Source organism: Thalassolituus sp. UBA6592 (assembly GCF_002433655.1).
Lineage (GTDB): Bacteria > Pseudomonadota > Gammaproteobacteria > Pseudomonadales > Oceanobacteraceae > Venatoribacter.
Map to the genome: position 1 here is coordinate 1 of NZ_DJIO01000168.1, position 41,087 is coordinate 41,087.

At 54.3% G+C, this 41,087-nt stretch carries 36 protein-coding genes; 16 read left to right on the top strand and 20 right to left on the bottom strand.

Annotated elements, in window-relative coordinates; all coding sequences use genetic code 11:
* The first annotated feature begins 283 nt into the window (after positions 1–283).
* From B2Z72_RS17005 to B2Z72_RS17015, 3 genes are all read left to right on the top strand, one after another.
* Positions 284–1,399 carry an MATE family efflux transporter gene (locus tag B2Z72_RS17005; protein WP_296981718.1) on the top strand — a complete coding sequence of 372 codons (1,116 nt, stop codon included), beginning with the start codon at positions 284–286 and terminating at the stop codon, positions 1,397–1,399.
* Between the two features lie 209 nt (positions 1,400–1,608).
* Positions 1,609–2,250, top strand: coding sequence for a hypothetical protein (locus B2Z72_RS17010; RefSeq protein WP_296981716.1), 642 nt, complete (start codon positions 1,609–1,611; stop codon positions 2,248–2,250).
* Between the two features lie 180 nt (positions 2,251–2,430).
* On the top strand, positions 2,431–3,009 hold the full coding sequence (locus tag B2Z72_RS17015) for a YceI family protein (RefSeq protein WP_296981714.1): 579 nt from the start codon (positions 2,431–2,433) through the stop codon (positions 3,007–3,009).
* Positions 3,010–3,115: 106 nt separating this feature from the next.
* On the opposite strand, the gene B2Z72_RS17020 is transcribed toward B2Z72_RS17015, so the two are convergent.
* From B2Z72_RS17020 to prlC, 5 genes are all read right to left on the bottom strand, one after another.
* Entirely contained in the window at positions 3,116–4,153 is a 1,038-nt protein-coding gene (locus tag B2Z72_RS17020) for an LPP20 family lipoprotein (protein WP_296981712.1), read from the bottom strand.
* 9 nt (positions 4,154–4,162) lie between these two features.
* Complete coding sequence (locus B2Z72_RS17025; protein WP_296981709.1) at positions 4,163–4,765, bottom strand: penicillin-binding protein activator LpoB; 603 nt, start codon at positions 4,763–4,765, stop codon at positions 4,163–4,165.
* Positions 4,766–4,807: 42 nt separating this feature from the next.
* Complete coding sequence (locus tag B2Z72_RS17030; RefSeq protein WP_297005369.1) at positions 4,808–6,514, bottom strand: hypothetical protein; 1,707 nt, start codon at positions 6,512–6,514, stop codon at positions 4,808–4,810.
* A gap of 341 nt (positions 6,515–6,855) precedes the next feature.
* Positions 6,856–7,143, bottom strand: coding sequence for a YheV family putative zinc ribbon protein (locus B2Z72_RS17035; RefSeq protein WP_296981706.1), 288 nt, complete (start codon positions 7,141–7,143; stop codon positions 6,856–6,858).
* Positions 7,140–9,188, bottom strand: coding sequence for an oligopeptidase A (gene prlC, locus B2Z72_RS17040; RefSeq protein ID WP_296981704.1), 2,049 nt, complete (start codon positions 9,186–9,188; stop codon positions 7,140–7,142). The genes B2Z72_RS17035 and prlC overlap by 4 nt, the downstream gene beginning before the upstream one ends.
* Before the next feature lie 329 nt (positions 9,189–9,517).
* Here prlC and B2Z72_RS17045 point away from each other — a divergent pair, with 329 nt between their 5' ends.
* Positions 9,518–10,069 carry a gamma carbonic anhydrase family protein gene (locus tag B2Z72_RS17045; RefSeq protein ID WP_296981703.1) on the top strand — a complete coding sequence of 184 codons (552 nt, stop codon included), beginning with the start codon at positions 9,518–9,520 and terminating at the stop codon, positions 10,067–10,069.
* A gap of 281 nt (positions 10,070–10,350) precedes the next feature.
* Positions 10,351–10,905 carry a hypothetical protein gene (locus tag B2Z72_RS17050; RefSeq protein ID WP_297005376.1) on the top strand — a complete coding sequence of 185 codons (555 nt, stop codon included), beginning with the start codon at positions 10,351–10,353 and terminating at the stop codon, positions 10,903–10,905.
* A gap of 29 nt (positions 10,906–10,934) precedes the next feature.
* Here B2Z72_RS17050 and B2Z72_RS17055 read toward each other — a convergent pair whose 3' ends face one another.
* Positions 10,935–11,429, bottom strand: a complete 495-nt coding sequence (locus B2Z72_RS17055) for a GNAT family N-acetyltransferase (RefSeq protein ID WP_296981700.1) — start codon at positions 11,427–11,429, stop codon at positions 10,935–10,937.
* A gap of 489 nt (positions 11,430–11,918) precedes the next feature.
* On the opposite strand from B2Z72_RS17055, the gene B2Z72_RS17060 reads away from it, so the two are divergent.
* The 6 genes from B2Z72_RS17060 (at position 11,919) to B2Z72_RS17085 (ending at position 21,866) form a co-directional block, all read left to right on the top strand.
* On the top strand, positions 11,919–12,371 hold the full coding sequence (locus tag B2Z72_RS17060; RefSeq protein ID WP_296981698.1) for a YjfI family protein: 453 nt from the start codon (positions 11,919–11,921) through the stop codon (positions 12,369–12,371).
* A gap of 15 nt (positions 12,372–12,386) precedes the next feature.
* Positions 12,387–13,076, top strand: a complete 690-nt coding sequence (locus B2Z72_RS17065) for a PspA/IM30 family protein (RefSeq protein ID WP_296981697.1) — start codon at positions 12,387–12,389, stop codon at positions 13,074–13,076.
* A gap of 72 nt (positions 13,077–13,148) precedes the next feature.
* Entirely contained in the window at positions 13,149–13,838 is a 690-nt protein-coding gene (locus B2Z72_RS17070; protein ID WP_296981695.1) for an OB-fold-containig protein, read from the top strand.
* Positions 13,839–13,973: 135 nt separating this feature from the next.
* Complete coding sequence (locus B2Z72_RS17075) at positions 13,974–15,935, top strand: hypothetical protein (protein WP_296981693.1); 1,962 nt, start codon at positions 13,974–13,976, stop codon at positions 15,933–15,935.
* A gap of 170 nt (positions 15,936–16,105) precedes the next feature.
* Positions 16,106–21,541 carry a DNA repair ATPase gene (locus B2Z72_RS17080; protein ID WP_296981691.1) on the top strand — a complete coding sequence of 1,812 codons (5,436 nt, stop codon included), beginning with the start codon at positions 16,106–16,108 and terminating at the stop codon, positions 21,539–21,541.
* 85 nt (positions 21,542–21,626) lie between these two features.
* Complete coding sequence (locus B2Z72_RS17085; protein WP_296981689.1) at positions 21,627–21,866, top strand: hypothetical protein; 240 nt, start codon at positions 21,627–21,629, stop codon at positions 21,864–21,866.
* A 75-nt stretch (positions 21,867–21,941) separates the two neighbouring features.
* Here the strand turns inward: B2Z72_RS17085 and B2Z72_RS17090 are convergent, their stop codons facing one another.
* The 3 genes from B2Z72_RS17090 to B2Z72_RS17100 all read right to left on the bottom strand — a co-directional run bounded on the left by B2Z72_RS17090 (position 21,942) and on the right by B2Z72_RS17100 (position 23,939).
* Positions 21,942–22,562 carry a hypothetical protein gene (locus tag B2Z72_RS17090; protein ID WP_296981687.1) on the bottom strand — a complete coding sequence of 207 codons (621 nt, stop codon included), beginning with the start codon at positions 22,560–22,562 and terminating at the stop codon, positions 21,942–21,944.
* 129 nt (positions 22,563–22,691) lie between these two features.
* Positions 22,692–23,555, bottom strand: a complete 864-nt coding sequence (locus B2Z72_RS17095; RefSeq protein WP_296981686.1) for an OmpP1/FadL family transporter — start codon at positions 23,553–23,555, stop codon at positions 22,692–22,694.
* Positions 23,556–23,567: 12 nt separating this feature from the next.
* A complete protein-coding gene (locus B2Z72_RS17100) occupies positions 23,568–23,939 on the bottom strand; it encodes a hypothetical protein (RefSeq protein WP_296981684.1) in 372 nt (123 codons plus the stop codon).
* Between the two features lie 488 nt (positions 23,940–24,427).
* On the opposite strand from B2Z72_RS17100, the gene B2Z72_RS17105 reads away from it, so the two are divergent.
* On the top strand, positions 24,428–24,886 hold the full coding sequence (locus B2Z72_RS17105; RefSeq protein ID WP_296981683.1) for a hypothetical protein: 459 nt from the start codon (positions 24,428–24,430) through the stop codon (positions 24,884–24,886).
* 85 nt (positions 24,887–24,971) lie between these two features.
* Here the strand turns inward: B2Z72_RS17105 and B2Z72_RS17110 are convergent, their stop codons facing one another.
* Complete coding sequence (locus B2Z72_RS17110; RefSeq protein WP_296981682.1) at positions 24,972–25,475, bottom strand: pyridoxamine 5'-phosphate oxidase family protein; 504 nt, start codon at positions 25,473–25,475, stop codon at positions 24,972–24,974.
* Between the two features lie 218 nt (positions 25,476–25,693).
* Here B2Z72_RS17110 and B2Z72_RS17115 point away from each other — a divergent pair, with 218 nt between their 5' ends.
* Entirely contained in the window at positions 25,694–26,416 is a 723-nt protein-coding gene (locus B2Z72_RS17115) for a YebC/PmpR family DNA-binding transcriptional regulator (protein ID WP_296981680.1), read from the top strand.
* 154 nt (positions 26,417–26,570) lie between these two features.
* On the opposite strand, the gene B2Z72_RS17120 is transcribed toward B2Z72_RS17115, so the two are convergent.
* The 6 genes from B2Z72_RS17120 to B2Z72_RS17145 all read right to left on the bottom strand — a co-directional run bounded on the left by B2Z72_RS17120 (position 26,571) and on the right by B2Z72_RS17145 (position 31,699).
* On the bottom strand, positions 26,571–28,031 hold the full coding sequence (locus tag B2Z72_RS17120; protein WP_296981678.1) for an ATP-binding protein: 1,461 nt from the start codon (positions 28,029–28,031) through the stop codon (positions 26,571–26,573).
* Positions 28,028–28,699: a response regulator gene (locus tag B2Z72_RS17125; protein ID WP_296981676.1), complete on the bottom strand. Its 672-nt coding sequence runs from the start codon at positions 28,697–28,699 to the stop codon at positions 28,028–28,030. Before B2Z72_RS17125 ends, B2Z72_RS17120 begins: the two co-directional genes overlap by 4 nt.
* Positions 28,699–29,586, bottom strand: a complete 888-nt coding sequence (locus tag B2Z72_RS17130) for an FAD:protein FMN transferase (protein ID WP_296981674.1) — start codon at positions 29,584–29,586, stop codon at positions 28,699–28,701. The genes B2Z72_RS17125 and B2Z72_RS17130 overlap by 1 nt, the downstream gene beginning before the upstream one ends.
* Positions 29,587–29,653: 67 nt before the next feature.
* Positions 29,654–31,024, bottom strand: coding sequence for a DUF3570 domain-containing protein (locus tag B2Z72_RS17135; protein WP_296981672.1), 1,371 nt, complete (start codon positions 31,022–31,024; stop codon positions 29,654–29,656).
* A complete protein-coding gene (locus B2Z72_RS17140; RefSeq protein WP_296981670.1) occupies positions 31,015–31,236 on the bottom strand; it encodes a DUF4266 domain-containing protein in 222 nt (73 codons plus the stop codon). Before B2Z72_RS17140 ends, B2Z72_RS17135 begins: the two co-directional genes overlap by 10 nt.
* Positions 31,237–31,240: 4 nt before the next feature.
* Positions 31,241–31,699, bottom strand: coding sequence for a TlpA disulfide reductase family protein (locus tag B2Z72_RS17145; RefSeq protein WP_296981669.1), 459 nt, complete (start codon positions 31,697–31,699; stop codon positions 31,241–31,243).
* A 206-nt stretch (positions 31,700–31,905) separates the two neighbouring features.
* Here B2Z72_RS17145 and dsbD point away from each other — a divergent pair, with 206 nt between their 5' ends.
* The 3 genes from dsbD to B2Z72_RS17160 all read left to right on the top strand — a co-directional run bounded on the left by dsbD (position 31,906) and on the right by B2Z72_RS17160 (position 37,115).
* Positions 31,906–33,621, top strand: coding sequence for a protein-disulfide reductase DsbD (gene dsbD / locus B2Z72_RS17150; protein WP_296981668.1), 1,716 nt, complete (start codon positions 31,906–31,908; stop codon positions 33,619–33,621).
* A 108-nt stretch (positions 33,622–33,729) separates the two neighbouring features.
* Positions 33,730–35,550, top strand: coding sequence for a choice-of-anchor I family protein (locus B2Z72_RS17155; RefSeq protein WP_296981667.1), 1,821 nt, complete (start codon positions 33,730–33,732; stop codon positions 35,548–35,550).
* 269 nt (positions 35,551–35,819) lie between these two features.
* Positions 35,820–37,115, top strand: coding sequence for an MFS transporter (locus tag B2Z72_RS17160; RefSeq protein ID WP_296981665.1), 1,296 nt, complete (start codon positions 35,820–35,822; stop codon positions 37,113–37,115).
* A 119-nt stretch (positions 37,116–37,234) separates the two neighbouring features.
* Here B2Z72_RS17160 and aroE read toward each other — a convergent pair whose 3' ends face one another.
* The 4 genes from aroE to B2Z72_RS17180 form a co-directional block, all read right to left on the bottom strand.
* Positions 37,235–38,062 (bottom strand): shikimate dehydrogenase, encoded by an 828-nt coding sequence (gene aroE, locus B2Z72_RS17165; protein ID WP_296981663.1) that lies wholly within the window; start codon positions 38,060–38,062, stop codon positions 37,235–37,237.
* Positions 38,063–38,080: 18 nt separating this feature from the next.
* Entirely contained in the window at positions 38,081–39,031 is a 951-nt protein-coding gene (gene hemF, locus B2Z72_RS17170; protein WP_296981661.1) for an oxygen-dependent coproporphyrinogen oxidase, read from the bottom strand.
* 9 nt (positions 39,032–39,040) lie between these two features.
* Positions 39,041–39,586 (bottom strand): L-threonylcarbamoyladenylate synthase, encoded by a 546-nt coding sequence (locus B2Z72_RS17175; RefSeq protein WP_296981659.1) that lies wholly within the window; start codon positions 39,584–39,586, stop codon positions 39,041–39,043.
* Between the two features lie 106 nt (positions 39,587–39,692).
* Positions 39,693–41,087 (bottom strand): hypothetical protein (locus B2Z72_RS17180; RefSeq protein ID WP_297005380.1); only part of this gene is annotated, 1,395 nt, incomplete at its 5' end.

Here is a 41,087-nt window from a genome sequence, read left to right on the forward strand (position 1 = left end):
CACTATGAGAAATCCGGGCTAGGGTGGCTATTCTTCACTGAGATTCCCAGTTGTGGGGCTGCAGTTGGAGGCTTGATCATTATGTCAGGGGCTCTGATCAATACCTTCTACAAGCGTTAGAGATCTTAAGAAGTTTGACAAATTCCCACCCCGGAACGGCTTTTTTGTCAACATTCTGAAGTTCTATCAGTGTCAAAGAAGCACTTTAGACAAATTCCCTAGAAAGCCGTGTTTATGGCATTGATAGCTAATTTGTCAAAAAAACAAACCTGAGTGTGCGTGCATGGGCACTACGTCGCTGACCGCACGGGCGTTCGGTCAGAACGACAATCCGGTGCAGGTGCTGCAACAGGCGCTGTGGCTGGTTGCCCCGGTGCTGATACTGGTGCTGGGCTGCGCGCTGATCGCCGTCCCGCTGTTACTGCCATTAATGGGTGGCAGTGCGGATATTCAGTCCGGGGCGCGGGAATACCTGCTGATCCGCCTGTGTGCGGCACCGGCTGTTCTCGGTCAGTACGTACTCACTGGCTGGTTTATTGGTCTGGGGCGCACGCGCATTCCGTTGATCGTTCTGACCGTCGCCAATCTGCTGAACGCCGTGCTGGATTACTTTTTTGTCTTCCATCTGCATATGACCAGCGACGGCGTGGCACTGGGCAGTGTTATGGCAGACTACTCCGGGCTTGCAGTCGCTCTCTGGTTTGCCCACCGCCAGGGGCTGATCACGCTGGGCAAAATGCCATCACTGACCCTGCTGAAGCCGATGCTGCGCATTAACCGCCATCTGTTTATCCGTACTCTGCTGCTGCTCGGGGTGTTTGCTTTCTTCACTGCTCAGGGCGCCCGCCAGGGCGAGCTGGTACTGGCCGCCAATGCCATGCTGATTTCCCTGCTGATGCTGATATCCAATGCACTGGATGGCTTCGCCCACGCTGCCGAAACCCTCACCGGGCAGAGTCTTGGACGAAAACAGTCTGACGATGTACTGCGCACCATCCGTCTGACCGGCATCAATATGCTGCTGATGGCACTGCTGCTGACCCTGGCGTTTGCGCTGTCCGGTTCTTATCTGTTCCGCCTGTTAACGGACAATCCCGACCTGCTGCCGGTGCTGAACAAGTACCGCTGGTTTCTGTTCTTCCTGCCACTAATGGGCATGCCCAGCTTCTGGCTGGACGGCATATTTATCGGTGCCCAGGCCACGGCGCAGATGCGCAATGCCATGATTCTGTCAGTGCTGCTGGTATTTATCCCGCTGTGGCTGGCAGGCCAGAGCCAGACACTGAATCTGGGCAACAGCGGCCTCTGGTTTGCCTTTTATGCCTTCATGCTAGCCCGCGCATTCTTTATGGGCGGCACTTTTCTGACATTGTTAAAGCGTCCGCAAAATTTTATGTAACAGAGATGGCCAGAGCGTCAATCTTTACTATACTTTCCATTGTCGACAGAAAGAATGTTTTTAAATATCTGATTTTAAAGGGATTTTTATAAAGTCCGCCGGATGCGGAAAAATTCCATCAAAGCAGTGCGGATGACTGGTTGATCTGCTTTACCCACAAAGATAACGTGGATCATTCGCACTGATGAAAGGAGGGCAGAGGCAAGGTTATGGCTGAGCAAATCATTGAGTTCAACATTCAGCAGGCTGCAGAAGAAGAAGCAGGCAGTGGCTGTCTGCGCAGCGTGCTGGCATCCCGCGCCGATCAGGTTGCGCGTATTGTTGATCTGCCGGAAGGCGAAGCAGAAGAGAAGCTGCTGGAGTTCGTGATCCGTTATATTGAAGACGCTCCAAAGATGCTGAACGACCTTGAAGATGCCGCGGAAGAAGCCGGCCTCGCCGACTTCGTTGAGCCCATCGTGCGCATTGCCCGCGAGTTTTTCACCATGCCACCGGCCGAGCTGCAGGATGCCTCCGGTCTGACGTCTCTGATGTACGAAGCCTATCTGGCGCACCGTATGCTGGAAGAGGTCAACGAAACTTACATTAACCAGATGGGCCAGCCGCTGACGCCGATGGATATGACGCTGTCCAATGTGATTATTCACACCCTGATTGGCGAACCCTTTGCCAACGATCTGGATGACATCACCACTGCTACTGTAAGCCGCCTGTTTGGCCGCGATAACCCGTACGGCAGCGCTGACTTCAAATCATTCATCAGTAAACAGAGTGCCAACAACCTGGTACATATCTGGCGCAAGTGGCCTTCCATGTCCGGCGAAATGGGCCTGCTGAGTAACCTGCTCTGAGCCCAGGCATAAGCACAATCAGACATTGAAATCAGGCCCGCCAATGCGGGCCTTTTCTGTTGTTGCCAATGCATTCGCTGCTCCGAACATGCCTGCGACATTTTGTCACCCCTGACTTTCTGCAACCCGGTCCGAATCCGCCAGTCTTACCCCAGGCAATACAGCACGCGGAGTGCACTTATGAAAAACCTTCTTCTTTCTGCCAGCATGACTCTGATGGTTATGCCGGGCATCAGCTACGCCGACTCGTACCGCATCGACAGCGAATCCGGTAATTCCTTTATCAGCTTCAAACTGCGGGAAGACGGTCACCGCTGGGTGGTCGGGCGTTTCAATCAGTTTGAAGGCGACCTGCAATGGGATGCCACGCAGCCGGAGAACACCGAGCTGAACATCGCCATCGATTCAACCACTGCCGATACCAACAGCCAGAAGCGCGATAAAACCCTGCGCGGTAAGAATGTATTCGACAGCAGCAACTTCCCGCACATCAGTTTTACCACCAGCGATTATCAGATGATCAACGATGAAAGCGGACGCATATCCGGCACTGTGACGCTGCACGGCGTCAGTAAAGATGTCAGCTTTCCGGTACAGCAGACCGGTATCGGTTTCACCAGCAACGGCCACCCCCTGCTGGATTTCCAGGGCATGACAGTGCTGCATCTGCGTGATTTCGGCATTCGCTATCAGGCTGGCAATGCCAGTGATGAGATTATGCTGGAGATGAATCTGGAAGGTGTATGGCAATCAAGCTGATGCCAGTTGGCGGCGCTTAAATAGCAACCGTCCGGCCAGTCCGGATACAAAAACGCCGCACGGATCAGTGCGGCGTTTTTGTTGGGCGTAAGTCCTGCCACGCGAATCAGTGCAGATCGTCTACCAGTGTCGCCGCCAGTTCTGCTGCCATCATGCTGCCGGCGGACTGTACCGCTTTCTGCAGGGCAACCTTCTTCAGCCCGGAGACACCTTTGGCCTGCTGGCTGAACGAACTGAGGGCACGGCCCTGATTGTCGACGATGGTGACCCGGCAATCGAGAAAGGCATAGTAATTACCGCTCTGCTGTTTGCTGGTCTGATCCGCTGTGATCTGAAACTCCAGATCATAACTGCCACCACTCTGAATCTTCATACCCTGATCGGTTAAGGCTTCGATCATTGGCCCGCGCATGGCTTCGCTGTCGCTGTCCTGTGCCACAACGGAGACTCTTAAGGCACCGATGCGATCATAAATATCGCGCTGCAGCGCACGCAGTTCCGCCGACATAACAGCACCCTGACGGTTCATACTGACCAGCGCCAGACGTTCGGATAAACGTTCCCGCTGGGCGAACAGTTTCACCGCCGGCAGTAATGGCGTCAGCTGCTGCAGTGGCTCGCCACCACGGGACTGGGCAGCGATGTCCATGATCTGCTCATCAATGCTGTCGACATCACGGCGCAGACGCGCCGCCGCCTGGCTGCGGTTCAGCTCCACCAGCACGTAAGCGTAGGTGCCATCCACATAACTGTCGGACTGAACCACTTCGTCCAGCTCAGCTTCCGGCACCTGACTGCGGGCATAGTTGGTTACGCTGCGCTGCACTTCGCTGGCACGTCCGGTCCCTGAGGTTTCCGTGGTAGAGCTGCTGAAATCACCGGTTACCGTGACTTTCAGCTGCGACACCAGATCCACCCGCGCCAGTTCCGCCGCACGTTTCACCGCGGCAGCCTGATCACCGTAGATTTCCATGGAACCGACGCCGTAAGCCATGCCGCTCTGCTGCGGTGGCTGGGTAATCCAGTCCGGGCGCATGGCCTGCTGTGCTTTATCCTGCACCGATGCCTTACTCTGTTGCGTGGCGCAGCCCGTCGTCAGACAGGCGCCCGCCACCAGCAACAGCACAGCGGAAAACTTATTCACGTGAGCTCCTTAAAATCCGAACTTGGATTTTTCCTGCAGCTTCTGGATTTTCTTCTGACCATTCCAGACTTCGATGTTGGATTCCATATCCACCAGTTTGAGGTCCACCTGGTAGAAGGTCACTCGGTCATTACCCACCTGATCAACGATGGAGTTGATGCTGCCGGACAGAGCGAAGTCGGCGGCTTTTTCCTGACCCATCTGCTTGGCGTCTTTGGCGTTCAGTTCCTGATCACGGCGCTCGTCACGGATGGCATCACGCTCGTCACCACCGGCAACAAAGCTGGCTTTGCCGGAACGGATAATGGCGCGCTTGATATCGTTCACGAAGGTATCAATGGCGATGTGCTCATGGGACTTGTTGGTGATGCGCGAAACGATCACAGTCGGCTTGCGGCTGTTGTCCATTTCAAACTCGCTGGCCCATGGGAAAGACAGAGCGTCGGTGATCATCTCGTTGGCCACCAGTTCCGAATCCTTGGCGTTCCAGCGGTCCGACAGCGCGACTTCTTCACCTTCCTGCAGACGGGTCACTTTGGTGCTGCAGGCGGAGGTGGCGACTACGGCCAGACCGAGCAGAGTACAGGCAGTCAGTTTGCTGAATTTATGCATAGTTTTGTCCTTTCGTTTTGGCCTTCAATGATTGACCTTCAGTTACTTACCCTGTGGTTTGACACCGTCAAAGGTGCGTACCCGCCACAGGTGAATATCCCCGGTCTGCAGATTCACCTGTTCACGGTGTACCTGCTGACCCCCGGTAGTTTTATCAGACACCAGTTCCAGCTGATGTTCACCCGGCTCCAGCGCCACCCGGCGCAGACGGATTTCGTTCGGCAGCAGCAACCAGTTGCGGGTTTCCGCCGCATCCGTCAATTGCATCAGCAGCTTACCGGCAAAGCTGAGTAATGCCTGGCCGCCGTCACCGCTGCTGCCATTACCCGAATTACCGGTCAGGGCATTGGTGGCGGTCTGGGCAGTCAGGGCTTTGAACGCGGCCCGCGCCAATGCGGCGCGGATATCTTCACCGGCATTCACCAGCTGCTCCTGCACCGCGATCATACCCGGGCTGGAGGCTTCCAATAATGGCAGTTTTTCATTACCGACCTGTAACTGCGACGGGCCTTCGTGCTGTGGCCGGCTGTAATAAGGCACTGTGACCCGCAGCGAGTTGCCAATGGCACTGATCAGACCGATGCTCTCCGCCTGACTCCACAGTGGCCCCAGCGGCACCGTCTTGGTAAAAAAGATTGGCTTAAAGGTAGCGCGGCTGACGTTGAGATAAGCGGTTACCAGTCCGTACAGGCTTTTATCGGCATAGAGCACGTAGAACCACGCCAGTTCATCACTGTCAGTGCCGATAAAATACGGGCTCAGCGACAGTGAGCGGATGTGCGGATTGACCGACATCTCGAGGTTCATTTCTTTACGCTGCGGGGCGATGCCTTTGTCTTCCAGCACAATCAGCTGGGCTTTGTCCGCGCCCCAGTCATCCAGCTCAGCGCGTTGTTTTTCGCTCAGTTTTTTCTCTGCCAGTGCACGCCATTCGTTATCGTAGCCACCAGCTCTGCGCATCATGCGCACCACATCGAACCAGGCCTGATCGGTGATCGATGAATCAAGAAAATACTGTTTGGCGTAACCACCTTCGTAAGCTTCGGCCGCTTTCTGATAACTGATGCGGGCGTCGTCGTATTCGCCGTTCATTTCAAAGCTGACACCCGCCATATAATGGGCCAGCGCGTCATCACGGTATTGCCAGTCGTCGGTATCGACGAAGTTGCCCAGCAACAGATTGAACACCTTCATGATTTTGCTGAAGGTGCGCTCGTCTTTGTCTTTCTTCTGCTGGTAATTGCCTTTGCGCGAATTGATATCGTTGAGCTTGATGATAATGCGCCGTGCTTCGACCCGCGCCGCCTCGAGATTATCCAGACGCTCATTGCGGGTAGTGGACTGCTCCGCCAGCGCCAGATAATTCAGGGATTTGTAGTAGTTGATCAGCACCCGCTCAAACTCTGCACCCGGGTATGGCCCCAGGCGCGGGTTAGTCATCAGTACCGCCAGCTCATCCCCGACACGACGGGTTTCGAGGTCTTCAGCGATACGCTCGGCACTTTCCAGAAGCTGATTGCTTTCGGCGTACTTACCTTCAAGGTAACGCACCATGCCCAGCTCAAGGTTATACAACAGGCGGTCGTTACCGGTCGGCGACAGGGCCTTCTCGATTTTAGCGGCGGACTCTTCGTATTTGCCCTGCTGTGCATCGACGATGGCACCGTTTACTCCGGCACCATAGGTAGCGCACCCGGCCAGAAACATCAGCGGTAAAGAGATCAGCAGTGCACGAAATAAATGCCTCATGGCAGGAGCGGTTCCTTGCTTCAGGTAAGGTCACTGAAAGGTCACTAAAGTCAGACTGGTAAGGCTAGTGGAAAGCAGCCGCCCGCACAATGCGCAGAGACATGAAGAATTCGTTTCACCAGCGCCGGCAATGCCCGGGCGATCCGGATTGGTTATCGGGGACTGGTTATCGGGGATTTGTATCAGGGTCTGTTAATGGGGAGCGGTTAACGGGAATCTGTTAACGAAGAGCCAGAAACGACTCAGGCCACGGGTATATCCATATACCGGTGGCCTGAGAATCGGGTGCTGTATTGAGTTTCAGTTTAATTACGGACGGTTATAAGTCCAATGGAGATTTGTTAAGTATTGTCACTGTCTTGGGGCGACAATCCAATGATCTTCAGCGGCTGCTCACCTTCATCGTAAATGGCCTTACCCTCAGGCGTGACGCGGGTTACCAGCTCTTCTGCGGCAGCATCTTCAGCCAGCTGCTCGGAGTAAGTCTGCTTGTATCCACAGGCAATACACTCACGCACTTCTTCCCCGGCGTCATCAGTGAACATGACGGTCTTGTCCATCTCACTGCATTTCGGGCACACCGCACCGGCGATAAAACGGCGCGGACGTTTCATTGGCTGATCGCTCATGCCACTTCCTCCACTTCAATACCTGAGTGGCGCAGCAGCGGTTCAACCGATGGTTTGCGGCCACGGAAATTCTCGAACAATACCGCCGCTTCCTGGGAACCACCTTTGCTGAGGATTTCGTTCAGGAAACTCTCGCCTGTGGTGCGGTTAAAGATGCCCTCTTCCTCAAAACGCGAGAAAGCATCCGCACTGAGCACTTCTGCCCATTTGTAGGAGTAGTAACCCGCGGCATAACCACCGGCAAAGATATGGGTAAAGCCGAGCTGGAAGCGGTTGAAGTCCACCGTTGGCACCACGGTCACTTTTGCCCGCACATCGTTCAGCAGGGCCTGCACATCGACGCGGTTAGTGTCGGAATATTCATTGTGCAGACGGAAATCAAACAGCGCGAATTCCAGCTGACGCATGGTGGCCATGGCGCTCTGGAAGTTCTTCGCCGCCAGCAGTTTATCCAGCAGCTCCTGTGGCAGGGGTTCACCGGTCTCAAAGTGACCAGACAGGAACGCCAGCGCTTCCGGCTCATAACACCAGTTTTCCATAAACTGACTTGGCAGCTCGACCGCATCCCAGGCAACGCCGTTAATACCGCTGACATCGGCGACATCAATCTGCGTCATCATATGGTGCAGACCGTGGCCAAATTCGTGGAACAGGGTGGTCATCTCATCATGGGTCAGCAGCGCAGGTTTATCACCCACCGCCGGGCTGAAGTTACACACCAGATAGGCCACCGGCAGCTGCACGCCATCGGCGGTACGGCGACGCACACGGCAGTCGTCCATCCACGCGCCGCCCCGTTTTTTCGCGCGGGCGTACAGATCCAGATAGAAAGCCGCAATCTGCTGGCCATCTTTGGTCACATGGAAGAAACGCGCATCCGGATGATAGGTATCAAATGTTTTCTGCTCTTCAAAACTGACGCCATACAGGCGCGAGACCACTTCGAACATACCTTTGATCACGGTATCCACCGGCAGGTATGGGCGGATATCTTCCTGCGAAATCGAGTAGCGCGCCTGACGCAGCTTCTCGCTGTAGAAAGTGACATCCCATGGCTTGAGTTCATCACAGCCGTTCTCTGCGGCAAACGCGGCTAATTCGGCAAACTCACGTTCCGCCTGAGGTTTGGCTTTGTCCGCCAGATCGTTGAGGAAACCCAGCACTTCATCCGGAGACTGCGCCATCTTGGTGGCCAGTGAATAGTCGGCGTACGATGGGAAGCCCAGCAGCTGCGCCAGTTCAAAGCGCAGTGCCAGAATCTCATTCATATTGGCAGTGTTGTCGAACTTACCTTCATCCGGGCCCAGCTCGGAAGCTCTGGTGACGTAGGCGGTGTACATTTCTTCGCGCAGCTCACGGTTTTCGCAGTAGCTCATCACCGGCATATAAGACGGGAAATCCAGCGTCAGCAGATAGCCCGGTTCATCTTTGGCTTTCGCCTGCTGCGCCAGCAGATCCATGGCGCTGTCCGGCAGCCTGGCCAGTGCGGACTTATCGGTAATCACTTTCTGCCAGGCGTTGGTGGCATCCAGTACGTTCTCGGCGAATTTGGAGGTCAGCTCGGACAGACGGCTGCGGATTTCACCGTAGCGTTTCTTTTTGTCTTCCGGCAGATCGACACCGGCCAGATGGAAATCACGCAGCGCGTTATCCACCGCTTTCTTCTGTGCCGTGCTCAGGGTGTCGTAGGCTGCGGAATCACGCAGTTTTTTCCACGCATCACACAGCTTTTTGTTCTGCCCCAGCTCAGTGCTGTACTGGCTCAGCAGCGGCAGGCAGGCATTGTAAGCATCGCGCAGTTCATCACTGTTGAGTACGCCATTCAGGTGGCCGACAGGAGACCAGGCCAGGGAAAGCTCATCGTCCCACTGCGACATCGGCGCGACAAAGTTATCCCAGGTCGGCTCAGATACCGTGTTCAGCAGCTCGTCGATGCGCTCACGGTTGCGCGTCAGCAGGGATTCGATGGCCGGCTTCACGTGTTCCGGTCTGATGGCAGAAAACGGGGGTAACAGATGGCTCTCTAACAGGGGATTCGCGGACATAGAAACTTTCCTGAACGTGTCGATGGCTGAAGGTGGATACAGTGTTCGCCGGTTAAGACAACGGCAACGGTGGCTATTCACCCAGAGATTGGGTCAAATAGTGAGAAATTCAATATCAGGGCCTGTTTACACTCACTAAACAGTTCTGGCGATGGCCGCTCAGCTGTTATGAATACCGGGCAGCTATGGCTAAAAAGCCCTCAGGCTGTGTTGCTGAACAGCTCGCTTAAGTCATTAAGCCACGTGTTCAGCGCCTTGCCTGAAGACTTTTTCACCGATACCAGAACTGTCCACTGAGTATAAACAAGCCCTCAGCGGAAATAACCACTATGTCAGATATAAGAAACTATCAGGGCCATAGCCCGAAACTGGGTGAAAGAGTATTCGTCGACCGCACCGCCGTGGTGATCGGCGATGTGGAGCTGGGCGACGACTGCTCCGTCTGGCCGCTAACCGTCATCCGCGGCGATATGCACCATGTACGCATCGGTGCCCGCACCAGTGTGCAGGACGGCAGCGTGCTGCATATTACCCACGCATCCGATTTTAACCCTGGCGGCTACCCGCTGATCATTGGCGAAGACGTAACCATAGGTCACCAGGCCATGCTGCACGGCTGCACCATTGGCAACCGCGTACTGATCGGCATGAAATCCATGGTGATGGATGGCGCTGTCATTGAAGACGAAGTGATCGTTGCCGCCGGTGCCGTTGTGCCTCCGGGCAAAGTACTGGAAAGCGGCTATGTCTACAAAGGTAACCCGGCACAACAGGCACGCCCGATTACCGACAAAGAACGTAAATTCTTCCCCTACACCGCAGGTAATTACGTCAAACTGAAGGATAAGCATCTGGCGGAAGGGTTTGATCAGCCGTTGTGATTGCGGGTAGACAAACCTGCTGCTGAGCCGGGCGGGCTGAGCTGTGTCATCAGCCCTCCCGGTCTGCGGAATACGCCAACTGACCCTGATCGCCGACACGCCCGCATGGGTAACCCGAAAAATACTAGCGCCTGCCGGCAGAAGGTCTTTTTGGCTGTCCGTCTTCTGCTGTTTTTACGTTAGTCTTGCGCGATCATCCCGTTGGCGACTCATCCAGTTACCTACGCATCCCGTTAACGACTGAGACCCGTTAAATAAGACCCATGACTAAGGACAGTCCAATGACCCACAGCCGTCTTCCGCTGGCCCCAGCGATGGTAAGCATCAGAGCAATGGTGTTAATAATCAGCGCCATGCTGCTCAGCGCATGCAGCAGTCACGCTCCACATAACGCCTGCTTCAACCAGACTTCCTGCAACCAGAACTCCTTTAACCAGCTATCAGCAGACAGTATTTATGTCCATGCTGAAAAACCCTATGCAGAAAAGGTGCAGGATCTCATTCAGCGCCTCGAGCAGGAATATCAGCCACCCGCGGGACTGATCGCTATTATCGTTGCCACCCGCTCATCTGAATCCGGCCTTTATCAGCTGCAGATGAAAACGCTGCAATCTGTGGATGCCGAGCAACAGCAACTGCTTTATGTCACAGCGGATGCTGAATCTGAGGATCGGGATCAGTATTTTGTCGGTATGAAAGATTCCGCCGCGCTACTGGGCGCCGCAGATTTCCGGATTCTGCTGATAACGGATGACGGCATCGCATGGTCAGCAACAGATGAAGTCGTATCGGCCCCACAGCTGTCTGCCATTTTGACGGCCATTCGCAGTAAATAAGCGCGGCGATCTGTCGGCAGGAGCGGAGGTTATTCCTCCGTTTCCTCTTCTTTGTATAGCTTCATTCCCCGCGCCTGATAATTTGTCAGCGCACTCGGGTGATCCAGAGTGCAGGTGTGCACCCACACTCTTTCTGTTCCCGCCCAGTTCCAGGCAGACTGAATGGCATGACTCAGTAACGGCCCGCCGAAACCACGGCCGATAAACCCCGGCGCCAGACCAAAATAGCGGATTTCAGTATTCCCGCCGTCCGACCGCTGCAGCTCGTAATAGCCAGCAATACTGCCGCGGTGATATGCCACCCAGGTGCGGTGATCGTCGCTCTCTACTGTGTTGCGCCACTGCTCATCGGTCCAGTTATCAAGATCGCCCCACTCCCAGTCGCTGCCAACCAGCTGGTACAGAAAGCGGTTAAACGCATGTTGTGGGACTTCGCTTTCCATCACCATCAGGTCATGGGGCAGCGGTTTGTATTGCAGCTCATCCGCTGACGTCATTTCCAGATAGTAGGTGGTGTAACGCATTGTTTTTATGCCCGTTAAATTGCCTGATTGCGCTGTGCAGATTGCAGTCATCGCCACAGCGCAAAGTTCTTCACAGATTCGTGATCTGAGTCGTACATTCTGACACATTTAACAGTTATCTTCCCTGTCGCTCAGATGCTCGCCCTCCCAGTAATGGGCGGCACCGCTGATCGGGTCTCCTGCCTGTCAGGTATTCGGGTTGTCCGCCCTCTCTGACTCCGGTAAGTTGAACTTCATCACATGTAATGATTTATCACATGTAAGGTATTTAACCTCTTACATGTGATGAGGTACTTTGATCCCATGAACCAACAATCGAAACCGAAATCTTCAGCTCATTATCAACGGGAATACCGTCGGCGCCTGCGCGAGCAGGGGCTGATCAAGAAGGAAGTATGGATTCTCCCGGAGAACGCCAGGCAGCTTGCCGAGTACGAAAAGCAGCTGCGTGGCCCTCATGGCGAGACCGATTCAACAGGAGTGATAAGTATGAACGAGACTATTAAGCGCTGGACCACTGACAGCCTCGCCGAAGCTTTGCAGAGTGCAGGACTCTTTGCAGACAAACAGGCGTCACTGGAACTGATTGATGGGGTTGATCCGGCCCTGCACATTGTGATGCATGAGTACGGTGATCTGCCGCTGTTTTTAACCGTGGCCGGTGATCAGATTATTGTTGAAGCCGTACTGTGGCCGGCAGCCGATGTGGCTGACGTACAGAAATTCAACGATGCGGTACTGCGCACTCATAAGTATCTGCCGTTATCGACCATCAGTCTGGATAACATCGACGGTGAAGATTACTACCACATGTTCGGCGCACTGAGTGCAACGTCCATTCTGGCCAACGTCATTTTCGAAATCGAAGTGCTGGCCAGCAATGTCATTCAGGCGACCGAAGCCTATGGCGAGTTTTTAACCCTTCCAATGGCGGCCAATTAAGGCAAGGAGACGCATATGAACATCTGGGCAAAAATGATGACCGCATTGCGCGGTGGGGTAAACGAAGCCGGTGAAGCCATTGTCGATTCTCAGGCACTGAGAATTCTCGACCAGGAAGTCCGTGATGCCGCCAGCGAGCTGAATCAGTCAAAAAATGCACTGGCTGAAATCATGGCGCGCCACAAACTGGCTGAGCAGAAATGCAAAACGCTGCAACAGCAGATTGAAGAGCATGAAGGCTACGCCCTGAAAGCGCTGGAAAAAGGCGATGAAGGTCTGGCCCGTGAAGTGGCGGAAAAAATCGCCGGCTTCGAATCCCTGCTCAGCACAGAGCAGGAAGCAGAAACCGGTTATTCCGCCAGCGTGGCAAAACTGAAAACCGCCATTATGCAGACTGAAGCCAATATCAAACGATTGAAACAACAGGTGGATACCGTTAAGGCAACAGAAAACGTACAGCGCGCTCAGGCAGCGGTCGCTGCGCGTCACAGTGGCTCCAGTTCAAAACTGCATACCGCGATGGAATCGCTGGAACGCATTAAAGAAAAACAGGCCCTGCGTGACGCGCAGATGACAGCCGCCAGCGAACTGGCAGAAGAATCACAGGACGTCTCCCTGCAAACCAAACTGGAACAGGCCGGTATAGCAATAAAGGGGAGCAGTACCGACGACATTCTGCAACGGATTAAAAGCAAAAAGCAGTGATCGCACTCTGATCACCGATAAATGCCGGTAATGCGCAGGCCGGCCTGAGAATACTGCACAGGGAGTAAAGGAATGTTTTTTATCTTTTTAACCGACGGAATGAATCCGTTCTACCAGAACATTGCTTCATTCCCGACGGCCATCTACACCTTTCTGCTCGCAATCTGCGTGCTGTATTGGCTGGTCGCAGTATTGGGCTGGATCGATATCGATGTACTGGATTTCGATCCGCCTGAGGCTGAAGGCAACCTGGATATTAATACCAGTCACAATCACAGCACCGCAGATGCGCTGGCCGGCCTGATGCTCAGGTTTGGCTTAACCGGCGTGCCGGTTACCGTGATTGTCAGTCTGATATCCCTGTTCGGCTGGCTGATCTGCTATTACCTGGTGCACTTTCTGTTCGCGTTTATTCCGCATGGATTATTGCACTGGCTGGCAGGCGTTCCGATATTTTTTGCAGCACTTTATGGCGCGGTATTAATTACCGCCCAGGTGATCAAACCACTGCGTTCTTTTTTTCAGAAAACCGAGCAGAACACTCAGAAGCGGGTGCTCGGTCAAACCGCTGTCGTGCGCACCTCACGGGTAGATGAAAACTTTGGCGAGGCCACACTGGCGGATGGCGGTGCTGGCCTGATTCTGAAAGTCAGAGCTTCTGCGGGAGAAAGTTTTGCCCATGGAGATCGCGTCGTACTGCTGGAATACCTGCCGGATGACAACGCCTACCGGGTGATATCAGAAGCAGATTTCAGTAGCTGAATACTGACAGACGAATGAGCGGCGACAATTGTCCCCGCAGAAGGATTTAGTTAAACCACACAGGCTGCAGTGCAGCCATAACGGCCTGGTTAAGTTAACAGGCCAACATGCAAACAGGAAATGGAGTACCAGGACATGGCAGATTTGTCTGTGTTAATGCCTATTGTTACCGGAATAGGCATCGTCTTTATCATTCTTATGGGGCTGGCAGCGCTGTTCAAAGCCTTTTATTACAAGGTGGATCAGGGCACCGCGCTGATCGTCAACGACATGAGCGCCACACCGAAAGTGCATTTTACCGGTGCACTGGTGTACCCGATCATTTACAAAAAAGAATTGATGAAAATCTCGCTGATCACACTGGAAGTGGATCGCCGGGCTAAAGATGGTCTGATCTGTGCAGACAACATGCGTGCAGACATTACCGTTGCATTCTATCTGCGTGTAAATGAAACCGCGGAAGACGTACTGAAAGTTGCCAAGTCGATTGGTGCCAGCCGTGCCTCTGATAAAGATGCGGTTAACGAACTCTTCAATGCGAAATTTTCAGAAGCACTGAAAACCGTTGGTAAACAGATCGACTTCGTATCGCTGTTTGAAAACCGTCAGAAATTCCGTGACAAAATTATCGAAGTCATAGGTAACGATCTGAACGGCTACATCCTTGAAGACGTTGCGATTGACTACCTTGAGCAGACGCCGAAATCGTCCCTGGATCCGAACAATATTCTTGACGCTGAAGGTATCAAAAAGATCACTCAGCTGACCGCGACCCAGAATGTAATTACCAACAATCTGGAACGTGACGAAGAACTGGCAATCAAGAAAAAGAACGTCGAAACCGTTGAAGCCATGCTCGAACTTGAGCGTCAGCAGTCCGATGCAGAAGCACGTCAGGGACGCGAAATTGCCACCATCCGTGCGCGTGAAGAAGCTGAGACCATCAAGGTTCAGGAAGAAGAACGCCGCAAAGCGGAAGAAACCACCATTTCCGTTGAGAAAGACCTGGCCGTACAGCGTGAAAATCAGCAACGTGAAATCGAAGTTGCCGAGCAGAATCGTCAGCGTGCTGTGGTTATCGAAATTGAGAAAGTTACCCGTGCCCGCGATCTTGAAATCGTTGCCCGTGAACGTGAAGTAGAAATTCAGAAAATCGAAGCTGAAAAAGCCATCGAAGTTGAACGCAAAGAAATCGCCAACGTGGTGCGTGAACGTGTTGCTGTGGATAAAACCGTGGCCATCGAAGAAGAGCGCATCAAAGAGGTTCGCGAAGTATCCGAAGCGGATCGCCTGAAACAGACTCAGGTACTGGCTGCAGAAGCCACGGCCGAAGAAGAGAAAGTGAAACAGGTGAAAGAAGCCGAAGCCAAAGAACTGGCGGCGAAACACAAAGCCGTTGAAATCACCACCATGGCTCAGGCAGAACTGGAAGCGGCTGCGAAAGAAGCCGACGCCAAGAAAAAACTGGCGGAAGGTACTCAGGCTGAACAGGCTGCCCGCGGTCTGGCTGAAGCGAAAGTACAGTCTGCTAAAGCAGAAGCTTACGAGAAAGAAGGTCTGGCTGAAGCCAGCGTAATCAAAGCCAAAGGTGATGCACAGGCCGACGCCCTGCTGGGTACCGGTAAAGCAGAAGCTGAAGTTGTGGCGGCGAAAGGTAATGCAGAAGCTGAGTCTGCCCGTGAAATCGGTATGGCCCAGGCTGCGGTTACCCGTGAGCAGTTTAAAGCCGAGGCCGATGGCCTGGTTGATAAGTTCAACGCCATGAACAACATGAGCGATGAAGCACGTTCCCACGAAGAATTCCGTATGGGTCTGGAAACTGCACTGAAAGAAGCGCTGGCCTCTATCGATGCAGGCAAAGATATTGCCCGTGAAAATGCCGAAGTTCTGGCCGTGGCTCTGCAGAAAGCGAAAATCGATATCGTTGGCGGTGAAGACCACTTCTTCGATAACTTCGCCAAGTCTCTGTCCATCGGTAAAGCCGTTGATGGTCTGGCCGGTAAGAGCTCTACCATTCAGGCCCTGCTCGGCAAAGTGATGCAGGCCTCCACTGTGAAAGAAGCAGCGAAGGACGTTGCCAACAACGCACAGCACTGATCGGTAAAACGAAAGTGTAAAACGCTGATGTAGAAAGAAGGTGTGAAGCGGCAGCCCGGCTGACGGGCTGCTGCACTTCCGCTAGCAGTTTAGCCGGTAAAAACAAACACACCGATACGCAGGATTATCGATCACTGCCCGGGACCAGCAGTACGGAAAAGGACAACGCAATGGCAGAGCAAAAACAACCTGAAGACGTCATCGACAGCGCCGTCGCTCAGGGCGGCGCTTATGAGATTATTAAAAAGCGTCTGCAGGATCAGGGAAAACAGCTGGAACAAAGTCTTGATCAGCTGAATAAATCCCGTACCGAAGAATTTGGTCAGTCCGATATGAAAGTCGTTGGCCGCATCCGGGTTCGTACCGAAAATAACTGTATCGCCCGCGATATGGTTCAGGTCGGGCAGCATTTATTATTTGGTTACAACGTCTTTATCGGCCTGAAAAAGGAAACTCAGGTTGAAGATGTCTTTGCCCTGTTTTCACTGCAGGAAAATGATGGTCAGTTTGAAGCCGTTGAAGTACCTGCAGCCGGCACATTCTTGTCTGAGCCTGCCTTTGTTAATGACTTTGACGAACTGTACCGTTACTACAAACACACCCGCCTGGTTGAACTGACGGTTAAGAAAGGTCAGCTGCTGGCTGGTTTCCAGATCGGTGAACGGCTGGAAGATCTGCGTGTGTTCCGCTGGTCAGTATCCGCTGACGGCAAAAATATTACCTACATTGATAATCGTGGTGAGCGCGATATTCAGTTACCGCCGGCCTTCGATTTTGAATGGACCGAATCTACCCGGGATGATGCCGTTAATGGCCGTCATCCACATATTAATATTCTCGATACTGTCTTTGTTGAAACCGTGGGTGGTGACCTCACCATCAAAATCGAAAACAACACCCAGGATGGTCTCGGCATTTATCAGGAACCGGTAGAAGACAAAACTCAGTCTCTCGGTGATGCCAGCATTTCCTATGCCGCCGTTGGCAGCCTGATTCTGCTAAAAGTAAAACCTTACCGTGAAGAACTGTGGCGCCATTTTATTTACAACACAGTAACCGAAACCGTTGTCCGTGTTGACGCCATCGGTGAATCCTGCGTTCAGTTGCCGGAAGATCACGGCGTTATTTTTCCCGGCGGCTACTATCTGACCACAGGTGAGTTCAAGCAGTTTGACGGCAACACCGAAGGCATGCGGGTGAAGCGTAAAGTCCGTTCCCCGAACGGTGAAGATATGCTGTATATCTTCTACCAGCCGGTGAGCGGCGAAGTCTGCCTGCTGGCCTACAACCTGATTGAAAAAAGTCTGCAGAACCCGGTGTTCGGTCACGGCTACGCGCTGGCCGACAGTGGCCAGCTGGTGATTTTTTCCGCGGAAAACGAACCCACCCGGGTACACCCGATGCAGATCTGGGAAACCCCTTACCAGAGCGCTGAATTTGTCAGCCGTGCACCGGCCAGCCAGACATTTTTTGGCCGCATCGGTAATGCTGAACTGGTGCGCGGTATTTCCGATCTGTACAGCGTCATCCGTCTGGTTAATAACCAGAGCGTATCTGCACGTTTATATGAAGAGCTGAGCAAAGCAGCCAATAAGATCTTCGACGATCACTATTGGGTGAGCGAAACCGAAGTTGCCGATATTGCCGCACTGCTGAAGGAAATCGCTGGTACGTCAGAACTGGTGATTGATGAATTTGAAAAAGTTCAGAGCATCCGCCAGCAGTCCGCCAGTGTGATGCGTGAAACCGAGGAAGAACAAAAAGCATTGGTTCAGTCGGTTCAGACTGAAAGCTGGGACAGCACTGAGCAGTACGTTACGGCGCTGGCTCAGGTACGTCGTCAGCGCGGTAAATTAATGACCGTGCGCGATCTGCGTTATATCGATCTGAACAGAATTGACGAGCTTGATGGCGAATTGCAGAAAGTCGAAGCGACGCTGAGCGAGCGCACGGTTGCCTTTCTGTCAGACGAACAGGCGCTGGAGCCTTACCAGCAGAAAATCGACAGCATTAATCAGGAAGTGGAAAAGGCGGAATCCATTGCCACCCTGACGCCGGTTATTGAAACCATAGATAACACCGCCGAAGGCATGGACCTGCTGTCCGAGCTTATGGGTACGTTACAGGTGGATGATGCCACCGTGCGTACCCGTATTATTGATGCTATTTCTCAGGTTTATGCCCAGCTTAACCAAAGTAAAGCCAGAGCCAGACAGAAACAGAAATCCCTTGGTTCCGCTGAAGCCGTGGCGCAGTTCAGTGCCCAGTTCAAACTCTTTACCCAGAGTATTGCTAACGCTCTGGGTATGTCGACCACACCGGAAAAGTGTGACGAACAATTATCCCGCCTGTTAGTGCAGCTGGAAGAACTGGAAAGCCAGTTCAGTGAGTACGACCAGTTCCTCGCTGACATCATGGAAAAGCGCGAAGAACTGTACGAGTCCTTCGAAAGCCATAAGCAACAGCTGGTTGATGAAATTCAGCGTAAAGCTCAGTCGGTTGCCGATGCCGCTGCACGTATTCTGGGCAGTATTGAAAAACGCTCGCTGAAGTTTACCGAACAGAATGAGCTGAATACTTACTTTGCCTCCGACGCCCTGGTCATGAAAATCCGTGAACAGGTCACTCAGTTACGGGGGCTGGATGCATCCGTTAAAGCCGATGATATTGAATCGCGCCTGAAGGCAATTAAAGAGCAGGCACTGCGTTCATTGCGGGATAAATCCGATATTTATGAAGATGGTGGTAACGTCATCAAACTCGGACCGCGGCATAAATTTTCGGTCAATACTCAGGAACTGGACCTGACCATTATTCCACGCAATGACGTGCTGAATGTGCATCTGTCCGGTACCAATTATTTTGAGCCGATTGCCGATCCTGAGCTGCTGGATTTACGTGCTTACTGGAGCATGAATCTGGAATCCGAAACACCTGAGGTTTACCGCGGTGAATATCTCGCCACCCTGATTCTCGACAGCGCCCGGCAGAATCAGAACGGCCTGAGCATGGATCAGTTACGCACCGCGCTGTTAACAGACGATCTGGACAGCATAGTGCGTAATTTCGCCGGCCCGAGATATAAAGAAGGCTATGAAAAAGGTATTCACGATCACGATGCCACTCTCCTGTTACGTGCGCTGATTCCGGCGCTCGACAGTATTGATTTACTGCGCTTTGATCCGTTAAGCCGTGCTCTGGCACAGGTGTTCTGGGCCAACATAAAAGGCCTGGCCCGTGATTCACAAAGCGTACTGAGGTTACTGGAAGACAAAGCCGATGAAGAGCTGCAGGCGGAAGAAAAACAGGCTGAACTGAGTGTCAGCACCTGGCCTGAACGTGCGCAGTCGGCAGCACAGATGGAATCCGTATTCCGCAGCAATGAAGCAGTCGAACTGCTGGCGGCAGAAGTACGGGCATCGCTGCAGCAATTTATTGAACAGCATCCGATTGCTGTCTCCGCTCTGGATATCCGCCGTGCAGCAGATTATCTGGTAGCAGAGCTGGGCCGTGACAGTATTGAATTTATTGGCAGTAAATATGCCCAGCGTCTGGTGGAAGAATTAAAACGTTCCATGGACGACGAAACCTGGCGCCGCTATCAGATGGCGCTGGAAAAAATGCTGGGCTGGCCGGCAGAACGCTGGAACCTGACAACCGCCTGGCTGCAGGCACTGGTAAAAGAAAAAGATCTGCAGTCACTGGCACGCTATATCCCGGAAGCTGTGGCATTAATTAATGCCAGTGAAAGACTCGATCGCCGCTTTACCGAAACCGATCTGGAACTCTCTGTAGAAGGTCTGATGGGCGATCACCCGCTGATTCAGCAACAGACGCTGAGCTTTGGCGTGGATGCCTTCCTGTTGAAAATGGAACGTCACCGTCAGGAAGTGGTGCCGGCTTATCAGCGTTATCTGCAGGTACGTCAGAACGTGACCGAACGAGAGCGTAAGGCGCTGCGTCTGATCGAATTCAAACCACGGCCACTCAGTTCGTTTGTCCGCAACCGCTTAATTAACGAAAGTTATCTGCCGTTAATTGGCGATAACCTGGCGAAACAAATGGGCACAGTTGGCGAGAATAAACGCGCCGACCTTATGGGTCTGCTGATGATGATCTCGCCACCGGGTTACGGTAAAACCACATTAATGGAATACGTTGCCAGCCGTCTCGGGTTAATCTTTATGAAGATTAACTGTCCGTCTCTGGGCCATGAAGTCACCTCGCTGGACCCGCAGCAGGCACCGGATGCGACATCCCGTAAAGAACTGGAAAAACTGAACCTCGGTCTGGAAATGGGCAATAACGTCATGCTCTATCTGGACGATATTCAGCACACTAATCCCGAATTTCTGCAGAAGTTTATTTCTCTGTGTGATGGTACCCGCCGCATTGACGGCGTGTGGAAAGGCGAAACCAAAACCTACGATATGCGTGGCCGTAAGTTCTGCGTGGTTATGGCGGGTAACCCCTACACAGAATCCGGCGAGGCATTCAAAATTCCGGACATGCTGGCCAACCGTGCCGATATTTATAACCTCGGCGATATCCTCGGCGGCATGGAAGAACAGTTCGCCCTGAGTTATATCGAAAACGCCCTCACCTCTAACCAGGTATTGGCACCGCTGGCGGTACGTGATCTTAACGATCTGTACAAACTGGTGGATATGGCCAAAGGGCGTGAAGTGGCAACCACCGATTTATCTTACCAATACAGTGGCGCGGAAATTAATGAAATTACCAGCGTGTTGAAAAAAATGATGGTGGTACAGGATGTGGTGCTGAAGATTAATCAGCAATACATTGCATCGGCAGCTCAGGACGATAAATACCGTACCGAACCGACCTTCAAGTTGCAGGGCAGTTACCGTAACATGAACAAGATGACGGAAAAAATTTCCGCGGTGATGAACACAGACGAGCTGATGCAGATGATCCAGGATCACTACCTTGGTGAATCTCAGCTGTTAACCACAGGAGCAGAAGGTAACCTGCTGAAACTGGCGGAACTGCGCGGCAATATGACCGCTGAACAGCAACATCGCTGGGAAGCGATTAAAGCGGACTTCCTGCGCAACAAAGCCATGGGCGGTGACGATGCCGATACCGGCGCCCGCGTTGTTGCGCAACTGGCTGATCTGGTGTCCGGCGTGCAGGCCGGCGTTGAAACATTAACGATAAATGCGACAAACGCCAGTCAGCAATCCGGTGCAAATCAGACGCTTATGGCAGATACCATTAATCGTGGATTACAGCAGTTCGCCGCCGCCATGGAAAATCTTAAGCCACAGGTAAATGTGATCAACGAGCCTGTCCCCGGCGTGGATAAAATTCTGCGGGCACTGGCCGACACTCTTGAGCACAGTATCGTGCCACTGGTGCGCAGCATGGATAAAAAGATCGATATCGATCTGCGTACCCACGATAAAATGCGTGATATTTCCGAGCAGTTGCGCAAACTCAGTACAGAAGTTGGCAAACCGCAGAAAAAGCCTGCCCTGCAGGCACAGGAAAAAACGCTGAACCAGCAGAACAAAGCGCCTGACTCTGTACCAGCACCTGAACAATCGCCAACACCCGGAGATTCTCCCAGGCGGGATAAATAACGAACGGAAGACTGACTTCCATTCCCATAGTCCGTTGCCTGAACAGCAACGGGCTGTTCACTCCAACAAGGATAAGGAGTTTATTGTGAAAGAGAGCCGCGATTACCTGGAAATGACATTTCATTCCATTAATTGTTTTTCAGACGACGGTACGCTGGACGCTGATGAACTGGAAAAGATTCTCGACATCGCCAAACGCGACGGTGTGGTAGATGACAATGAAAAACGTGTTCTGGGAAATATTATCGGTCAACTGTCCGATAAAGAACTGCGTGGTGAATTACGCCGCAAAGTGGACGAGATCAAATCTGAATACGATCTCTGACCATCAGTCAGGGACGACAGCCGTTTCCGCATAAACGGTTGTCGTCCACCTTCTTTCTTCCCTTCGTCTGAGCGATCAGACAGAAAGCGCAGCTGCGGCCAGCGGGTCTTTATTTGCCAGCCAGGCAATTTCGGCATCGTCATTATGCATAACAATCGTAAGCGCATGATTCAGATCGTAGAGGTCAGCCGGATATTCCGCTTCTGCTAACGCTGTTTGTAATGCGTTCTGAATTGCACTCATCACCTCTGGCGCAGCCCCCCCGGCATTTTCTGCAGACTGGTTACGACATTCCAGAGGACGAACAGGATGAATGACGCAATCCTGCTTTACACTGTAGGGGCATGTTTTCGCTGGTCGGTGAGCGGACTGCTCCTGCCCCAGATTAGCCAGAAAAGCATCGAGCAAACGCAGTCGCATATCGACGCCTTTCTGCTCTAACTGCTGCTCCATGGCGTTCAGATAACGGGCTGCCATAAAGACTTCCGGAGCACTGACGTTAACCGGTGCCTTAGCTGTATTCTGGCAGGAGCCGAAGTCGCTGACTGCTGCGCTGTCTTCTTCATGGTGACGGAAGACATCGCCCGCAAGCGCCGGGATAACGCCGGCAGAATCTTTGTATTTCGTGATGGTGTCAGTGAATAACTGGTTCATCTGCTCCACAAGCACTGCATCGTGACGATTGCTACAACTCATCGTTTCATCCTCTTTCCCGAACGCGCGCGAATTATAGTGAGGAGATGCAGTGCCGGGATCAGCCAAAAGTACGAAGTACCCACACATTGGCGGCTTTGTCGTATCTGGTCTAAGTCCCTGATAATAAGGTCAGAAACTCAGTCCCCAGCTGATCGCCAGCAGGTCCTGATCCATGGTCAGATCCGCTTCACCACCACCGAACTGTGCCGGGATGGAATTACGGCCTTTCACCGTCTGTTCGAAGGCGTGGGTGTAAGCCACAGACAGGCTGTTGGTATCGTTTACGTTCCAGCTGCCGCCCAGACTCAAATGCTCCTGAATCACGCCCGGAGCGAGAATATTCATAAAGGTCTGGTCCTTTTTGATCGGCTGATCTGCATAGCTGTAACCGGCGCGCAGAGAGAATTCGCTGTTCAGTGCGTATTCCGCACCCACTTTGTAGACGTTGATATCGTCCCAGCCAAAACCGGCGCCATTATCAGCACCTAAAGGTGCAGCCAGGCTCAGATCATTACCCACAGATTTCACATCGCTGTAGGCGATGTACTGCCAGTCAGCTGCCAGGGTCAGTGCATCGGTGGCCTGCCAGGCCAGACCCGCGGCGAAGTTTTCCGGAATATCAAAACCACCGTCTTCTGCGAACAGGCCGCTGTAACGATGGAATTCAGAGGTCTCAATTTTTGAGCTCCAGCTCAGGCCGGCTTTCACGCTGTCGCTCAGCTCGCCCTGCCAGCCCAGTTTCACACCCCAGCCGCGGGACACGTCTTTGCCATTATTGGAGACGCGGCTGCCATCCTGTGACATACCAGCGAACGCCTGCACACCGCGTGCTTCGAACTGCTGACGGGTCCAGGTAACACCCAGACCAATGCTGTTGCTGTCATTCAGCCGATAGGCCACGGTACCGGTCACGAACAGCTGCTCCAGATTCACACCGGCACTGCCGCTGGAGCCAAAGTTAGCGAACGGGTTGTTGCCATAGTCGGTGTTCATACCGCCGTTGGCTTACAGCGCCAGGCCATAGCTCAGGGTATCGGAGTGGTGACGGGCAAAGCCCAGTTCAGGAATCAGAAACGATTTGGTGTCGTTAGCATGGTAAGTACCGTCAATGCCGAAGCCGTTGCCGGAGATTTCGCTCTTACGCTTTGGTTCAAAATAGGTCACACCCAGATCCAGTTGCTGATCAGCGCTCAGATTGCTCAGCGACGCTGGGTTGCTGGCAGCGCTCAGACTGTCATGGGCCAGGGCAACGGATACACCCGCCATACCCTGAGCCTTAACACTGGTGCCATGGGTAAAGTAACCATTGGTTGCCTGAGCACTCAGGGTAACCGCAGTAAGGGAAAGCAGGCCGCCAAAACGCAGAACCGTCGACATAAAAAACTCCAAACCAGATCTATAAAGGGCATATCAAATCAGGCCGCGGAGTTTAGAGATGTTTTTTATAACTGATAACTAATATTTCGCAATATCTATATAACCAAGTGCGCAATATCTGATTCAGATATTCATCAGGACGTTTACCGGCATTGTGCTTCCTGCGTCGGCAGCGGTCCCTGAAATCAGCCAGCATCATACTAACGACTGCAGCAAAACACGCCAGTCAGCACGCTCTGACCCCAGCATTCATCAGCCTTGCGGAGAAATGAGACCCAATTGGCATACAGAATAATCCCAGCTACAGATGGCCCCTGCAGGCATTGTAAGGTGAAGAATCAATAACCGGAGCGAGCCATGATTCTGCAAAATATTCACGGCCATGGGCCATCGTTCAGTGCCTGCAACAGGGTATTCAGCTGCGCTAACCTTCTGCCTGTGCAGGCCGGACATGCCGGTCACGCTACGCTGACGACGAGGACCTTGTGATGAAGAAACTGACATTGCTGCTGATGCTGCTGGGGGGCCTTAACGGTTGTGCGACCCTGAGTCAGTCCAGTGGTCTGCAGGTCACCGATGGCCAGGGCTATACCCGCGCCGCAGAAAAACTGTTGGCCGAAGTGCAGAACGCCAACCCTGCCGACAGTGCGCCGGTGGCTGTCATCGCGCTGACCTCTGACACTGAATCCGCTCTATTTAAACAGCAGGACGAGATCATCGCCGCCATGGATGCTGAAGACCTGGGCTTTCTTTATGTAGTTGGTGACGCCGCCCATACCTACAGCCATGGCTATCACCTGTCACAGAACGACAGCCAGCAGCTGCTGGGCAATCATCAGCTGAAAATTCTCATCGTCTCCGCCGACGGTATCAGCCGCAATTCAGTGACTAACCGCACGGCATCCGCCCGTGAACTGATGACCCTGATGGCTAACGCGCGTCAGTAATCGACCTGCCCTTAAGTTATTAACAGGCACTAAAAAAGCCGCCCGTGGGCGGCTTTGCTCTTGCTGAACGCGGGTGCTGTGGCGGTCAGTTAAGGTCGAGGCGTTTACGGATACCAATATGCGGCTCATCCTGATTACCGAATATGGCTTTGATATGCTCGTAACCGCGGCTGATGGCATTGCCATCCATTGCTGAAATCTCGGCATCCTGTGGTTCGAAGGCCAGCAGCATCATGTCCGGGTCCTGATTGCCTTTGTCAAACCAGGCTTCAGCATCCATCGACCAATAGCGGGCAACAGCGCCGCGATCCTGTGATTCAAAAATATCGCCATGAATATCAGCCCAGAAGTGCTCGCGCCCGTTCATCAGGCAGATGTGGGCATGCATCGGCTGATGAATGGCGCCAAACATCTCATTACTGCGTCTGGCGAAGAACCAGATGGTATTCCTTTCGGGATCGGGATATGCCGTCATCGGTTGCATGTAATCGGTAATGCCGTCGACTTCCAGCATCACCCGGTTCTCTTCTCCCAGCTGCTGCCAGAGAGCCTGCTCCGGCTGTTGGGCTATCTGATCAATCATTTTCATAATGCTCTCCCTGAATGACGTTATCTTGCAGGTCGTGCAGGCAGCTGTGTTCAGCTGGCCATTGTTATGTGCGACAGAAAGCCCGGAGGATTGTTCAGATCTTTACCATTCTTTAAAAGCGTGCCGGTTGCCTGCTCAGAAACAAGACAGCTCCGCCTTCAGAGAGTACAATTCGGCATCTTTTTTTCTTATCAACCAGCCAACAAGAAGCAATTCCCATGGGCAGAGCGTTTCAGAACCGCAAAGAATCCATGGCCAAAACGGCCGCGGCAAAAACTAAAGTTTACTCAAAATACGGCCGTGAGATTTACGTCACCGCCAAAGCCGGTGGTTCCGACCCGTCCGGTAACCTGGCGCTGCGCAGTCTGATCGACCGCGCCAAAAAAGATCAGGTGCCAAGCCACGTGATCGACAAAGCACTGGATAAAGCCAATGGCGCCGGCGGCGAAGACTTCCAGCCAGCGCTGTACGAAGGCATTGCCCCAGGCGGCGCCATGGTGCTGATCAGTGCCCTGACCGACAACAACAACCGTACCTTCGGTGAAATCCGTGGCGTGTTCTCCAAGTGCAAAGCCAAACTGGGTTCCCAGGGTTCTGTGTCGCACATGTTCGATCACCGCGCCATGTTCGTATTCGCCGGTGACGACGAAGAGCCAGTACTGGAAGCACTGATGGAAGCGGATGTGGATGTCTCCGACATCGACAGCGAAGACGGCATGATCACTGTACTGGTACCGCCAACCGAGTTCTTCAAAACCAAAACTGCGCTGAACGACATGAACGGCGAGATCGATTTTGAAGTGGAAGAGATTACCTATCTGCCAACCACTGAGCACCCGATTGAAGGTGATGACGTTGCTCAGTTCGAGCGTTTTGCCGGTCTGATCAACGACCTGGAAGACGTTCAGGAAATCTACCACAACGGTACTTTTCCGGAGTAATCAGCCCAGGCTGATCCGGACCTGATCCCGCCAGCGCCTGTATCAGGCGGGGCGGAGAAAGAAAAAGCCACGGCGGATATCCGCTGTGGCTTTTTTATTAACGCATCGTTATCAATCCGTCGTCAGGAAGGCCTGATTATGACGGGTCCGCAGGCTATGGCCACTGCAGATCCTGCGGCAAAGGCATCACCAGCGTCACCCGCAGACCACCGCCCTGCGCATTTTCCAGCAGCAGCTCACCGCCACAGGTTTCCATAATGCGGCTGACAATCGACAAACCGAGTCCCGCACCACTGTCCTGATATTGCTCTGCAGTATCACCTGAGCCAATACTCTCATAGCGGTTTCCGGCGCGGAAAAAACGTTCAGTAAGACGTTGCAGGTCGTCAGCAGGAACCCCCGGACCATGGTCCCGTACACTGAGATACAGTGCAGTGCCCTCCTGACAGAGCCGCGTTTCGACTTCGTGGCCATCGCCGCCATAGCGGATGGCATTATCCACCAGATTGCGCACCGCCATTTCCAGCAGCGACGGGTCCATGTTAACCGCAGGCAGGTTATCAGCGGCATCCAGAGTCAGTTCAACTCTGTGCACATCAGCCTGCCACTGCATCGCAGCCAGTGTGCGGCGCACGGGTTCAGCCAGATCAATGCGGCTGCTGTTAATCTGCTGGTTGTTGTCCATACGGGCAAGAATCAGCAGCTGCTCGAGTAAGCGGCTGGTACGTTCGGTACCCGTCTCCAGTTCTTTCAGTGCCTCATTGAGCTGCTCCGGCGGCAATGTCTGCAAACGCTGTGACTGCAGTTTCAGTACCGCCAGTGGCGTGCGCAATTCGTGGGCGGCGTCATCAACGAAGCGGCGCTCGCGCTCAAGCCCACCAGCCAGACGACTGAACATCTCGTTCAGGCCGTCTACCACCGGCTGCAATTCTTTTGGTGTACGGTGTAACTGAATTGGTTGCAGGTTATCCACCGAGCGGCGACGCAGGCGGCTGCCGAGCTGACGGATCGGCCCCAGACCGTATTCAATGACTGCCAACGCAATCAGAGTACAGAGAATCAGAGCAACGATACCTGATACCCCAAAGATGCCGCCCAGCGCATAAATAATATCCTGCCGCGCATGCGGATATTCCCCCACCATCAGCCAGGCATCTTTGGCAGGGCCATTCTCTCCGGAGGCATTTTTGGTGTGCAGATCAATGACGTAAACCATCCATTCGCGTTTATCGCTTTTATGGTGATAAAAGCCGGCCTTCATCGGTGCCAGCGCATGATCCGGCGCTCCCGGCGAACGGAACAGCAGCTCCCGGCCATCGTTGCGCCAGATCTGAATAAGCCGGGTATTCTCGTACAGCTCAAGCTCTCGCTGAGCGGGCTGTTTATGATCCAGGCTCTGATTCAGGGCTTCGACGATACGCGGCAGGTCTTCCATCAGATCGTCGTCTTCCAGCAGCCCTTTGATCAGCTTGGTGGTTACCGCCAACTCGGCATCGAAGACCTCGTTCACTTCCTGACGTACCAGCATATGGCCCAGCACACTGTTGATCAGAATGGCCAACACCAGCACCAGAAACAGCAACATCAGTAGCGTGCTGCGGATCGACATTTTCATTCTTCAGTCTCCGGATTAAGGCGATAACCGACGCCGCGGACCGTCTGAATCAGACCGTTGTAGAATTTTTTACGTAAATGATGGATGTGAACTTCCAGCGCATTGCTTTCCACTTCTTCACCCCAGCCATACAGGGACTGCTCCAGCTGCTGACGGGTAAACACCTGTCCCGGGCGGTTCAGCAGTGCTTCCAGTAACAGGAATTCGCGCCGCGACAGGGTAACAGCAGCCCCTTGGTAGGAAGCATGATGATTGGCGGTATCAAGCACGATCGCGCCAAAGCGCAGTTCATTCACCGCCGTTACCCCGCTGTTGCGCCGGCCAAGGGCGCGCAGACGGGCAAACAGTTCACTTAAATCAAAGGGCTTGAGCAGATAATCATCGGCACCGGCATCCAGACCTTTGACCCTGTCCTGCACGCTGTCACGGGCCGTGAGAATCAGAATCGGCAGCGGCATCTGCTGCGCACGAACCTCTTCGATCACACGGATGCCATCCAGCCCGGGCAAACCGAGATCCATGATGGCCAGATCAAAATGTTCGGCCTGCAGCGCAGCCAGCGCACTCAGACCCGTCTGTACCCAATCAACAACATAATGCTGCGCCTGCAACGCCTGCTGCAGGCTTTTACCCAACATCATGTCATCTTCAACCAATAGCAGGCGCATCAGCGCACACTCCAGTATTTAACGTCTTGTTCATCAAGAAAGGCTTCCGCATCGGTACCCGTCATCAGCGCCAGCGTGCTGAGCATGCCGGCCTGTACGCAGGTCTGTGCCAGTACCGTGACCGCATGGGGTGCTCCGGCCACTGGCCAGCCACTGCGCGGATCGAGTATGTGGCTGTAGCGCACGCCGTCACGCTGCAGGTAACGCTGACTGTCGCCGCTGGTTGCCAGTGCTCCCTGAGCGATTTCCAGCCGTTCAACGTTCTGTTCGCTGCTGACCTTCTCCACGCCGATCTGCCACAACGAACCGTCCGATCTGGGCCCGTGAGCACGCAGGTCACCACCGAAGTTGACCAGTAAGGCGCCGCCAAACTGCGACTGCAGCAGGGCGAAGACTTTATCCACTGCGTATTCTTTGCCGATACCGCCAAGGTCGATTTCCATCCCGGCGGGCAGCTGCAGTTCTGGCTTTTGCCAGCGTACTTTATCCCAGCCGATCAGCGGCAGCAGCGCATCGATTGCCTCCTGCTGCGGCAGCCGGTCAGAGCCATCAAAGGTCCAGGCGCGGCGCAGCAGACCCGAGGTAATATCAAAGCGGCCGTCGGAAACGTCCCAGAGTTCGGTAGCAAAGTCGATCAGGCCGGCCGTTTCATCATCCAGCTGCAATGGCTTGCCAGCAGCCGCATTGATACGCGCGACTATGCTGTCGTCGCGGTAACGCGAGAATTTTTGTTCGATACGCAGTGTCTCTGCCCGGGCCTGTTGCCCAAGCTCTAATGCCAGTGCGGCATCCGTGGTATCGATCAGAATTTCACACAGGCAGGCCATGGCCGGGAAATTAACCCGGCACCAGCCTTCCAGTTGTGTCAGTTGCAGTTGAAACTTCATGCCGTGCACGGCACTCCTTCTGCAGTGTTACCCCGCAACCCATGCTGCGGGTTTCCATTAAAGTCGCCTACCAGCGGAACGAGTAGCCCACCTGAATCCAGCTGGCTTCAAGCTCAGTAAACTGTGACATGCCATCGAGATCCGATCCGGTTGCCACCGCTTTACGGCTGTTGTCATCCTGCTGTTGATAGTATTCCACACGCACTGAAATTTCTTCATCCTGGCGCAACGGGAATCCAGCCTTGATGCCATAGGTATTGGCACTGAAGGCCGCCAGGCGCGGATCAGAGGAGGCCTCATTCACCAGTGCGGTGACACTGCTGCCAGTGACCGCCACTTCGCTGCCGGCATTCAGGAACGGCTCGTAGAAATCCGCCGCTGTCTGAGTGTAGTAGCGATAGTGAGGTTCGAGATAGAAGTGATCCAACGGCTGCCAGTGATAGGTCAGATCCATGGTATGAGAGTTAATGCCCCAGTCATCGGTCATATAGCGGTAGCCGACATCAATGGCATCGGTACTGCCGATGGCCACTTTATTCTGCCAATAGAGGCTGATCTTCTGGCGGTCTTCCGGCCGGTTCTCGAATACGTAAAGGTAGCGTTCACTGTCATTCGGGTCGGTCACCAGATTGCCGTTATCCACCACGGTCAGAATTTTATACGGATCATTCTGGTAGCCGGATGACTGGCTCAGACCCAGGTTGAACTGGGTAATCCAGCGGCGGTTCAGCACCTGTGTCACGCCCACCATCATATCCACTACCTGTTTGGTATCGTCGCTGCCACTGGTGTTGTGTTCACTCAGTGAACCCAGTGCCTGCGGAATACCACCGTTAGGATTGATGGTGTCGAACTCCAGATTCAGGCCAACAGACAGAGTGGTGTTGTTATTGTTCAGGTCTCGGGCGATGGCACCGTTGACGCTCATGGAGGTGAAGTCGCCTTCGGTGGAATAGGTACCGCCGACGCTGACTTTGTAGTCATCACCCCAGGGCTGAGTCCAGCCCGCGGACAACACAGTGCGAGAGTCTTCAAAGGACGGATCCAGCGGTGTATCACCAGCGTTCACTGTGTAATCGCCACGACCTTCGTACCGTTCCTGCTCTTCTTCATCAGCATCTTCCATACGCGAAGCTGCCGACGCCGAGGTAAACGTCTGCGGCACATTAGCAATAGCAGCACCATTAGGTGAAGAGCCGGTCAGGGAGTCATAAACGATGCGCAGATTAAACGCGCTTTCATCTTCAAATTCCCGTGTCAGACTGAGTACCGGCTCTACCGCCTGCACGCGGTCATCGCTCTCGCTGTAGACCAGCAGGGCGGAGTCAATTTTCCAGTCGCCGTCAGCGGCCTGAACCTGAGTCGTTGCCTGAGCACCGAGCAGTGCCGTCGTGGCCAGCGCCAGACGCTGACCAATCTTTTTGTCTTTTAATTGCATCCGCAACCTCCGCCACCAAAGCCACGGCCACCGGAGCTGGCTTCTTTACTGAAGTAAATATGATCATCAAAGGCGCTTTGCAGCGGGTCCGGGTCCAGTTCCATATGCGGTTTGGCCAGCAGATCGCGCTCCCAGGGTTTTACGCCGGCACAGGCACTGAGTCCGCTCAGGACCACCAGCACCAGTACACTCCGGCTAATCAGTCGCAGCATGATGTTATTCCTCCAGCAGAGCTGAGATTTCGGTTTCGTAGGCGGCTTTGCGCTCAGCGTGGAAGCCTTTGTGCTTCTTACGTGCTTTGCCGTCGCGGCCAATCAGAAAACTGGTCGGCATGGTGTCGACACCAAACTGCCCGGCCATGTCGCCTGACGCGTCGTATTCGATCCGGAACTGAGGGGCGTATTTCTGCAGAAACTTCTGCGCCAGCTCTGGTTCCTGATCCAGATTTACAGCGATCACTTCCAGTCCCTGAGCGGCGTATTTTTCGTGCATGGCTTCCATCCACGGAAAGGACTCACGGCACGGACCACACCAGGAGGCCCAGAAATCCAGGTATACCACTTTGCCTTTCAGCTGATCGAAATCGATGTCGGCAGCCATCGCCTTGAACGGCAGAGCCAGGGCCAGTGCAGCAACACCGGCAAGCAGGGTGTTGCGGAGGGTTTTAAGGGACATGGGCTACCTCAGTAACTCTGTTCGTTGGAATTATGAGTATCAGCATAGAGGCACCGGCTTAAGCCAACCTTAACGGCGCTTAAGACTCCCTTAAGGTTGCCTTAATCCCCGTCAGCCATGCTGTAACCATCAGGAACCTCTGCCGGTGCGCAGCGGGATAACCAAATAAAAAAACACAGACACCAGCAACAGATCAGGTAGCCGCAATGACCCGACTGAGCCAATGGCCCACCCTATTCTTTTTTGTCCTGCTCTCCCTGAGTGACAGCCTGTGGGCTGCCGGACTCCCTGATTTGTCAGCGCTGGAAGAGGAAGACGACAGCTTCCTGCCGGTCAGCGAAGCATTTAAGCCGCAGTTCATACCAGCCGCAGATGGCTATGATGTGCACTTCACCATCGCACCCCATTACTACCTGTATAAAGACCGGCTTAAGCTGAGCGATGACAGCGCGTCTCTGGACATCCGCCAGCCTTCAGAAACCAAGCTGGACAAAAATTTCGGCAAAGTGCAGGTGTTCCATAACGAACTGGATATCCGTATCCACAATCCGTCCGGCGCAGCCCTGACGCTCAGTTATCAGGGCTGTTCTGAACAGGGCCTTTGTTACCCGCCCCAACCACTGGTGCTGAGCACTGAAAGCAGTCCGGTACAGGCCGGAACGGACAGCAGTGATATCGCCAATAAGAGCCTGTGGTGGGTGATTCTCAGTTTCCTCGGGCTGGGCATTGGTCTGTCACTGACGCCCTGTGTGTTCCCGATGATTCCGATTCTGTCGAGCATCATTGCCGGGCAGAGTGCGAATAAGCTTTCCGCCGGTAAAGGCTTCGGACTGGCGCTGTCGTATGTGCTGGGTATGGCCTGCTCCTATGCCCTGATCGGCGTATTGGTCGCCGCCTTTGGCGCCAGGGTAAACCTCGCCGCCTTCACCCAGACGCCCATCGTCATCAGTCTTGCTGCCCTGCTGTTTGTGGTGTTGTCGCTGTCGATGTTCGGTCTGTTCGAACTGCAGCTGCCGTCCTTCCTGCGCAACCGCCTGAACGATTTCAGCAACCGTCAGCAGGGCGGACACCTGCTCAGTACTTTCCTGATGGGTTTCTTTGCGGCCTTAGTGGTCTCGCCCTGTGTGTCGGCGCCATTAGCTGGCGCGCTTATGTATCTGAGCACCACAGGTGATGTGATTACCGGCGGTGCGGCACTGTTCGCGCTGGGCATGGGGATGGGCGTACCACTGCTGATCATAGGTCTCAGCGGCGGCCGCTTACTGCCCAAAGCCGGCAGCTGGATGCTGATCATTAAATCGGCGTTTGGTGTTGGCCTGCTGGCGGTTGCTGTGGGTCTGTTAAGCCGCCTGTTGCCGCCGCCTTATGTTCTCGCACTGAGCGGTATGCTGGCGCTCGGCTGTGCTGTTTATCTTGGTTTGCTGGAAACACCGCAGACTGCCAGACAACGCTTTGCCCGTACTCTGGCTCTGATCAGTGCCGTCACCGGTGTACTGTGGCTGACCGGCGCCGCACAGGGGAATGCTTCACTGCTGCAACCTCTGCGCTCCGGCACCCTGCAGGTTGTAGCGCGGGAACCGGCTGCTGACGTTCAGCACATCGACAGCGTTGCCCAACTGGATGCCATGATTGCCGCCGCCGACAAACCCGTGGTGGTGGATGTTTATGCGGACTGGTGCACCAGTTGCCGTGAGATGGATGAGTTACTGGAGTCCCGGGAGGTGCAGCAGGCACTGTCCGGTTATCAGCTGATCCGTTTTGATATTACCGACAGCAGCCGTGAACAGCTCGACCTGATGGCCAGCTGGCATGTGTTTGGTCCGCCGGCCCTGCAGCGCTTTGACAGAGACGGCAATCGTCACGGTCAGGCGCTGCAGGGGCTGCCACTGAGCAGTGAACTGAAACATTGGCTGGCGCAATAATTCTGGGCTGGTGCAATGATTCTGCAATAAAGGCGTAACCTTACCGTCACATTCCATCTTCACCCTGCATACGATTTTTAATAATTACATCGTATCAAGGGGAAGTGCATGAAACGTAAGCTTCTGGCTCTGGCCATCGGCTGTTCATTACTGGCAGCCTGTGGCGGCAGCAGTAACAATGCAGACAACACGCCTGACAACAACCAGGACAACGCGCCGGAAAATCCGCAACCGGAAACGCCGGATAACACTCCGGTCGGCACCCTGAACCTGGCTCTGCTGGCCACCCATACTGCTGACGAAGACTTCGCCACCAGTGCAGCAGAAATCGTCAGCTACGACACTTGTTCAAACCGTCTGTATGTCGTGAACGCAGAAGCTGAAACCGTTGATGTGCTCGAATACGATGCCACTGCCGGTACCCTGACCAAAGACTCCAGCATTGATCTGTCCGGCGCAGCCGCCGACGCCGGTATCGACATCGGCGCCGCCAACAGCGTTTCCGCCAAAGACTGTAAAGTCGCGGTAGCGATTGAAGCCGACGAAAAACAGGACGACGGCATCATTGCCCTGTACGACTCTGCTGATCTGTCTCTGCTGGCCACTTACTCTGCCGGCGCCCTGCCGGACATGGTGACACTGTCTGCTGACGGCAACTACATCCTGACCGCCAACGAAGGCGAACCATCCGCTGATTACCAGAACGATCCGGAAGGCTCAGTGACCATCGTTGATATCAGCGCAGGTTACGACAGTGCGGTTGTTCATCAGGTGCACTTCCGTGACTTCAACGTCGGTGGCAGCCGCGCCGCTGAACTGCCAGCCGGCGTGCGTATCTCTGGCCCGGCCGGAACGACCGTCGCTCAGGATCTGGAACCTGAATACATGACGCTGAGTGCAGACGGCAGCACCGCCTGGGTTGCACTGCAGGAAAACAATGCCATGGCCATTATTGATGTGGCCAACGCCAGCGTGTCTTCCATCGTCGCTCTGGGCGGGAAGATGTGGGATTCTGCTTCCGCTAACCAACTGGATGCTTCCAACAAAGACGACGGCACAGGTCAGTTCGCCAGCTATGAACAACTGGCTGGTCTGTACATGCCAGACACTCTGGCCAGTGTTGAAATCGGCGGCGCTACCTACGTGCTGTCAGCCAACGAAGGTGATGGCCGTGAGTACGTCTATGAAACCTCTCAGCAGACCTGCGAAGCAGCCGGTCAGATCTGGGATGGTGATGACTTCAGCGGTACTCCGGGTTACAGCCTGAATACCGATGACTGTATCTCCCACATCGATGAGATGCGCGGCGGTGATCTGTACGATCTGGTTGATGAAGCACATCCACTGTACGACGCACTGGACGACAACGATCAGCTGAAGCGTCTCAAGTTTGTTGTTGATAGCGATTCTTACGGCGCGGCAGATACTCTGTACGCCTTTGGTGCCCGTTCTTTCTCCATCTGGAACGCGGCCGGTGAGCTGGTGTTCGACAGCGGTGACGATATCGCCAAACGCGTATTCGCTGCTGATGGCGACAACTTCAACTCAGACAACGAAAGCAACGACTCTGCCGACAGCCGCAGCGATGACAAAGGTGTTGAACCAGAAGCCATCGAAGTCGCGACCATTGGCAGCCGTGTGTTCGCCTTTATCGGCCTTGAGCGCCAGGGCGGTATCATGGTGTATGAGATCACCGATCCGACTGCACCTGTGTTCCAGTCTTACCTGAACAACCGCGATTTCAGCGAACCGGTATGCACCGAAGTGGATGAAGATGCCGAATGTGATAACGACACCTACAACACCGCTGCCGGTGACCTGGGTCCTGAGTCCATCGAATACTTCAGCCGTGACGACAAGCACTACATTGCGGTTGGTAACGAAGTCAGTGGCACGACCTCTGTGTACGAACTGACCTTTACTGAATAAACAGGTCTGAAGCCTGCGGTGGCGGCATGCCCGTCACACATTCCGAAAGCCGCTCTTTGCGTACAAAGAGCGGCTTTTTTATTTTCCGCCGTCTGAGCCGAGTGCTTGCAGTAAGCCGCCAGACAACACCAATGTCTTACGGCATAAACACTGGATAGACTGTTGCACCGGGCCATGATCATTCTCTGATCAATAAGTGCTAGACTCACTTTCCCCTGCCATCCTGGCACTGACTTACCCTTTTCGCTCATTTAATAAAACCGATACCCATGAACACCTCCAGCCATCGCCTGAACCGCAACGACGCCAAAACGCTGAGCCTCTCCGCCCTTGGTGGCGCCCTCGAATTTTATGATTTCGTTATTTACGTCTATTTTGCCAACGTCGTTGGTCATCTGTTTTTTCCGCCCAATATGCCGGAGTGGCTCACCCAGGTGCAGACCTACGGGATTTTTGCCGCCGGTTATTTAGCGCGACCGCTGGGTGGCGTGGTGATGGCTCACTTCGGTGACCTGCTGGGCCGTAAGCGGATGTTTATGTTCAGTATTTTTCTGATGGCCGTGCCAACCCTGGCCATTGGTCTGATGCCGACTTACGCCACCATCGGTATCGCCGCACCACTGTTGTTGCTGCTGTTCCGGGTGATGCAGGGGGCAGCCATCGGCGGTGAAGCACCAGGCGCCTGGGTTTTCGTGACCGAGCATGTATCACCGCGTCACACCGGTCTGGCCTGCGGTACGCTGTCCGGCGGGCTGGTCGCCGGCATTCTGATCGGTTCACTGGTCGCCACTGGCGTGCACGCCAGCATGAGTGCTGAAGCCGTGAACGAGTGGGGCTGGCGTCTGCCTTTTATTCTGGGTGGTCTCTTTGGCTTTGTGACCATGTACCTGCGTCGCTGGCTGCACGAAACACCGGTCTTCACGGAAATGCAGGAACGCCAGCAACTGGCCGAAGAGCTGCCGATCAAAACCGTGGTGAAAGATCATCTGCCGTCTGTCACCATTTCCATGGCCGTCACCTGGGTACTGACCGCAGCCATCGTGGTAACCATTCTGATGACCCCGGCACTGCTGCAGAAAATGGCTGGCCTCGACCCACAACAGTCACTGGAAGCCAACAGTCTGGCGATTGTCGCGCTGTTTATTGGCTGTGTGATCTCAGGTTCATTGGCCGACCGTTTTGGCAACGGCCCGATCATGGCCATTTTCTCTGTCGGTCTGGCCATCAGCTACGCCGTCTTTTTCAGCCTGATGCTGAACGATACCAGCCTGTTGTTCGTGCTCTATCCGGTGGTGGGTTTCTTTGCTGGTCTGGTCGGTGTGGTGCCATCCATTGCGGTAAAAAGCTTTCCGGCAGCCATCCGCTTTACCGGTCTGTCTTTCTCTTACAACCTGGCCTACGCCATCTTCGGTGGCACCACGCCGTTGGTGGTCAGCATGCTGCTGGGCTATAACCCGCTGGCACCTGTGTATTACGTCAGCGCGGTCGCTTTGATTGGTGTGATTGCCTCGCTGGCGGTGATCCGCTTCCGTCGCCAGCTGGATCTTTCGCCCCTGCCGGCCTGAACGAATCCGCCAGCCTGAACGAATCCACCGGCCAGCCATAAAAAAACGCCGCTCTGATCACTCAGCGCGGCGTTTTTTATGGGTCGTATATATGGCCGGATGTCTTTACTGAATACTGATCAGCGATGACGGCGCTCTGCGCGCAGATCAACAATCACCTCAGCCGTTTGCGGACGTTCGCCACGCCATAAGGTAAATGCTTCTGCCGCCTGCTCCACCAGCATGCCCAGACCATCAATGGTTTTAGCCGCGCCCAGATCGTGCGCCCACTGGTTAAACACGGTCAGGCCACTGCCATACATCATGTCGTAGGTCACTGTGGTATCGCTGACCACACTGGGTGACAGCGGTGGCAGATCGCCACTGAGGCTGGCAGACGTGCCATTAATAATGACATCAAAGCTGCCTTCTACATCATCAAAACCACAGCCACGGATATTGCCCAGATCGGCAAAGTCCGCTGCCAGCTGTTCAGCTTTGGCGACAGTACGGTTCGCGATTATCAGCTCCGCTGGTTTCTGCTCCAGCAAAGGCTGCAGCACACCACGTACTGCACCACCGGCGCCCAGCAGCAGGATGCGTTTATCGGTCAGAACAACGCCGTTGTTAACGGTCAGGTCGCGCACCAGACCAACACCATCAGTGTTGTCGGCAAATACGCTGCCGTCTGCCATTTTCTTCAGGGTGTTTACCGCACCGGCGCGCTTCGCCCGGTCGCTGTGCTGATCAGCAAAGCGATAGGCGTCTTCCTTAAACGGCACAGTGATATTCAGACCCGTGCCGCCGTGGCGGAAAAATTTTTCTGCGGCGCTGTCGAAACCTTCCAGTGGTACCAGCTGAGCGGTGTACAGCATGTCCTGCTGTGACTGTTCAGCAAACTGCGCATGAATCTGCGGTGATTTGCTGTGGTTGATGGGATTGCCCATCACACTATAAAGGTCGGTCATCTGTGTTCTTCGGTCTCCTCAGACCCATTCTTTATGAGGCAGAAAATCGGTGTAGAGTTTTTCTTCTGCGGATCCGGCTTCTGGCTGCCAGTCGTAATCCCAGTGCACCACAGGTGGCAGCGACATCAGAATCGATTCGGTACGGCCGCCGGTCTGCAGACCAAAGATCGTGCCGCGGTCAAACACCAGGTTGAATTCCACGTAACGGCCACGGCGATAACACTGGAACTTGCGCTCACGCTCGCCGTACTCTGTTTCTTTACGCTTCGCCACAATCGGCACATAGGCGTCGATGTAGCCATTACCGACCGCCTGCATAAATGCGAAGCTTTTTTCAAAATTAAGTTCATCATCCCAGCGATTTAAATCGTCAAAAAATAAACCGCCGACACCACGGGCTTCGTCGCGGTGCTTCAGGTAGAAGTAGTCGTCACACCACTTTTTGTATTTCGGGAAGATCTCTTCGCCGAACGGCTGACACAGATCTTTCGCCGTCTGATGCCAGTGCACCACGTCTTCTTCGAAGCCATAGTACGGCGTTAAATCGAAACCACCGCCCATCCACCAGACTGGCTCTTCGCCTTCTTTCTCGGCGACGAATAAGCGCACATTGGCATGGGACGTCGGCACATAAGGGTTATGCGGGTGAATCACCAACGACACGCCCAGCGCCTGAAAACTGCGCCCGGCAAGTTCCGGGCGGGAGGCTGTCGCCGACGCCGGCAGACGCTCACCGCGCACATGGGAAAAATTCACGCCGCCTTTTTCAATCACGCCGCCATCAGCAATCACACGGGTACGGCCACCGCCGGTCAGCGCCAGCTGGCCTTCGGCTTCTTCCCGCTCCCAGGCGTCTTCAACAAACTGAGCTTTACCATCCTGAGCTTCCAGAGCAGCACAGATACGGTCCTGCAGATCGAGCAGAAAGGCTTTTACGGCGGCCACATCACAGCCGGAATTGGTCGTCATAGTCTTCTCCTAGCGCAGGCGTTCGCCGCTCAGGGTACGGATTTCAGAAGGCTGATTACGGCCACCCAGATCACCGGGCAGAATATAATCCAGCTGTTCGTGGAAATACTGGCGCACTTTCAGACGCGAACGCGCAGGCTCTTTACCCGCCGGGTTCGCCGAAGTGGATACCAGAGGTCCGGTTTCTTCACACAGGGCACGCACCAGCGGGTGATCACTGATACGCACCGCCAGCGTATTGTGGGTACCGCGCAGCATGGGCGACACCCATTCTTTGCAGGGTAGCACCCAGGTCACCGGGCCGGGCCAGGTGGACCAGACTTTCTCAAGACCGGAACTGTTCAGCGGCTCGATCCAGTCGTGCAGCTGCTCCAGTGACGCAGCCACCAGCAGCAGACCTTTCTGCCACGGGCGCTGTTTCAGATCGAGGATACGCTGAATGGCGTCGTCGTCGGCCGGATCACAGCTCAGACCCCAGACGGCTTCTGTGGGACAGGCGATAACACCACCACGCTCAACGGCGTGAACGGCGCGGGAGATATGCCAGGAATTCATGGGAGTGGCCTTGCGAAACACAAAGGCGGCACACTATACCATGGCCGCCAGAGCGGCAAGTGGGCAAAAATACACAGGTTGCCCAGCGCCAGCTCAAATGCAGGGTTCAGTCTTTATCTACCGCCCCACGCCCCAGCATCAGGTACGCCCCCAGTGCCAGTACGATCAGAAAGATAATCAGCATCTGTATAAAGTCCGCGGCATCAGCGGGTTCCGCCTGCGGCTTAGCTTCTGCCTCCTGCGGTTGCTCTTCTTCCTGCTGACGCTCTGGCTCCTGCCCGCTGTCCGCGTAAGACCCAGGTGCGTTCAGTGCGTCAGATTCCTGTGCTTGCTCAGGTTGTGGTTGCTCAGGTTGTAGTTGCTCAGATTCCGGAAGCTCAGTCCGCTGTTCTGCTGCCAGAGCGGTAGCCGATGGGTCATCAGCAGCGTAAGAGGTCCGGTCGATGTCGAACATATGTTCGCCGCTCATTGCGCCACCGGCGGTGGGCGTCTGCGCTGGAGACTCAGCCGGAATGTTGGTAGCGGCCACGGTTGTGTCTGTGTTGGCCTCTGCCTTGTTGCTGGCAAGTACCTCTGGCGAAGCGCTCACAGATGTCTCCGGGGACTGATCCAGAGTAGTATCGGGAGATTGATCCAGAGACTTATCGAGATACGTTGCGTCCACCGCTGCTAACAGCGCAGGCCGCAGGGCTCTGCCTGCAATCACGGGTGCCGGTAACTGCCCGCGGGAACCGAACTGCCAGAACTCTGCAGACCACTGCGGGTACACAGCACGGCCGTCACCGCGGCAGGCGGTATTCTCAGCCGAAGTCGGGCAACGCAACATGCGCAACAGAACCTCACCGCTCTCTCCCTCCGGAGCGTTCACATCGAACAACTGATCGATTTTCGCGCCGGATTCCGTTTTGCTGACAACCATGGTGTGCTGAATATGCAGAGGCAGGTAGCGGTTTATATCACCAGCGACAGGCAAACCAGCATTGATGGCATCCCGCACGACCAGGCAATTATCGATGTAAGCACGCCCCTGAACAAAACCAACCACATGTCCGGGAATCGAAGGCTGAATACTGCGGATCTGTCTGCTGGCCGCCAGGCAACCATTAATGCGTCCTTCAGGCCCGAAATAACCCACCATGCCGCCGGTATATTTGCCACCCGTTATCGTCCCCTGAGAGACCGAACGGATAATGGGTGCATCACGATCGCTGAATCCGGCAATGCCGCCACTGTTTTCAGTGTCCTTGTCTGCGACCAGTTCCCCGGAGAAATAACTGTCACGAACTTCCGAATTTAACAGGGTGCCGATCAGTCCGCCGGCGTCTTTACCGCCGCGCACGACAGCCTCACCGCGGAGGCCGCTGAGCTTGCTGCTGTGTGTTTCACCGACAACGCCGCCAACCCGGACACTGCCATGCACGACGCCTTTGACCGTAACATTGCTGATGACTGAATTTTCCGCTCCACCAGCCAGAATCCCTGAACACCAATGAAAAAACAG

What these genes read in the sequence shown, in the direction of transcription:
- B2Z72_RS17005 (WP_296981718.1), top strand. Translation starts at nt 284, where the DNA reads ATGGGCACTACGTCGCTGACCGCACGGGCGTTCGGTCAGAACGACAAT.
- B2Z72_RS17010 (WP_296981716.1), top strand. Translation starts at nt 1,609, where the DNA reads ATGGCTGAGCAAATCATTGAGTTCAACATTCAGCAGGCTGCAGAAGAA.
- B2Z72_RS17015 (WP_296981714.1), top strand. Translation starts at nt 2,431, where the DNA reads ATGAAAAACCTTCTTCTTTCTGCCAGCATGACTCTGATGGTTATGCCG.
- B2Z72_RS17025 (WP_296981709.1), bottom strand. Translation starts at nt 4,765, where the DNA reads ATGCATAAATTCAGCAAACTGACTGCCTGTACTCTGCTCGGTCTGGCC.
- B2Z72_RS17030 (WP_297005369.1), bottom strand. Translation starts at nt 6,514, where the DNA reads ATGAGGCATTTATTTCGTGCACTGCTGATCTCTTTACCGCTGATGTTT.
- B2Z72_RS17035 (WP_296981706.1), bottom strand. Translation starts at nt 7,143, where the DNA reads ATGAGCGATCAGCCAATGAAACGTCCGCGCCGTTTTATCGCCGGTGCG.
- prlC (WP_296981704.1), bottom strand. Translation starts at nt 9,188, where the DNA reads ATGTCCGCGAATCCCCTGTTAGAGAGCCATCTGTTACCCCCGTTTTCT.
- B2Z72_RS17045 (WP_296981703.1), top strand. Translation starts at nt 9,518, where the DNA reads ATGTCAGATATAAGAAACTATCAGGGCCATAGCCCGAAACTGGGTGAA.
- B2Z72_RS17050 (WP_297005376.1), top strand. Translation starts at nt 10,351, where the DNA reads ATGACCCACAGCCGTCTTCCGCTGGCCCCAGCGATGGTAAGCATCAGA.
- B2Z72_RS17055 (WP_296981700.1), bottom strand. Translation starts at nt 11,429, where the DNA reads ATGCGTTACACCACCTACTATCTGGAAATGACGTCAGCGGATGAGCTG.
- B2Z72_RS17060 (WP_296981698.1), top strand. Translation starts at nt 11,919, where the DNA reads ATGAACGAGACTATTAAGCGCTGGACCACTGACAGCCTCGCCGAAGCT.
- B2Z72_RS17065 (WP_296981697.1), top strand. Translation starts at nt 12,387, where the DNA reads ATGAACATCTGGGCAAAAATGATGACCGCATTGCGCGGTGGGGTAAAC.
- B2Z72_RS17070 (WP_296981695.1), top strand. Translation starts at nt 13,149, where the DNA reads ATGTTTTTTATCTTTTTAACCGACGGAATGAATCCGTTCTACCAGAAC.
- B2Z72_RS17075 (WP_296981693.1), top strand. Translation starts at nt 13,974, where the DNA reads ATGGCAGATTTGTCTGTGTTAATGCCTATTGTTACCGGAATAGGCATC.
- B2Z72_RS17080 (WP_296981691.1), top strand. Translation starts at nt 16,106, where the DNA reads ATGGCAGAGCAAAAACAACCTGAAGACGTCATCGACAGCGCCGTCGCT.
- B2Z72_RS17090 (WP_296981687.1), bottom strand. Translation starts at nt 22,562, where the DNA reads ATGAGTTGTAGCAATCGTCACGATGCAGTGCTTGTGGAGCAGATGAAC.
- B2Z72_RS17095 (WP_296981686.1), bottom strand. Translation starts at nt 23,555, where the DNA reads ATGAACACCGACTATGGCAACAACCCGTTCGCTAACTTTGGCTCCAGC.
- B2Z72_RS17100 (WP_296981684.1), bottom strand. Translation starts at nt 23,939, where the DNA reads ATGTCGACGGTTCTGCGTTTTGGCGGCCTGCTTTCCCTTACTGCGGTT.
- B2Z72_RS17105 (WP_296981683.1), top strand. Translation starts at nt 24,428, where the DNA reads ATGAAGAAACTGACATTGCTGCTGATGCTGCTGGGGGGCCTTAACGGT.
- B2Z72_RS17110 (WP_296981682.1), bottom strand. Translation starts at nt 25,475, where the DNA reads ATGAAAATGATTGATCAGATAGCCCAACAGCCGGAGCAGGCTCTCTGG.
- B2Z72_RS17115 (WP_296981680.1), top strand. Translation starts at nt 25,694, where the DNA reads ATGGGCAGAGCGTTTCAGAACCGCAAAGAATCCATGGCCAAAACGGCC.
- B2Z72_RS17120 (WP_296981678.1), bottom strand. Translation starts at nt 28,031, where the DNA reads ATGAAAATGTCGATCCGCAGCACGCTACTGATGTTGCTGTTTCTGGTG.
- B2Z72_RS17125 (WP_296981676.1), bottom strand. Translation starts at nt 28,699, where the DNA reads ATGCGCCTGCTATTGGTTGAAGATGACATGATGTTGGGTAAAAGCCTG.
- B2Z72_RS17130 (WP_296981674.1), bottom strand. Translation starts at nt 29,586, where the DNA reads ATGAAGTTTCAACTGCAACTGACACAACTGGAAGGCTGGTGCCGGGTT.
- B2Z72_RS17135 (WP_296981672.1), bottom strand. Translation starts at nt 31,024, where the DNA reads ATGCAATTAAAAGACAAAAAGATTGGTCAGCGTCTGGCGCTGGCCACG.
- B2Z72_RS17140 (WP_296981670.1), bottom strand. Translation starts at nt 31,236, where the DNA reads ATGCTGCGACTGATTAGCCGGAGTGTACTGGTGCTGGTGGTCCTGAGC.
- B2Z72_RS17145 (WP_296981669.1), bottom strand. Translation starts at nt 31,699, where the DNA reads ATGTCCCTTAAAACCCTCCGCAACACCCTGCTTGCCGGTGTTGCTGCA.
- dsbD (WP_296981668.1), top strand. Translation starts at nt 31,906, where the DNA reads ATGACCCGACTGAGCCAATGGCCCACCCTATTCTTTTTTGTCCTGCTC.
- B2Z72_RS17155 (WP_296981667.1), top strand. Translation starts at nt 33,730, where the DNA reads ATGAAACGTAAGCTTCTGGCTCTGGCCATCGGCTGTTCATTACTGGCA.
- B2Z72_RS17160 (WP_296981665.1), top strand. Translation starts at nt 35,820, where the DNA reads ATGAACACCTCCAGCCATCGCCTGAACCGCAACGACGCCAAAACGCTG.
- aroE (WP_296981663.1), bottom strand. Translation starts at nt 38,062, where the DNA reads ATGACCGACCTTTATAGTGTGATGGGCAATCCCATCAACCACAGCAAA.
- hemF (WP_296981661.1), bottom strand. Translation starts at nt 39,031, where the DNA reads ATGACGACCAATTCCGGCTGTGATGTGGCCGCCGTAAAAGCCTTTCTG.
- B2Z72_RS17175 (WP_296981659.1), bottom strand. Translation starts at nt 39,586, where the DNA reads ATGAATTCCTGGCATATCTCCCGCGCCGTTCACGCCGTTGAGCGTGGT.